The organism is Frankia torreyi, assembly GCF_000948395.1.
Lineage (GTDB): Bacteria > Actinomycetota > Actinomycetes > Frankiales > Frankiaceae > Frankia > Frankia torreyi.
In genome coordinates this window covers 57,672-115,342 of sequence record NZ_JYFN01000019.1, presented here as the reverse complement: position 1 = coordinate 115,342, position 57,671 = coordinate 57,672, and the positions used below count along the sequence as shown (strand labels likewise).

The window sequence follows — 57,671 nt, the reverse complement described above, 5'->3', positions numbered from 1 at the left end:
ACGACCTGCGGCAGGTCGTCGCGATGGTCTTTGCTCTTGCCGAACTTCCGGAATCCCGGCGTCGGCTCCCCGCCGCCGTCTCCGTCCTCGGCGGGCTGGTCGGCGTCGGGCGTATCGGTCTCGAAGTAGGTCGAGGTCGTGTCGAAGAACAGCAGATCTACTTCGAGGTTGAGCAGGTGCGCGACGGAGAAGAACACCGCTTCCGGCACCGCCCCGGCCACGTCGGTCTCCACCAGCAGGTCCATCGCCCGGTAGGCATGGTCCTCATCCATCGACACCAGGCCCTGCACGACGACGTCCTCGCCGGCCCATTCGGCCGCGGACAGGTTCGACATCGGCGCCAGTGCCCGGTTCGCGACCAAGGCGAACAGCACCCGTTCCACCGCGGTGGTGAACCGCCGGTCGGCCACCGCCTTCTCGATCGCCGCGGCGATGCCGAGCTCGTGCCACAGCCCGTCGACGTCGACTGCCTCGATCCGGCCCAGGTTCATCGGTACCCGCGGCTTCGTCGTCCCGCCGAGCCGATGGTTGTACGCCAGCGCGACGTAGCAGACCATCGAGCCGTCGGCGTTCCATCGCCGCGTGAACCGCAGGTACATACTCACACCAAACCATGTCGACCCAGGTGCAGCGACCACGAACAGGCCCGTCGTGTTACCACACCTTCCGCTTCGCAAGCCCGATTTCCATGGTCGACAGCCCCGCTACCTGCACCTTCATGTCAGCGATCTTCACCGTGTGCCCACGAACCGCGGAACCCGGGTCTAACGGACAGTGGATCGAAGCCAAGAGCAAGTGACATATAGGGCATCCACCACATTAAGCGCAGACTCAAACATTCACCAACAGAGGCAAAAAGGAAGCTTGACCCCGAATTCTCCCTGCAGTTAGCATCAAAGAAATTTGATCTTCTCGCTTACAGTATGTGGACGCTAGACTCCGGAGGAACTCGTGGGCGCCCTACTTCTCCGTCGAGGATCAATTACATTCAGCCTGCCAGAGGGCGACGATAAGGATACAGATACCGCCGTCTCCGTCTTCATCCGCGCACCCTATGCGGCAAAATTCAAGATTACAGTTGCCAGGAAGCAGCACTTCGCCAACACCGACACCTGGGAGGACACCGGCGATAAATCCTACACCTATCAGCTCGATACCACTCCGGTCGATATCGAAAAGCTGACTGGAGACATACAAACAGAGATAGACATCTTTCCCGTGGGGAACGATACAGTCAAGTTCGGTTACGATTTGGAACTAGTCTTTATTGACACAGAAGACCCGGAAAATATAGTCCCGCTCGGTCAGAGCTACGGCGGCATCACTTTGAGTCAAGATCGCAGGCAATGGCTTAGTCCGTGACGGCTACACTCGGCTCCGACATCCGGGCGCGGAAAATGCTCAACAAGGCAGTCTTCACCCGGCTGTACCTCGGCAAGGTCCACGCCGGACCTGTCGTGACCGCTGACGATCTCAACGAGCCGTTTGCTACCACCGTTGGCGGCAGGGCGGGCTTGGAGCCTTGGGGGGACTATTGACGACGTGCCGGTGGAGCGCGCTACGCGCGTGGCCCCGGCACGCGAAAGCGGCGTCTCCCTGACGGGTGACGCCGCTTTGCTGGGATTTACTACCACGGCATCGCCGAGCACCGTCTCTGCGGACGAGTGTTCGAGTAAGGCCGTAGTGGTGGACCTTCAGTTGACTGGCAGGGTGCTGATATCCGAACCCTGCGATATTCGACGATCTTGGTGCTGCGTGACGCCGGCATCGGGTCTCATCTCCTGGAGCCCGCCGGTCCGGAGCGAGCTGTCGCGGGCGCGGCGTGACCATCTTCCTGATTGCACACCAGCTGGCCAGGGCGGAGAGGCTGTCGACCGGGTCTCCATCCTGACACCACGCTGTGCCCGATCGGCCCGCCGGCGGAGTTGCGCACCCAGCCGTTCGCCCGCACGCTAGAGATCTGCATCCGCACCGCGCCGCCTGACCCGGACTTCATCGGTGGCGGTGGATGGCACCGCGATCTGTCCGGCGTTTCCTGCTGACCCTGCGGGTGGGCGGCTTGGCAATCGACTGTGTTGTCATGTCCGGTCGTGCCCAACTGGGTGAGATCTTCCGGCGGGCACGGAATGGGCGGCTGTGGACGAACATCGGCAGCATCGCAAACTCTCGACGATGCCGTCGCGACCTTCGGTCCGACCGAGCGGATCGGCGGGCAGACGGTCATCCGTGTTCGTCCGTGAGCGACACGCACCCATCACTGCGCCTAAGTGCTTGTTTTAGATATTGATGGTCTTCGCTCCCGGTAGCTCTCGATCGCCCTTGCGGAAACGATCATCGTCTGCTTCATGGTGACGAGCGAGTCGCCGAGCCATGATCCCGATCATGGCCCAGTAGACGAACGACTCGGAACTGTCCGGCCGGCGCTCATAATCCCGGGCCAGCCGCCGCCAGGAGGTGACCCACGCCAACGTCCGTTCCACCACCCACCGTTTCGGCAACGGGGAGAACCCCCTCTGCCCGGCAGGCTTACGGACGATGTCCACCGTGGTGCGCAGCACGGTACCGGCCCAGTCGGCGAACCCCCCGGCGAACCCGCCGTCAGCAAAGACATACCGGGTACTCGGGCAGTCGAAATACAGGTCCACCAGCAGCGGCCGGCCGCCGTCACGGTCCTGCACCGACGCCGGGCGCACCAGCACCGCCAGCAGCAGACCCAACGTGTCCACGGCCACGAATCGCTTGCGGCCGTTGACCTTCTTCCCCGCGTCGTAGCCACGGCTGTCCCGCCCGACCGTGGGCGCACCCTTCACCGACTGGGAGTCGACCACCCCCGCCGACGGCTCGGGATCCCGGCCTTCGAACAGACGGACCTTCCGGCGAAGAGCGGCGTTGATCCGTACGGCGGTGCCGTCCTTCCGCCAGCGGCGGAAGAACCCGTACACCGTCTCCCACGGCGGGAAGTCCGACGGCAACGCTCGCCACGAACAGCTGTTCCGCGCCACGTACAGGATCGCGTTCACGATCTCTCGGCGGGGATGGGCCTCATGACGCCCGTCCTTCGACGGAGCCGGCAGTTCGGGTTCGATCTGCGCCCACTCGGCATCGGTCAGATCCGAGGGATAGTGGTGTGTCCGTGCCATGACCAGCCCCTGCCGCCAGCACCCCCACCCAAACCCCACCATCAACATCCACACCAGTATTCGGTCACGGTCCGCACACAAAAGAAGATCTAAAACAAGCACTAAGACAAATGACCGGGAGGCAGTTGCCCATGAAGGCGATCGTCGTGACAGACCAGGCTGCGGGAACGGCCGGGATGAGGCTGGTGGAGCGGCCCGAGCCGTCGGCGGCGATAAACGATGTCGTCGTTGAGGTCCATGCGTCGGGATTCGTTCCGACTGAGATGGCGTGGCCCTCGACCTGGACCGATCGCGTCGACCGTGACCGAACACCGTCGATCCCCGGGCATGAGCTGGCCGGAGTGGTCACCGCCCTCGGCTATGGCACGACGGGGCTGTCGGTGGGACAGCGGGTGTTCGGCCTCTCGGACTGGCATCGCGACGGCACCCTGGCGCAGTATGTGGCCGTCGAGGCACGCAACCTCGCACCGCTCCCGGGCGACGTCGACTTCACGGTGGGCGCGAGCTTGCCGATTTCGGGGCTGACCGCGTGGCAGGGGCTGTTCGAGCACGGCCGCCTTCAGACGGGGCAGAGCGTGCTCGTGCATGGCGCGGCCGGCGCAGTCGGGACGATGGTGACGCAGCTCGCGCGCGAGTTCGGTGCGTACGTCATCGGCACCGGACGCGCCGCCGACCGGCAGAAGGCGCTCGACTTCGGCGCACAGGAATTCGTCGACCTTGAGAACGACGCGCTGGAAGACGTAGGCGGAGTCGATCTGGTCTTCGATGTCATCGGCGGCGATATCCAGAAGTGGTCCGCGGGTCTGGTTCGAGCCGGGGGAACGCTGGTGTCCGTCGTCGGACCGACCGAGGCGCGGCCCGCCGACGGCCTGGCAGTCGACTTCGTTGTCGAGTCCGATCGCGCTCAACTGGGTGAGGTCGTACAGCGGGTGCGCGACGGGCGGCTGCGAACGAACATCGGCAACGTCGCGACCATCGACAATGCCGTCGCCGCCCTCAATCCGACCGAGCGACGCAAGGGAAAGACGATCATCAACCTTCGTCCGTGAGGACTTCGGGGACAGCGACCGCGGTCCTGCCCTCCTCATGGATCAGCGTCAGCCGCGTGGCCAGGCGGCGAGGGGCCGATTGGTCCGCCACCCGAAGGGCAGGCGGGCTATCTATCGCAACGGGTGGCCACGGCGATACTTACGTTGTCTACGGTCACCGCCTCGTCCACAGATTATCGACCCCAACATTCGCGAATAGAGCTCATTTAACTGGTGGAATGCTGTTATTCGCAGTGTGCAGCGGGAGCGACAGGTCGCGGCGCTACACCGGGCCATCGCCGACACCGAGGCCCGTAGCAAACGCCTGCTACGCAGCTTCGAGCTGGTAGACGACCCGGACCAGGACATGGGCCGCGACATCGCCGAGCGGCGGATCGAACTGAGATCCGAACGAGTGGCTCTTCAGCAGAAGCTGGCCGCGCTTGAGGACGAGAAAGCCGCGGCACCCAATCCCGGCCTACTGCGGGCGCTGCCGGTGGGACCCGTCGAACTCGACGAGCTGCCCGAGGACCTGTCCCGCCGCCTCTTCGAGGCGCTTCGGCTCGAAGTCCGCTACAAGCGCGCGACTAACATCGCAACTTGCCGGATAACTCTGACAGGCGAGACCATCCCGGCCACCGCCCGCGTCGGCGTCGATGCGGTCAAGGCTATGCAAGACGTCCCAAGAAAGATCAACAGGGAGGAAGCAGTCATGCCCGTGCAGATCTCGGAAGGGATCATGCACGGGTCTGCTTGGTGCCCCCAACGGGATTCGAACCCGTGCTACCGCCTTGAAAGGGCGACGTCCTGGGCCGCTAGACGATGGGGGCGCGGTGACGATCACAGGCGGGGCAGAGCCGGCGCTCAGCCACGTCGTCGATCGTCTGAAGCACTGCAAGCATAGGGGATGGCCAGGGTGGCCGACAAACCCGTCCGCGCTGGGTCCGGTCAGTGGCTGCCGGCGGCGTGGGCACGCAGGGCCGGGCGCGGGTCGGCCCACCGGTAGCGAGAGTGGAAGAACGCGCGCACCGGCCGGCCGCCGATCGCGATCGAGTGGGAGATGCGCACCCTGCCGGGGGCACCGCCTGCGCTGGCGAGATCGAAGGACATCGTGACGTCGTCGGCCCGCTCGAGCGGGGTGTTCGGGTCGTAGACGCGCAGGGTCACCGCCATGTCGACCTGGTCGTAGGCGTAGGCCAGGACCTGATGGTTCAGGCCGAGTTGCAGGGGATCCGCCGAGTGGACGGTGATGACGCCGACCGGGGCGAGCCGCCCGGAGTCGAGGTCGAGCCGGATCCGCGGCCATTCGTCCGCGAGACTGCGCAGCCCCACGCCGAGGCGGCCCAGCGCGCTGCCGGGCCGTCCCGGAGCAGAGCCGGGACGATTGGGGACGGAGCCGGGACCGTCAGCGGTGGAGCCGCGGGGGTCAGCGGCAGAGCCGCAAGAGGCAGAGGCAGAACTGCGGCGGTCCGGCCGGCTCGCGCCGGGCCACCACGCGCCCCCGCGGCGCGGCTGGGGGTAGGCGTCGGCCGCTCGCATGAGGCCGTAGTAGCGGGCGACGCCGCGGGGCAGGTCGAAGCTCGCCAGCAGGCGGCGCACGAGGTAGCCGTACAGCGGGGAGCCCCGCCGGGGCGGCTCGACGTCGGGCGGCACGGCGAGGCCGGCCTCGAACAGGTCGCGCACCGCGAAGATCATGCCGCCGCACAGGCCGCGGCTGGCGTCCCCGATCCCGAGGCCCCAGGGCAGGCCGGGCAGCCGCAGGGCCAGCAGGGGCTGGACGTCGAAGCTGTTCGTGAACCGGAACGCGCTGACGCTGGGCAGGAACCCGGGCACGGCAGAGCGAACCACCCAGCTTTGGGGGCGGTCACGGTCCATGGTGCTGCCCCTCGCCCGACCCCACACCGCCTGGCAAGACCAGACGGCGGGTGCCGGTCATCAATCGGTGCACGACGCCGCCAGGCCGCGGTGGCCCCGTCCGACGTCGCCACCGCGTGCGAGGCCGGCGGACGGCCCACCGGGCCGTCCGCCGGTTCCCCAACAGGTCCACCCTGCGCCCTCCCGGTGCTCAGGTGGCCCTTGATGCGGACGTCGACGCGAACCGGACCCCGCCCGGCGGCCTCCCCGCCGGCCGGGCAGCCCGGCGTTCGGATCTTCACACTTCCTTTACGCCAGGTGGCCCGAAGGTGGGGGCCCAGACCGGCCGGCTTGTCCGGTTCTCAACCGAACGGACAGCCTTCCGAGCCTTCGGCCCTGTTCCACAAGGTCAGACCACCGACACCCTCGCACTGGCGGCGGCTGCCGCCCGGACGAGGGAAAGGAGGTGCTTCCGGCTACGCGCCAGGTCAGCGCGATCTAGATGTCGCCTCCGATGCTCGGGACCCCCTTCAGCAGGGCACGCACCTCGGCCTCCCGGTACCGGCGGTGCCCACCAAGGGTCCGAATCGACGTCAGCTTGCCGGCCTTCGCCCACCGGGTCACGGTCTTCGGGTCAACCCGAAACATCGTGGCTACCTCGGCGGGCGTCAGCAGCGGCTCGGCGTCCGGCGTTCGTGTCGTCATTGTGTTGGCCTCCCGTCACAGAGCGTCGCTCCGTCCCATACAGATCGTGCATCCTTCGGGGGCATTTCGGACATGGCACGTCAGGACCATCTGCTGACTAGTCACAGCTCGTCCGAAGCGGACGGCGACTCTCGGTTAACGGAATGCGTCGATCAGCTTGCGGATTCCCGCGCCTGCAAGGGTCTCCACCTCATCAGGACCCGTTCGTAGGCTTCGACCGCTAGGTCTGTTCGCCCACGGCGTAACGCGCTGACAGCCTCGACGATGTCCTCTACCGAGCTGTCGCGCCGAAGCATGTCATCGTCGAGCAGGTCAACTAGCCCGTCGTAGTCCAGTTCGACCCTGCTCTGCGGATGGAAGGACCCCAGCCAACGGGCCAGATCGCCGATGCCCTCGACCGCGGGGGCTTCACTCGAACCCCCCCGCAGCGTCTCCACCGCCTCCACCGCGCGGTTCGCCCGGCGCCGGGCCAGGCTCATCGTCGTCCGGTAGATCATCGACCGCTCGGCGGTGTCTCCGGTCACCAGCGACCGCTCGGCCGGGTCGAACAGCAGGAACCACGGCGGCGGGACCATCCAGGTGCACGTCTGGACGTGGACCTTCAGGCTCGGCCGGCGGGCCTTCCAACGGTCCAGCTCGATCTCGGCCGGCTCGGTGATCCGCCGCGGCAGGAACGCCTCGGCGACCCGCTCGGGCATCAGGCCGCGGAACTCCAGCGCCGCCTGCCACACCCGCAACTGGGTCGACCACGGGCAGACGAACATCAGCCCGTCGATCCACTGCACGAACGCCGACTCGTCGGCCACGTCGAGGGTCGGCCGGATGGTCGCGACCAGGGCGACGACGCGCTCCCGGCGCGAGCCGGCCCGCCGGGACGGCGGCCCCGCGGCCGCGTACCGCTGCCAGCGCCCGCGCTCGGCGGCCGGAAACGCCGCAAGCGGCTCATACACACGCAGGTACGCCGCGGGCGACACGACAGCCATCTCAGCTCCCACAGACCGCGTCCGGCCCGGGCCCCGGCCACGCGTGAGCGGCGTGCCACCCACCCCGCGGGGCGAACCCCGTCACACGCCGCAGCGCCGCGAACGACACCCACGCGGATGCCCTGGAACCTGGCATGGCTCGATCCTGGCACGTCCGCACGCAAGCCGTGCGCGCTACCGGGGCCATAGGGTTCGCCAGGACCCGGCCTACCCCGCCGCCCGCGCCCAGCCGGCCACCGACCCGCAGGTCCGCCTGGCGGACGGCGCCGCGACGGTCCAGGTCCCACGCCGGGTCCGTCCCCCAGGAGGTGCACGATGACATCGTTGTTCGGTGCCGTTCGCGACCACGAACAGGTGCTGCTGTGCTCGGACCAGCGGGCCGGGCTGCGCGCGATCATCGCGGTCTACTCGACCGCGCTGGGCCCCTCCCTCGGAGGCACCCGCTTCCACCCCTACGCCGCCGACGACGACGCGCTCGCCGACGCCCTGGCGCTGTCCCGGGCGATGGCCTACAAGGCCGCCTGCGCGGGTCTGGACCTAGGCGGCGGCAAGGCGGTCATCATCGGCGACCCCGCCCGCGACAAGTCCGAGCCGCTGCTGCGCGCCTTCGGCCGCCACATCGCCTCGCTGGGCGGGCGCTACATCACCGCCTGCGACGTCGGTACCTACGTCGACGACATGGACGTCATCGCTCGCGAGACGCGCTGGGTGACCGGGCGCTCGCCGGCCCACGGCGGGTCGGGCGACTCCGGCGTGCTGACCGCCTACGGGGTCTTCGAGGGCATGCGCGCCGCCGCCCGGCACCGGTGGGGGACGACGGACCTCGCCGGGCGCCGGGTGGGGATCAGCGGCGTCGGCAAGGTCGGCCGCCGCCTCGTCGGGCACCTGTTGGCGGATGGCGCCTCGGTGATCGCCGCGGACGTCGACCCGGCGGCCCTGGCCCGACTGCGCGCCGAGTTCCCCGCCGCGCTGACCGTGGCCGACCCCGACGAGCTGTTCGACCTTGACCTCGACGTCTACTCGCCCTGCGCGCTCGGGGGGGTGCTGGACGCCGAGACGATCGGCCGGCTGCGCGCGGAGATCGTCTGCGGCGGGGCCAACAACCAGCTCGCCACGCCCGAGATCGGCGGGCGGCTCGCCGACGCCGGGGTGCTCTACGCGCCCGACTTCGTCGTCAACGCCGGCGGACTCATCCAGGTGGCCGACGAGATCGAGGGGTACTCGCCAGAACGGGCCCGGGCCCGGGCGGCGCGGATCTTCGACACCACCGTCGAGGTCCTCCGCCTCGCCGAGGACGAGGACGTGACGCCGACGAAGGCGGCCGAACGGCTCGCCGAGCGCCGGATGGCCGAGGTGGGCCGGCTGCGGGGGCTCCTGCTGCGCTGAGTCGGACGCGCTGCGCCGGGTCATCTGTGCCGCGCCGGGTCACGTGCGCCTGCAGTGGGTGACACGGCCCGACCCCGGGCGCCGGGTCACGGCACGTCCGCGCAGGTCAGGCGATCGAGAGAATGTGACGGTGCGCACACCACGGCGTGGCGGGTCGGGTCGCCCGCGAGCCGGTGAGCGGCCCCGATTCCCCGATCGAACCCGCCGGACAGCAGGCTTCACGGAGCGCTTCCGATCGTGGACATCTTGTCCGAGGACAGGCAACTGTCGGGTTGGCGTGCCGAGAAGCCTCCGGTCCCTGTAGTCTCGGGAAGCACGAGACAGTGAGAGCACCGGGGCGGGTCCCCGTCGTCATGTTCGAGGGGGTCGAGCCATGGGGCGCGGCCGAGCTAAGGCCAAGCAGACGAAAGTCGCCCGCGAGCTCAAGTACAACTCGCCCAATATGGATCTCGACCGATTGAAGGCGGATCTGGGCGCGGGCTCGACGCGCGAGAACAACAGCGACGACGCGTATGTAGATGACGATTACGGATACGACGCTTACGCAGACGACGAGGACGACCGCCGTTCCTCCCGCTGACATAGCGTCACGTCGGTAGCCGTCCCGCCGCGGCAGGCTCACCCCGGCGGTCGTCGCCGATGGTGGCGGCCCGGGCTTCGGTCCGGGCATCCACCGCCATGTCGTGCTGCCTCCGTGCACGCGCGATGACGCTGACTGCCGTGCCCATCCTTGGGACGCGGCCGATAAGTGCAGCGTCGCCCTCGCATGCGCCCCGTCGTCGTGGCGCGCCCCGCGTTGGGCACGCAGTCGTCGGCCCGCGGCCCGTCCTCGCCTGGGCGGGCGTATCCCGCGCAGACCGATGGCTGTAGACCGGCCGCGCCGCGGCCCGATGGCCTCGCAGACCAGTGGCGCCGAGGTGGTGCTCCGGCAGTCCGCGCTGCCCGCGCGCCTCGCCCGCAGCGACACGCGCGGGCAGCCCTGGCCGGCGGACACCCGCCGGCCACTCGCTCCGGCGGGGGGCGCGCCCCGGGCCGGGCACCGGCCCGCCTCCGCCGACCGGCTCAGGCCGGGCGACGCCCGGCCGCGAGCGGCTCAGGCCGGGTGCCGGCCAACCAGCCGGGCCCGGGGCGTGGCGTCCGCCCCCGGCTCGCCGGCCTCCGCCGTCTCCCGCACCCTGGCCGCCCTGCCCTCGCCGGGCTCACCGCCGGGATAGGTCTCGTCGGCCACGGCACCGATCTCGCCGACGATCCACGAGGGCACCTCTCGCTCCGCGAGCAACGCGAGCGCCTCGGGGACGACGTCGGCCGGCAGTATCGCGACCATGCCGATGCCCTGGTTGAAGGTGCTCTCCATGTCCGTCTGGTCCACCGCGCCGCGCTCGGCGAGCAGGCCGAAGATCGCCGGGACCGCCCAGGACGCGCGGTCGAGGGTCGCCACCAGGCCGGCGGGAATCACCCGGGCGATGTTCGCGGCGAGGCCGCCGCCGGTGATGTGGGCGAAGGCGTGCACCTCCACCGCTGCGGCCAGGGCCAGACAGTCCCTCGCGTAGATGCGGGTCGGGGTAAGCAGGGACCGGCCGAGTGTGTCCCCCAGGGAGGGGACGTATGACCTCAGACCCGCCGCAGCGGTTTCGGAGACGCCACCGGGCTGGCCAGAATCGACAGGACCGAACAAGATGTGCCGTACGAGCGAAAAGCCGTTGGAGTGGATGCCGGATGATGCCATCGCGACCACCACGTCCCCGGGCCGGACCCGCTCCGGCCCGAGCACGCCGTCGGCCTCCACGACCCCGACCCCCGTCGCGGCCAGGTCGTAGTCGTCGCTACCCATGAGCCCGGGATGCTCCGCGGTCTCGCCGCCGACCAGCGCCGCGCCGGCCTGCTCGCACCCGGCCGCGATTCCCGAGACGATCTCGGCGATCCGCGCGGGCACCAGGGCGCCGCAGGCGATGTAGTCGAGCAGGAACAGCGGCTCGGCGCCGCAGACGACAAGATCGTCGACCACCATGGCGACCAGGTCGATGCCGACCGTGTCGTGCGTGTCGAGAGCGCGAGCGAGGGCGATCTTGGTGCCCACACCGTCCGTGGACGAGGCGAGCAGCGGCCGCCGGTAGCGCGTCGTGTCCAGGGCGAACAGGCCGGCGAACCCGCCCAGCGAGCCGACCACCTCGGGCCGCGTCGCCCGCGAGACGTGCCCGCGCATCAGCTCGACGGCCCGGTCCCCCGCGGCCACGTCGACCCCCGCGGCCCGGTACGAGGCGCCCGCGGGCGTCGAAGTGCCCGCCGACGTCGGAACGCCCGACGCTGCCGGAACGCCCGACGCTGCCGGGGCGTTCGTCGTCGCCGGGGTGGCCGGCTCGGCCGTGATCCGCTCGGCGCCGTTCATGCCGGCCTCGCCCCGGCCGGCTCGGGCCGGTGCGCGCCGCGGCGCTCCGCCGCCGACGGCGGGTCCAGGCCGGGCACGGGCGCCCGACCGTTCTCCCCTCGGGTCGGCGGCCCGTCGACCGCGCGGGACACGGGATCAGCGCCGTCGGCCAGGCCAGCGCCGTCGGCCAGGCCGACGTCATCGGCCAGGTCGACGTCATCGTGGCCGTCCGGGGACGGATCGCCCCCGTTCATGCCGAGCGTCACCTCCCGGCGCATCGCCTCGGCGATCATGTCTGCGGTCGTCTGCGCGCCGGCCATCGGCTCCAGGCGGTGCTTGCCGAGCTTGTCGGACTCGGTCAGCGGCACCGGGTAGACGCCGTCGAAGCAGGCTCGGCAGAGGGACTCGGCCGGCTGGTGGGACGCGGCGACCAGGCCCTCCAGCGAGACGTAGGCCAGTGAGTCCGCGCCGAGCGAGGCACGGATCTCCTCGACGCCGGCGTCGCTGGCGATGAGTTCGTCGCGGGTGGCGAAGTCGATGCCGTAGAAGCAGGGCCAGCGCACCGGGGGTGAGGAGATCCGGATGTGGACCTCGGCGGCGCCGGCCTCGCGCAGCATCCGGACCAGCGCCCGCTGCGTGTTCCCGCGCACGATCGAGTCGTCCACGACGACCAGGCGGCGGCCCTCGATGACGTCGCGCAGCGGGTTCAGCTTGAGCCGGATCCCGCGCTGGCGGATCGTCTGCGACGGCTGGATGAAGGTGCGGCCCACGTAGGAGTTCTTGACCAGCCCCTCCCCGAACGGGATGCCGGACTGCTCCGCGTAGCCGACGGCGGCAGGCACGCCGGACTGCGGCACCGGGATGACGAGATCCGCCTCGACGGGCGCCTCGCGGGCGAGCTGGCGGCCCACGTCGACCCGGGTGGCGTGCACCGAACGGCCGGCGATCGCCGTGTCCGGGCGGGCGAGGTAGACGTACTCGAACAGGCAGCCGTGCGGATCGGCCTGGGCGAAGGTGCGCGACCGCACGCCGGCGGCGTCGATGACGATCATCTCGCCGGGCTGGACCTCGCGGACGAAGGTCGCGCCGACGATGTCGAGCGCGGCCGTCTCGCTGGCGACGATCCACGCCCCGTCCGGGTGGTCGTCGAGCCGGCCAAGGACGAGGGGATGGATGCCGTGCGGGTCGCGGGCCGCGTAGAGGGTCGAGGCGTCCGAGAAGACCAGCGAGAAGGCGCCGGCGAGCCGGGGCAGCACGGCCATCGCCGCGTCGGCGAGGGTGGGCCCGGGATGGTCGGCGAGCATCGCGGTGATGAGGTCGGAGTCGGTGGTCGCGCGCAGCCGATCCCGCCCGGCACCGAGCCCCCGCGCAAGTTCGACGATGTTGGTGAGGTTGCCGTTGTGGCCGAGCGCGATCGGGCCGCCGAAGCTGGCCGTGCGGTAGGACGGCTGGGCGTTCTCCCAGGTGGAGGAGCCGGTCGTCGAGTACCGGGTGTGCCCCACCGCGACGTGGCCGCTCAGGCTGGACAGGGTGATCTCGTCGAAGACCTGGGCGACGAGCCCGAGCTCCTTGAACACCACGACCGTCCGGCCGTCGCCGACCGCGATGCCGGCCGCCTCCTGGCCGCGGTGCTGCAGGGCGTACAACCCGTAGTAGGCCAGGTTCGCCACGTCCTCACCGGGCGCCCAGACGCCGAAGACACCGCAGGCATCCCGGGGGCCGGGATCATCGGATAGCTCGGACCCCGCTGTGGGGATGGCGCCAATGCGGGCGGCGACGTCTGGCACCAGGACTCCTCGACTGGTCAGGGACACCGGAGAAATGCGGAGGGTTACGCGCGGGACCGCGTCCACGCCGGCCCGTCCTCACTCGTGACGAGACGTGGCGGACCGGTTCCGGCCACCGCCTCGACCGGCAGCTACCTCTCTCCACGCTAGCAGCGACGACGCACATCGGCCCTTGCCTCGCGTGCCGGCCCTTTGCCCCGCAGCCTCCCCCGCAGCCCACCCCTCCGTCACAACAGCGGCAGGTAACCGCTCAGATCGGCCCGCTCGCCGCTGGCGGAGATCCGCCCGTCGGCCACGGCGTCGCCCCACGCCAGCCGCCCCGCGCAGAGCAGGACGAACGCGACCGGCCCGGCCTCGACGACGTTCGGCGGGGTGCCGCGGGTGTGCCGGGGCCCCTCGACCACCTGGACGGCGGCGAAGGGGGGCACGCGCAGCTCCACCGTGTGCCCGGGCACCCGGTGGACGAACAACTCGGCGAACAGCCTCGTCACCACCTTCAACGCCGGCCGCAGCGGCTCGACGCCGAGGTCGAGCCCGTGCACCACCGCCTCCACCGCCCGGGTGCGCAGGAACTCGGTCAGCAGCATCGGGCCACCCGGAGTCGCGACCACCGGGTCGCCGTCGGTGACCCGCGCCAGCGCGGCCGCTGCCGCCGATACCTCGCCCGCCAGCCCCGCGCGCGTCCCGGCCGGTCCGGTCTGCGCCGCCAGGGCCCGGGCGGTGTCCGCGATGGCCTCCGCCTGTGCCCCGGTGCCGCTGAGATAGTCGACCGCCGAGACCAGCCGCGGCGCGGTTGCGGGCGCCGTGGCCGGCCCGTCCGCGGCGAACGGGGCGAGGGCCAGCGACAGCGCGGTCGCGGACCGGCCGACGTGCAGAACCAGCTCTCCGACCGTCCAACCGGGTAACACGCTCGGCGCGGCGAACGCGCCGTCCGGCAGATCGGCCACGGCGCCGGCGACACGCTCCCACTGGGGCACGACGGCCGCGGCGAGCTCGGGCAGCGCCGCCGAGGCGTCCCGGCGGCGGGTGCGGGAGGGCATCGCCCCATCCTGCCCGGTCGGCGCCGGCCCGAGCGAGGCCAGCCTGAGCGAGGCCAGCCCGAGCGGTGCCAGCCCGAGCGGTGACAGCCCGGCCACTGCGCCGCGCGCGATCCGGGCCAACCCGCTCCCGCCGTGGGCGGCGCGGGAAGACGAGGATGGGCGGGTGTCAGTGACCGCCGCACATGCTGCGGCAGACGTGTACGGGACCGCGGCGATCCGGCGGCGGGTGCTGGACGCCTGGGTCGCCTCGCCGGCCCGCTTCCGGGAGGACGCCAACGCGGAGGAGGACGCCGCCCTCGGCGCCTACCACGACCGTCTCGTGGTGGAGCTGCTGCAGAACGCGGTCGACGCCGCGGGCGAGGCCGGCGTGCCGGCACGGGTGCTCCTCCGGCTGAGCACCGACGCCACCGCGCCGGAGGCCGGGCCCGGCGGCCTGCTGGAGATCGCCAACACCGGGGCGGCGCTGTCGGCCGCCGGTGTCGAGGCGCTGTCGACCCTCCGGGCCTCGACCAAACGTGACAGTGCCTCCGTGGGCCGGTTCGGTGCCGGCTTCGCCGCGGTCCTCGCGGTGACGGACGAGCCCGCAATCGTCTCCCGCGGCGGCCCGGACCCGCTGGCGACCGGCGTGGCCTGGTCGAGGACCCGGGTGATCGAGGCGGTGACGGCCCTCGCCACGCCGGCCACCGCACCGAACGGTGGTGACGTAATCGGTGGCGACGTAACGAATCGCGACGCAACGAATCCCGGCTCATCCCTCGACGTTCCCGGCGGCGTCGGCAGCACTCAGGCGGTGCGCCTGAGCGAGGAGCTCGCCCGGCGCGAGGGCGCCGTGCCGATCCTGCGGCTGCCGTTCACGATCACTGCCGGACCGCCGCCCGAGGGCTACGACACCGTCGTCCGGCTCCCACTGCGCGACGGCGCCGCGGTGGCGCTCGCGCGGGAGCTGCTGGCCGGGCTCGATCCCACCCTGCCGCTGGTGCTCGGCGGCCCGGGCGAGATCGTTGTCGACGTGGACGGCGCCGTGCGGACCGTCACCTGTCACTGGCTGCGCGGCGGCCGGGACGGCGGGTGGGACGGCGGGTGGGACGGCGGGTGGGATGCGGCACCGGCGGGCAGCGCCGGGCCGGCCGGCGATCCGGTCATCGAACGCGTCGAGATAGCCGACCTGAACGGCGAGCGGTGGCGCGGGATCGCGCGCAGCGGCGTGATCCCCGCCGCCCTGCTCGCCGACCGCCCGGTCGAGGAGCGGGGACGGACCGGTTTCACCGCCCGGGTGATGGTCCGCGACGGCGGGTGGCCGGACGGCGTGGCCCGGGTGCTGCGGGCGCCGCAGCCCACCGACGAGCCGCTCTCGCTGCCGGTCCTGGCCAGCGTCGAGCTGCCGCTGGATCCATCCCGACGGCACACCGTCGGCGGCCCGTTGCGTGATCGGCTCACCGACGAGCTGGCAGCGGCCGCCGTCCTCCTGGCCGAATACCTGGGCACCGGGCTGGAGCCGGGCGACCAGGCGCAGGCCGGCGGCGGCCCCGGCGCGCAGGCCGCACCGGTCGGGCAGCCGCCCGATCCGCTGGCCGCCCTGACCCTGATCCCGACGGGGCTCCCCCTCGGCGCGGTCGACGGGCGGCTGCGCGAGTCCCTGCTACGGCTACTCCCCGACTCGGCGCTGTTCCCTGGCGCCCTGCGCGGCCGGGACTGCTCCGTGGCCGACCTCGGCCCCGCCACCGACGCCGTGACCGAGCTGCTGCGTGCCCCCGGCCCCCCGGCCGACCCCGCCGGCCAGATCTATCCCGCCAACCCGGCCGACATCGCCAGCCCGCCCGACATCGCCAGCCCGGCCGATCCGATCGCCACGGGCGGTCCGCCGGGTGCGGGCACAGATCCGGGTGCGGGCGGGGCGGAGCTGGTGGCAGGCCTGCTCCCGGCGACGTACGCCGCCCGGCGGTGGCGCACCGCGCTGGACCTGCTCGGCGTCCGGCGGGTGGACAGCGCCGCGCTGGTCGAGCTGCTGTCCGGAGTCTCCCGCCCGCCGGACTGGTGGGGACGGCTCTACCCCCTGCTGGTCGCAGCGCCGGACCGGGACGCCCTGGGGGCGCTGCCGGTGCCGCTCGCCGAGATCGGCGCGGACGGGTCCGACGCGGCCGACGCGCTCACCGCCCCCGCGGCAGCGGGGCCGACCGACGATGGCGGCCTGCGGACCCGCATGGTCACCGGCCCGCGCGGCACCCTGCTGCCCACCGCTGATCTGGACATCGTCGCCCTGGTGCGCTCGGGGCTGCCGCTGCGGGTGGTCCATCCCGACGCCTGCGCCGGCGGCGCTCGGGACGCGCTGCGCACCCTGGGCGCCCTGGAGGGCACGCCGGCCGGGGTGCTGCGCGATCCGGCGGTGCGCGAGGCGGTGCTCGACGCCGAGCCGGACGACCATCCCGACGACCTGCTGGCGCTGGCCGCAGCCGTGCTCGCCCTGGTCCGCGACGCGGGCGAGGAGCACCCGGCGGAGCTCGGCTGGCTGGAGGACCTGCTGCTACCGGCCGCCGACGGCGAGTTCACCCCCGCCGGGGAGCTGCTCGTCGAGGGGGGCCCGCTGGACCGGGTGCTGGCGCAGGACGCTCCGTTCTCGACCCTTTCGCCCGAGGTCGCCCGGGCATGGCCCGCGCAGGTGCTGGAGCGGGTCGGCGTGCTGCACTCCTTCGGCGTGCTACGCACCTATGACCTGCCGCTCGACGCCGACGAGCAGATCCTGCTCGATCTCGACGACAGCGACATCTGGGTCGACGACGTCACAGCGGACGATCATGGCGGCGCGCCGGGAGGCTCGGCGAACCTGCGCCTCCCGCCGGCCGGCGGGCCGCCCGCGCCGGCCATGATCGGGGTGTTCGTCGCGGTGCGCGACCTCGAACTCGTCGACCCGGCGGCCTGGCCAGAGGCGCTCGCCGAGCTGGCCCGCCCGCCGCTGCGCGAGGCCGTGTTCGCCCCGGAACCGTCGTACACCCGGTGGTGGCTGGCGCGGCACGCGGTGCTGCCCGTGGCGGGCACCGACCGGGTGCTGCCGCCGCGCGAGCTGCTGCTTCCCGCCGCCGATCCGCTGCTCGCCGGCCTGTTCGCCCCCGCTGCCCCGCTGGCCGGCGTCGATGACGAGTTCCTGCGCCACCTCGGCGCCCGGCTCACCCTCGACGACGTCCTCGGCGACCTCGGTGCGGTCATGGACCTGCTCGACCGGCTGGGCGACGCCGACCGGGACGTCCCCTGGCCGGCGGCGCGGACGCTCTACATCGCCGCGGTCGACGCCGTGGCCCGGGTGCTCGCGGCACCGGACCGATCCGCGGGCGGCGAGCGGTTCGACCCGCCGCTGACCGTACGGACACCCGAGGGGGTCGTGCCGAGCGGGCAGGCCGTCGTCGTGGACGCGCCCGACCTGCTGGACCTGCTGGGAACCGGTCGGGGCGCGCTGCGGCTGCCGCTGGACCGCGCCGCCGAGGTCGCCCACGTCCTCGGGGTGCCGCTGGCCGCGGAGATCGCGCCCTGCGAGATCGCGGCGGGCGGGGCCGGGGCCGCCACCACCGAGTGGGCCCCGGACGGCCCGGACGGCCCGGAGGGCGAGCCGCGGCGGGCGCCGGACGGCACCCCGTACCGCGTGCACCGCCCGCTGCTGGTCGAGGACCTGACCGGACGGCCGACGCGGGTGCCGTGGCGGGTGCTCGGCGGGATCGGCGGTGAGGTGCACGTCGATGCCGACGCCGGCCCGGACGCGCTGGCCCGGGCGCTGGCCTGGCGGGGCGGGCAGTGGGACCGGCGGCACGCGCTCGCCGCGGAGCTGCGCGACCCGGCGGGCGCGGCCTTCCGCGCGGCGGAGGACGATCTCGACGAGACGTGAGCCGGCGAGAGCCGGCTACCCCTGCCGGCCCCGCAGCCGGTTGCGGCGACGGATCACGATCCACAGCCCGGCGAGCCCGAGCCCGAAGCCACAGATCGCGGTGGCCAGCCACCACAGGTGGCCGTCGTCGCGCAGGTCGTCCAGGAACACCAGCATGACCAGCGCGGCGACGGCCCACAGCACCGTGCCGACGGCGACGGAGACGACGCCGTCGTAGGGCAGCGGCTGGAGCGCCGGCGGGTCGGTCGAGGCCGACCCGCCGGCGACGCCCCCGGCGGGGTCGCTGTTCGCTGACGCACTCATCCCGCCAGACGGTACCCGCCGCCCGCGGGCCGGGATCGCCGGGACGCCCCCACTCGACCGGAACGCGGCACACGATCCCGGTCCGGGGCTTTCCGCGGAAAACTCCATAAACGACTCGGGCGAGTTTCGGAAAATCATTGCGGAAGCCATCGGCTTCCCGTTTTTAGGGAATGCAAACCAAGAGGTCCGACGCTACCGTTACACCATGACTCAGAGCAAAGTAGCGCCGCGGCACGGTACGGTCTCCGAGCCGGCCTCCCGCGCGCACATATACCTCGCCGAATGGCAGTCCGCAGGCCTGGAATCAGGGAAGTTCTTCCCGGAGACGCAGGCCGGGCTGGCCGATCCGTCCGCGCCGGACGATGTCCGGAACGATGCCCCGCCCACCGACGGAAAGATTGCCAGTGCCGGCCAGGATTTTGCCGCCGAACTGGACAAGCCGGGCTCGGACTGGCAGAAGCACTCCGTCGCCGCCGGCCAGCGGCTCACCATCACCTGGAGTTTCCACGCCCCGCACAAGACGCGGCGGTGGAACTACTTCCTGACCCGGGAGGGCTGGGATCCGAACGCCCCACTGAGCCGAGCCCAGTTCGAGCCGGACCCCATCCATCAGGTCCAGAACAGCGGGCAGCCCTACTGGTCGGCCGACGACCTCCTGCCGGAGAACCCGACCCGGCACACGATCGTGCTGCCGCAGCGGCAGGGCTACCACGTCCTGCTCAGCGTCTGGGAGGTCGCCGACACCGCCAAGGGCTTCTACCAGGTCATCGATCTCAATTTCACCGGGTGACGCCAGGTCCCGTCCGCCGGCCGGCTCCGGTCGGCGGATGGGGCGGCCCCGGTCACGACCACGGACGACCACCAGGCACCAGACGAGTACCAGTCACCAGACGACGACGAGGGCAGGTGGGTCACCATGCGCGACGCCGACCGCGGCGTACGAGCTCGGCCGGCTGGGCTACCGGTGCACCGTGCTGGAGGCGTCGGACCGCGCGGGCGGTCGTAACCGCACCGCCCGCGGCGGCGACGTGCTCCGCGAGCTCGGCCCGACCGGCGAGCCGGTCACCACCCACCGGTGCTCCTTCGACGACGGGCTCTACCTCGACCTGGGCCCCGGCCGCATCCCCTACCACCACCGCCGGGTGCTCGACTACTGCCGCGCGTTCGGCGTCGACCTCGAGCCGTACATGACGAAGACGACGGCGAACGTCGTTCACCTCGCCGACGGCCGGGGCGTCCGGTGGCGCAACCGGCAGGTCGCCAACGACACCCGCGGGCGCCTCGCGGCCATGCTCGCCGGGACGCTCGAGCAACGGGACGCCGGGGCCGGGGAGCTGCTGGAGTCGGGATTCTGGCGGCACAGCTTCTACCAGCCGGTGGATTATCTTTGGCAGGCCACGATGTTCCAGCCAGTCGGCGGCATGGATCGCATCGTAACCGCCTTCGAGCGGGAACTTGGCAGTGAATTCGGCGAGGTCGTCGAGCTGAACTCCGAGGTCACCACGATTCGGCTGCTCGATGAGGGTAAGGCGGCCGTCGACTACCGGCGCGACGGCCTACCGCGGACGCTGGTCGCGGACTACTGCGTGAGCAGTATCCCGCTGCCGGTACTGCGGGGAATCTCGACAAACTTCTCCGCCGAGTTCGATGCGGCGATCAGGGCTGTCGAGTTCGCGAGCACCTGCAAGGTCGGCTGGCAGGCCGAGGAGCGTTTCTGGGAGGGCGACGCCGACCAGATCTACGGCGGGATCGGCTGGACGAATCATCCGATCACCCAGCTCTGGTATCCGAGCAACGACTACTTCTCGGCGGCGGGCCTACAAGCAGCTCCTCCAGCCCGCGAGCAACGGGCGTTTCTACGTGCTGGGTGATCAGAGCTCCCCGCTGCCCGGCTGGCAGGAGGGGGCGATGATGCCGGCCCACTACGTCATCGGGCAGATCCAGGGCATCATCCCCCTCACCGTGCCCGAGGCTGTCCGGGTGCCCGATTCGGTCGCCCTCACCCAGGGATCCCGCTGACCCGGCGGCGGCGCTGGGCGTCGAGCCGCCTCGGCCGCGGACAGGTCCGTGCGGGGATTCAGTCCGGGGTCGGACCGAGCGCCCAGCGCCGTCCCGTCACCTGGTCGAGCAGGTCGAGATCGGCGCCGAAACCGGCGCGCAGCCGCGCGGCCACAGCCGGATCGAGCCGCCGCGCCGCGGCCACCACCGCCGGATCGGCGCACCGCGCGCCGACCGGGTCGCCGCACCGCTCGACCAGGACCTCGGCGGGAGGGCCCGCGCGATCGACACCGGCGGGGCCGCGGTGGCGGCCGAGACCGAGGAAGCGGTGGACACGACCCAGCGCGATCGCCGGATCCGCGCTCAGCTCGGGGTAGGGCACGAGGAGCACCTGCTGACGCGGGAAGAGGGTGTACAGGCGCTGCACCTGGGCGCCGTACCGGCCCAGGGCCAGATACCGCCACGGCCAGGACGAGGGGGTGCAGGCCCGCGCCGACTCCGCCGCCAGGGCGCCCTCGAAGTCGGCGATGGGCTCCAGGCCGGACGCACGCATCCGCAGCCAGTGCGCGTGGGCCCGCGCTGCCGGATCCCGCAGCAGGGCGATGAGCCGCACGTAGGGCAGCATCTCGTGCAGGTGCCGCAGCGCCGTGAAGTCCGCCAGGTGGTACGGGGCACTCACGCCGCGCAGGACGCCCGCGGGCGCCGGGTCGACCAGGGCCTCGAACCGCGCCCGGCGACGCGCCGCATCCAGCCCCCACACCCCTGCGCCGCCTTGTGCCGTTTCCCCGGCACCTGACGCGGCACCGGAGTCCGGATCGCCGGGCGGACCGAGAGCGAGAGGCGGACCGAGAGCGGTGATCGGCGGGAAAGTGGTGATCGGCGGGAAAGTGGTAGGCGGGGTGAGAGCGGTGGCGGGCAGGAAGACGGCCGGGCAGCGGCGCAGGTCGGCGAGGAGGATCTCCATGCCCGCGTCCGGCGCACCGATCACGAGGAAATCAGGCAGCGCCATGAGATCTCCTGTTCTCGGCTGCTTCGCGTCCCCGAGCAGCGGATGCCGAACGATCCGCCAGTATATTCCGGCTTCCCCACCGGAAAAATCGACTTTGCTCGACCATCCGCGCGACTCGCGAGCTTCCGAACGAAACCTCCCTAATCGGATAAATAAGGACACGATCCGTCCGTCCGGANCCCCTGNCCCNCCCGCCGATCGACCGCGCGGACCTGGAGTCCCAGGCCCCCGCTGCCGCCCGTTCGGTACATCTCATAGCGCCATGTGAAGCAAGTCACACTTTTATTCTCTTGGCGGCGACCGGAGCAGTGTGCTTCCGTTGCTCTTGTGTTGAAGCGGCTGATCCTGGTCACCCGGAGCCATATCGATCTGCTCCGCGTCGCCTCGGCTGCCTGTCCGGCTGTCTGACGGGCGGCCGCCAGCCGCACCACCGGCGCCCGCGCCTGCGGGCCGGCCGGAGCCGCCGCACGGGCTCCGGATTCCCGGCCCAGTGAGGTCCGGCCCCGGCCTGCCGAGGCCCGCCGTCATCGCCACGGGCCCGTAGTCGATCAGGCGCACCCCGTCGTCGCGGTGGCCACCACGTCCCTCCACGCCACCGGCGAAGACGGCCGACACCGTCGACGTCGCGCCCCGGTCCACACCAGCTCGGCCGCCCCATCGTCGCGGTGCCCGAGCGCTGTCCGGCCCCTGGCCCGCGCCCGCCGAAACCGGGACCGGGACCAGCCCCGCCGCCACCGCCCGCTCAGGATTCCCGCCCAGGCCAGGGACCGCCCGACGCCAAGGCCCCGCCAAGGCTCCAAAGCCTGCCAAGACTCCAGGTTCCAAGGCCCACCCGGCTCCACAAACCCACCCGGCCCCGCGCCCACAGCTCCCGGCGACCGGGAGAACCACTGACCGAAAGGCCAGCGATGCCCCCGCAGACGACCACCCTCCCGTACCGGCCGCGCCTGGTGACCACGCCGCCGCGCACGCCCGTCGGGACGGCGGCGACCCTCCCCCGCCAGCCCGCGCCCGCCCCGGCTCACACGCGGGCGACCACGGCACCGGCCCGGCCCGACCACCGCCCGACCACCCAGACCCCGCCCCGCTCGGGGGTCTGGATCGACCGGACCGCCTGGCTCGCGACCGTGGACGGCCGGGCGCTGCAGTTGACCTACCTCGAGTTCGAGGTGCTGGACTTCTTCGTTCACCACCCCGGGCAGGCGCACAGCCGGCAGGCGCTGCTGTCATCGGTGTGGGGGCACCAGGCCGACGACGCCACGTCCCCGGACGTGCGCACGGTCGACGTCCTCGTGACCCGGCTGCGGCGCAAGCTCGGCCCCGAGCACCGGTACCGGATCGAGACGGTCCGCCGGGTGGGTTACCGCTACCGCCCGATCATCGACCCGGCCGTGGCGTCCTGAGGGCGGCCGTCACCGGCCGGTGAGCGGCCAGGACGCCTCCTGCCGGTAGACCGGGGCGGCGCCCGGGCCGCCGTCGACGCTGCGCATCAGGACCAGCCGGTCGACGGTCCACGGCAGCGGTTCCACGTCGGCCCGCAGCAGCTCGACGAGCGGGCCGAGCCCGCGGTGGCCGCGGTGGCCGCGGTCGGGCACCCGGGCGAGCGTCAGGTGCGCTCGCAGCGGCCGGTCGTCCGCCCCGGCGGCGGCGCCGGCCCGCTCGGCCGCCCGCCGCACGCCGGCCGCGAGCGCCCCAAGCGCCCCGGCCGGCGCCGCCGCGGCCCCAGGCCGTGCCGCTGCGGCCCCAGACAGTGCCGCCGTGCGCCCAGGCTGTGCCGCCGTCGGCCCAGGCTGTGCCGCCGTGCGCCCAGGCTGTGCCGTCACGGACCGGGGCCGCACCGCCGTCCACAGCACCCGGTCACCGAAGTGACCGCCGCCGACGGTCTCGACGGCGATCGGGCCGTGCCGCCGCGCCACCCGCGCGAGCCGGGCGTCCAGGTCGCCGCGCCGCTCGTCCGGCACCTGGCCGAGGAAGGCGAGGGTGACGTGCCACCGGTCGGGCGCCGACCAGCGCAGATCGGGGGCGGCTGCCCGGGCCCGGTGCACCGCGGTGCACAACGCGTCGGTCACCGCGGCCGGCGGCACGGCCGCCACGAACAGCCGCGCGGTCAGCTTCGCGCTCCCGGGCGGGCACGCTCGAACACCGCCTACCTCCCCTTTCCGAACCGGCGCCCGTACTTCTTGTGCGCGGCCTGCCGGCTCACGCCGAGCACGTCGGCGATCTCCTGCCAGGACCAGCCCTTGTGCCGGGCGCTGGCGACCTGGAGCTCCTCAAGTGATCCCAACAGGGCTCGCAACGAGGCGACGGCGGCGAGACCCACCCGCGGGTCGTCGTCGCAGGACGCCCCGGCGAGCTTCGTGGCGGTCATGTTCATGGCCGTCAACCCACGTTGACACAGGCAGGTGTGTCAACCCTGATGGACACGACGGCGCGCTGTCCGCTCTGCGCGACAATCGGGGCCATCACCGACCACCGCGGGCGGCCCGGGGGGTGGAACTGCCGTCGGTTTAGCGCCAGGTAACGCCAGTGAGCGCCGTATAGTGGTGGTGTGAACCTGAAGGAATGGGCGGCTGCGAACGGGGTCGGGTACTCCACTGCCCGTCAGTGGTTCCTTGACGGCAAGCTCCCGGTCCCCGCGCGTCGGGTGGGTGGGTTGATCCTCGTCGATCAGCCCGCGCGACCGGTCCCGTCGGGGACGGTGGCGGTGTATGCCCGGGTCTCGTCCGCCAACCAGATGCCGAACCTTGACCGGCAGGTCGCCCGGATCGTCGCCTGGACTGCCAGCCAGAACTTGGCGGTCGGCAGGGTCGTCACCGAGGTCGGGTCCGCGCTTGACGGGCATCGGCGGAAGTTCCTCGCACTGTTGCGCGACCCGGACGTGACGACGATCGTCGTCGAACACCGCGGCCGGTTCGCCCGGTTCGGCGCAGAAGACGTTCAGGCCGCATTGGAGGCGTCGGGCCGGCGGCTGCTGGTGGTCGACCCGGCTGAGGTCGACGACGACCTGGTCCGTGACATCACGGAGATCCTGACGTCGATGTGCGCCCGGCTGTACGGCCGGGGGGCGGCGGCGAACCGGGCCGCCCGCGCGGTCGCCGCCGCCACCGAGGACCGCCCGTGAAGACGCTCCAGGCGTACCGGTTCGCCCTCGACCCGAACGACGCCCAGCTGGCCGGCCTGCGCAGGCATGCCGGAGCGGCCCGGTTCACGTTCAACTGGGGTCTGGCGCGGGTGAAGGCGGCACTGTCGCAGCGCGCCGCCGAGGAGACCTACGGCGTTACCGGCGGCGGGCTGACTCCGGTGCCGTGGACGCTTCCCGCGCTGCGCCTCGCGTGGAACGCGGCCAAGCGGGAGATCGCGCCGTGGTGGGACGAGTGCTCGAAGGAGGCGTTCTCCGCCGGCCTGGACCAGCTTGCCCGCGCGTTGAAGAACTTCACCGACTCCCGCAAGGGACAACGCAAGGGCCGGCGGGTCGGCTTCCCCCGGTTCAAGAAACGCGGGAAGGCCCGCGACTCGTTCCGCTACACCACCGGCGCCTACGGCCCGGCGAGCGACCTGTACGTGAAGCTGCCCCGGATCGGCCGGGTGAAGGTCCACGAGCCGATGGGCGCGCTCACCGGCCGTCTGGCCGATGGCCGGGCCCGGCTGCTCGGCGCGACCGTGTCCCGCACGGCAGGCCGCTGGTTCGTGTCGTTCACCGCCGAGGCCGACCGGGACGTTCCCGCCGAGCCATCGCGCCGGCAGCGGGCGGGCGGGACAGTCGGGGTCGACCTGGGCGTGCGACACCTCGCTGTCCTGTCCACTGGCGAGATGGTTCCCAACCCGAAGCACTACCAGCGCGCCGAGCGGAAACTGCGCCGGGCGTCCCGGGCCTACGCCCGGTCGAAGCCCGGCAGCGCTGGCCGCCGCCAGTGCGCCGCCGAACTGGCTCGTGTCCACGGCCGGATCGCCAACCAGCGGCGCGACGGACTCCACAAGATCGCGACCCGGCTGGCGAAGACCCACGACGTTGTGGTCGTGGAAGACCTCAACGTCACCGGAATGGTCCGCAACCGGCGCCTCGCGAAAGCCGTCGCCACCGCCGGCTTCGCAGAGATCCGCCGCCAGCTTGCCTACAAGACCGGCTGGTACGGATCGGCACTGCACGTCGCGGACCGCTGGTACCCAAGCTCGAAGACCTGCTCCGGCTGCGGCTGGCGAAACCCAAGCCTGACCCTGGCCAACCGCACCTTCCACTGCCAGTCCTGCAGGCTGGTCCTCGACCGTGACCTGAACGCCGCGATCAACCTGCGTATCCTTGTCGCCGCCAGTACGTCGGAGACACAAAACGCCCGTGGAGCCGACCGTAAGACCCACTCCGGTGGGCAGGTGGCTGCGAAACGGGAACCCGGCACGGCTCGCGCCGGTCAGACCGGGAGTGCCGCCCCGCAAGGGACGGCGGCATGAAGCGCCCTATCCTGCGCCCTCATGCAACGGCACTATCAGAGCCGTGACGACGCTCCCCGAGCTGGTGCCACCGCGTGATCCGGCACTGTCCGCGAGCTGGCGGGAACTGCGGCGGCTCGTCCGCCGCCGCCAGCCCGACCTGCCGCTCGCAATGGCGCTGGTCACCGATGGCTCCGACAGCACGACGGCCGAGGTCCTGCGCGACGCCGGGGTCGCGGTCGTCGGCCTGCTCGCCCCGGAGCCGCTGGAGTCGCTGGCCTGGGCGGCCGAGGCGGGGGTTCCCCGCGCCTACGCCGACCTGCTCGCCCTGCTCTCGGACGACATCGAGGCGGTCTGCGTGGAGACCCCGCCGCCCGGCTCGGACATCGTCGCCCGGCGGGCGGCCGAGATCGGCCTGCACGTGCTGCTCGCCGGCCCCGCCACCGCCGAGGCGGAGACACTGCGTGCCGTCGCCGACCTGGCCGAGGAGGCCGATCTCGCCCACGTGGTGGCCCTGGACGGGCGGGCCTGGCCGGCGGCGATCCACGTCGCGGCCACGGTCCCGTCGCTGGGTCGGCTCACCCAGATGACCGTGGTCGGCGCGCCGACCGGCCCGGCCGGCCGGGTCGAGATCATCGATCTCGCGATGCGCTGGTGCGGGGAGATCCTGGCGGTCTGCGCCGATCCCGCCGCGATGCCCGCCGCCACGCTGACCCCCGATGCGCCCGTGACGCTGGCCCTGCTCTCCGCCAGCGGCGCCACCGTGCTGATCAACGAGCGGATGGGCGGCAACCTGGACACCGCCACCATCACAGTGTGTGGGGACGCCGGCCGCATCGTCGTCCAAGGCCGCCGCGTCCGCCGCCAGGACGACGCCGGCGTGCGCGACCTGCTGATGCCCACCCCGCCGACCGCCCGACCCGGACTGATGGAGGCCACCTACGACGTCGTGCGGGCCACCGAACTCGACGACGCGCGGCTGGTGCGGGGCGCCACCTTCCACGACCTGCTCACCGCGAACCGGCTCATCGCCGCCGCCGGCACCTCCCACCAGCGAGGCGGCTGGGTCGAGCTGTGAGGCGGCAGTGCCGTCGCAGTACTACGAGCCGGCGAGGGCGTCCAGGATCGGCGCCGCCCGGGTCAGGGCGGCGATCTCCTCGGCCGACAGCGCGGCGAGCCGGTCGGTCAGCCACTCGTCCCGGCGCCGACGATCGTCGCTGAGCAACGTCCGCCCCTTCGCGGTGACCTCGGCGATCACCTGCCGCCCATCGGTGGGGTGCGGGCGGCGCTCGACCAGCCCGGCGACCGCGAGATGCGCGATGACCCGCGTCATCGACGGCGGCTGGACGCGCTCGTGCGCCGCGATCTCCCCGAGCGTCATCGGGCCGTGGCGCTCCAGCGACGCCAGCGCGGACGTCTGCGTGGGGGTGAGTTGACTCGACCGCTCCTGGCGCATTCGTCGGGAAAGACGCATCACCGACAGCCGCAGCGCGGACGCGAGTTCGGCGTCGCTCGCCGTCTCGGTCTCCATCTTCTGACGGTACTCGTCCGGGGGACCGGAGAAAGGGTGATTTCGGGGGATGCATCGCCAAGAGGACGAAAAGGGGTCGGCCGCCCCCCGGCGGCAGCCGACCCCCCGCACGGCGCGATGTCCTGCGTACGGATGCGACCACCGACGACACCGATCCCGTGCCACCCAGGTTCCACCGCCGCGCACTCGCTGACTTCGGGGAGAGCTCCACAGTTCGCCGGGGGATCTCCTGGCGGGAAGTGGGGGGTAACCCGCAATCCGACAATCGGCGTGTGCGACGCTTGCCGGGTGAGATCCTGGCTACATAACGTCGCCTGACGTGCCGCATCCGCGTCTGCCCGGTCGACTGTCCGCGTGCGCCGCCCGCCACCGCCCGTGGTGTCTGGCAATCGGCGGCTCCGCCACCACCGCTGGTGCGATTGCGTGCCAGTGGCCCGTCTTCGGGCACAGCCCGCTCTTCGCGACCCTCAACGTCGTCGTGGCGCTCGCGTTCGTGCTCACCGCCGCCATGCTCAACGGCGAGGAGTCGCTGGGCAGCGTCACCGCGGCGCTGGTCCTGGGCGGGCTGCTGTGGCCACTGTCGTGGACGTCGAGCTGGGATGCGGGCCCCTCCGCCCTCGTGTCGACGTTCGCCTACACCCATTTCTGGGTCTGCCTCGGGTGGGGCGTGCTGCGTTACCCGGCCGGGCGGCTGCAGAACAACGGTGAACGGGTGCTGCTGGGCAGCGCGGTGCTCGTCATTCCACTGGCAAACCTCGGGCTGATCGGTATCGGCCGACCGGAATGGTTCGGCTACTCCGGGCACCCCGACCTGTGGTGGTACGGCAAGCCGATCGGCCACGGAGCGTTCGACACCGTGGTCTGGATCCTCGACAGCGTGACCCTCGTGCTCGCCGTCGCCTTCCTGCTCGTCGTCCGCGGGCGGCTGCGGCGGTACTCCGAGCTGGACCGGCGGGTCTTCCGGCCGGTGGCGCTCGCGTTGCTGTTGGCGTTCGTCCTCGCGGCGACGGTGAACTTCTTCGTCTACAACCCGAGCGACGGCGACATCGGGCCCGAGTTCGTCGTCATCTCCCTCACCCTGCTGGCGATCCCCCTGGCGTTCGCTGCGGCGGTGCTGCGCCGGGTGTTCGTCCGGGCCCGCATCGCGCAGCTCCTCGCGACGCTGCCCACCCCGCCGGACGTGCGGGCGGTCCGTGCGGCGCTGCAGGCGGCACTGCACGACGGATCCGCCGAGATCCACCTGTGGCTACCCGGGGAGGACCACCACGTCGACGCCGACGGGGCGGTCCGGCCCCCGCCGCCGTCCGGCGCGCCGGAGCTGGTCATGGCGGTGCGGACCGCGGCCGGGGCGCCGCTGGCGGTGATCACCGCCGCACCGGCCATGCGGCGCAACCGCGACCTGGTCGAGGCGGCCGTGCGCGCGAGCGCCATGGCCCTGGAGAACGCCCAGTTGCACGCCACGGTGGCCGCGCAGCTCGACGCCGTACGCGCCTCCCGGGCCCGGCTGGTCGAGGCCGGCCTGCACGAGCGGCGCCGGCTGGAGCGCGACCTGCACGACGGCGCCCAGCAGCGGCTGCTGGCGCTGGCCACCAGACTGGGTCTCGCCCGGACGAAGGCCACCGATCCCGATACGATCTCCGCCATCGAGGCCGCCCGGGAGGACCTGCGCCACGCCCTCGCGGACCTGCGCAGCCTCGCGCGGGGGATTCATCCGGCCGTGCTCAGCCAGGGTGGGCTGCTGCCGGCTCTGGAGGTCGTCACGGCCGCGCTGCCGGTGGAGGTCGAGTTGGACATCCCCGCGGCGCGGTTCGAGGCGGTCCTCGAGGCGGGCGCCTACTACACGATCTGCGAGGCGCTCACGAACACGGTCAAGCACGCCGGGGCCAGCCGGGCCCGGGTCGCGGTGCGCCACGACGGCGACGTCGTCCGCATCGACGTCACCGACGACGGCAAGGGCGGCGCCACCGCGGTCGAGGGTGGGGGGCTGGCCGGCCTCATCGACCGCGTCCGGGCACTCGACGGCGCCCTGGTGATCGTCAGCCCGTCGGGCGGCGGGACCCGGCTGACGGCGAGTATCCCATGCTGACCGTCCCGGCCAGCATCGTCCCGGCCAGCATCGAGCAGAGGAGAACGGACCTGTGCGGGTAGCGATCGCGGACGACTCGACCCTGTTCCGCGAGGGGCTGGCGATGCTGCTGACCGCCGCGGGCGCCGAGGTCGTGGCGCAGGCCGCCACCGCCGAGGACCTCATCCGCGGGCTCGGGCGCAGCCGGCCGGACGCGGTGATCCTGGACATCCGGATGCCGCCCACGTACACCGACGAGGGTCTGGTCGCGGCCGAGCGGATCCGCGCCCAGCACCGCGCGATCGCCGTACTCGTCCTGTCGACCTACGCCGAGACGCCCTACGCGCTGCGTCTGCTCGGCGACGGCAGCGGCGGTCTCGGCTACCTGCTCAAGGACCGGGTCGACGACGTCGGGGCGCTACAGGACGCGCTGCGGCGGGTGATCGACGGACGCCTCGTGCTCGACGAGGAGATCGTCGCGGGCCTGCTGGCCCACCGACGGCGCGCCGACGAGCTGGCCCGGCTCACCCCGCGGGAGCGCACGGTGCTCGCGCACATGGCCGAGGGACGGTCCAACCAGGGCATCGGTGCCCGCCTGCATCTGGCGCCCAAGACCGTGGAGAACCACATCGCCGGGGTCTTCAGCAAGCTCGGGATGCCGGCGTCCGCGGACGACAACCGTCGGGTGCTCGCCGTGCTCACCTGGCTGCGCAACGCCGCCGAGGCGGGCGAGCCGGGTGCCGTCACGGGAACCCCCGCCGGCGCATCTTTCGGTATCACACCGGGAACCCGCTCGACGAGTGGCTCCGGGCACCGGAGTGACCTCTCCCCGTTCGGGTAGGTGCAGGCCGCCCGCCCGGTGGATGGCCGCATGCTCACCGAGCGTGCCACGCACCATCACCGCAGCCAGGGGATGTGTTCTCCGACAAGGGGTGGCGCAGCACACGTGGGATGAGGCTCACCGATCACGCGCATGTGCAGCCGCGAACGGCCAGACTTGGGAAGAACCATGTGAGCCAGCAAACCGGCGTGAGCGCTCCGTACCCGGATGCGCGCCCCGGCTGGGGCCAGAGCCGTCACCAGCGGCATCGCCACCGCGAGAGGAGCCCGGCGTGTCCGAGCAGGTCAGCACACTGACCGTCACCGACAACCGAACCGGTAAGACGTACGAGATCCCGGTCACGGACGGCACGGTACGCGCGAGTGCGTTGCGTTCGATCAAGACGAACGACGACGACTTCGGGTTGATGGCGTACGACCCGGCGTTCACGAACACCGCGAGCTGCCGCAGCGCCATCACCTACATCGACGGCGACGCCGGCATCCTGCGCTACCGCGGCTACCCGATCCAGGAGCTCGCCGAGAAGAGCAGCTTCCTCGAGGTCGCCTACCTGTTGCTGGCGGGCGAGCTTCCCTCCACCGACGAGCTGTCGACCTGGGAAGACGAGATCACGCACCACACCCTGGTGCACGAGTCGATCAAGAAGTTCATCGACGGGTTCCACCACGACGCCCACCCCATGGGCATGCTCGTGTCCACCGTCGGCGCGCTGTCGACCTTCTACCCGGACGCCAAGACGATCGACGACCCGGGCCTGCGCCGGCTCCAGATCGTCCGCCTGATCGCCAAGATCACGACGCTGGCGGCGTACTCCTACCGGCACTCGGTCGGCTTCCCGTACGTCTACCCGGACAACGACCTGTCGTACGCCGGCAACTTCCTCAACATGATGTGGAAGGCCACCGAGCTCAAGTACGAGCCGGACCCGAACCTGGAGCACGCCCTCGACGTGCTGTTCATCCTGCACGCCGACCACGAGCAGAACTGTTCGGCGAACGCGATGCGCGCCGTCGGCAGCTCGCAGGCGGACCCGTTCTCCGCGGCCGCCGCCGCGATCGCCGCGCTGTACGGCCCGCTGCACGGTGGGGCGAACGAGCAGGTGCTGCGGATGCTCGCCGAGATCGGCTCGGTCGAGAACATCCCCTCCTTCATCGCCCAGGTGAAGGACGGCAAGAAGAAGCTGATGGGCTTCGGCCACCGGGTCTACAAGAACTACGACCCGCGCGCCCGGGTGATCCGCCAGGTCGCCGACGAGGTCTTCAAGGTCACCGGCACGAACCCGCTGTTGGACCTGGCCATGGAGCTGGAGCGGATCGCGCTGGAGGACGAGTACTTCATCGCCCGCAAGCTCTACCCGAACGTCGACTTCTACACCGGCATCATCTACCAGGCCATGGGCTTCCCCGTGGAGATGTTCCCGGTGCTGTTCGCCATCGGCCGGATGCCCGGCTGGCTGGCCCAGTGGGAGGAGGGCCTGCTCGACCCCGAGCAGAAGATCGCCCGCCCGCGCCAGCTCTACGTCGGCTACGACCAGCGCCCGTACGTCCCGATGGACGACCGCGGCGCGATCGCCGACACCGAGGCCGACCCGATCGCCGCCCAGGCCGCCCAGGCCGCCCCGGAGCGCCCCCTGCGCTGAACGGCGGATGCCGCCGCCGGCGAACCCGGTCCCCGTCGGCTGCCGCGCCGACGACGACGGCCCGCGGGAGAGTCTCTCCCCGCGGGCCGTCGTCGTCTCCGGCTGCGGACCCGCCGCTACAGGCGCTCGACCACGTAGTCGATGCTGGCGACCAGGGCCTCGACGTCGGCCGGTTCGATCGCCGGGAAGCAGGCGACACGGAGCTGGTTGCGGCCGAGCTTGCGGTACGGCTCGACGTCGACGACGCCGTTGGCGCGCAGCACCTTGGCCACCGCCGCGGCGTCGACCCCGTCGAAGTCGATCGTCACGACGACCTGGGAGCGCTGCGCCGGGTCGGCGACGAACGGCGTCGTGTACGCCGTCTTCTCGGCCCAGGTGTAGAGGATCGACGAGGACTCGGCGGTGCGGCGCACGCACCACTCCAGGCCGCCCTGGGCGAGCATCCACTCGATCTGGTCGGCGAACAGGAACAGCGTCGCCACCGCCGGGGTGTTGTACGTCTGGTCCTTGGAACTGTTGTCGCGGGCCGTGGTGAGGTCGAGGAACGGCGGGATCCACCGGTCGGTCGCGGCGATCTCGGCGAGCCGCTCGATCGCCGCCGGCGAGAACAGCGCCGTCCACAGGCCTCCGTCGGAGGCGAAGCACTTCTGCGGCGCGAAGTAGTAGACGTCGGCCTCGGTCACGTCGACCGGCAGGCCGCCCGCGCCGGAGGTGGCGTCGACCAGGTGCAGGGCGCCGGCGTCGGCGCCGACCGGGCGGCGCACCGGGCGGGCGACGCCGGTGGAGGTCTCGTTGTGCGGGCTGGCGTAGACGTCGATGCCGGCCTCGGGCGCCCAGTCCGGGTGCGTGCCCGGGGCCGAGGACACCACGGAGGGCTCCGCCAGGAACGGCGCGCCCTTTGTCGTGTCCGCGAACTTTCCGCCGAACTCGCCGAAGACGAGATGCTGCGACCGGGTACGGACCAGGTTGAACGCGGCGGCGTCCCAGAACGCGGTGGCGCCGCCGATGCCGAGCACGACCTCGTAGCCCGCGGGCAGCGAGAACAGCTCCGCGAGCCCCGCGCGCACCCGGCCGACCAGGCCCTTGACCGGCTTCTGCCGGTGCGAGGTGCCGAGGTAGGTCGCACCGCTGGCGGCCAGGGCGGCGACGGCGTCCGGGCGGATCTTCGACGGGCCGCAGCCGAAGCGGCCGTCGGCCGGGCGCAGGGTCGGTGGCAGTTCGATCGCGGCGGCGTCAGCCACGGGGCACCCCCGGCGAGACGTCGCCGAGCGGACGCGGGTCCGGGCCGACGTAACGGGCGGACGGGCGGATCAGCCGGCCGGTGCGCTGCTGCTCGAGGATATGGGCGCTCCAGCCCGCGGTGCGGGCGCAGGTGAACATGGACGTGAACATATGGGCGGGCACCTGTGCGAAGTCCAGTACCACGGCCGACCAGAACTCCACATTCGTGCGCAGCGGGCGGTCGGGGAAGCGGTTGGTCAGCTCCTCGNTCGCCGCCGCCTCCAGCGCCTCGGCCACCTCGTAGCGGTCGGAGCCGAGGTCGCGCGCGGTGCGGCGCAGCACCCGGGCGCGCGGGTCCTCCGCGCGGTACACCCGGTGGCCGAAGCCCATCAGCCGCTCCTTGCGGTCCAGGGCACGGCGGACGTAGCCGAGCGGGTCCCCGGTGCGCTCGACCTCGTCGAGCATCGCGAGCACCCGGGAGGGGGCGCCGCCGTGCAGCGGCCCGGACAGCGCGCCGACGGCGGCGGACAGCGCGGCCGAGGCGTCGGCGCCGGTCGAGGCGACCACCCGGGCGGTGAACGTCGAGGCGTTCATGCCGTGCTCGGCGGCCGACACCCAGTAGGCGTCGACGGCCTGGACGTGCTTCGGGTCCGGCTCGCCACGCCAGCGGATCATGAACCGTTCCGTTATCGTCCGCGCGCGGTCCACCTCCTTCTGCGGGACCGCGGGCTGCCCCAGGCCCCGGGCGGACTGGGCGACGAAGGACAGCGCCACCACCGACGCGCGGGCGAGGTCGTCGCGGGCCTGCTCGGGGGTGATGTCGATGAGCTGGCCCAGGCCCCAGTAGGGGGCGAGCATCGCCAGCGCGCTCTGCACGTCCACTCTTATGTCACCGGAGTGCACCGGCACCGGGAACGGCTCGGCCGGCGGCAGCCCGGGCTCGAACGCACCATCGACCAGCAGCCCCCAGACGTGGCCGTAGTCCACCTTGCCGACGAGGTCCTCGATGTCGACCCCGCGGTAGCGCAGCGCGCTGCCCTCCTTGTCCGGCTCGGCGATCTCCGTCTCAAAGGCGATCACGCCCTCCAGACCTGGCTTGAAATCGCTCGTCTTCTCGGCCATCGAGTCCGGATCTCCGCTTCTGTCTGTTGGTTCGACCGGCGATCTGTTGCTTCGACCGGCGGCCCGCCGTGCCTGCCTCGTCGGTCCTGCTCCATCCGATCCTGCCCCGCGGCATCCGGACGCGCCAGAGCGCCGCCGCTTCGCGCCGTTCCCGCCGGCCCGCCGACGGACGCAGCAGCCTCACACTTCGCCAACCCCGACACACTCACCTGACAATTTATGAGATACCTCACAACCACTTTGTCCGTTTGTGAGGCTATTTGCAGCAACCTGCCGGAAGCGACGTCAGGGACGGCCGACCAGCGGCGATCTCGCCGCGCTACGGTCGGCAGGAGGAAAGGGCCCGCCTGACCGGCGGTCACGCTGCGCAAAAACTGGATCAGGAGCTCGGGAGATCATGGCGTTCGTCTTCATCAGTCATCGCGCGGCGGACATCGCCAGCGCCGAACGGCTGGGGCGGGCGGTCAACGCGGTGGGCCATGCGGTGCACCTGGACCGTTGGGAGGTACGCATCGGCGATACCGTGCCCATGTTCATGAATGACACACTCGCCACCGCGGATTTTCTCGTGCTGGGCCACTCCACCCTGGGAATTCACGCGCCATGGATAGCGCAGGAATTTCTGCCAGCGCTCGCCGCGGACCTCTCGTCTCGCGGGATCATCATGCTGCCCGTGATCCTTTCCGGCGCCGAGGCCCCCACCCGACTCGGCGGGCGGCCCTGCCTCGACCTGACCACCAACTGGGATCGCGGGGTAGCCGCGGTCCTGCGCGAGCTCGGCTGAGCGCGGGGGCGCGGCTGGCACGATTCTCCGATGGCCTCCCTCCCGCCGTCCGACGCCTCCCCCCGCCGCACAGCCGTCCCCACCGGCACAGCCTCCCCCGCCAGCACAGACTTCTCCGCCAGCACAGACTTCTCCGCCAGCGCAGACTCCCCCGCCAGGACGGATTCTCCCGCCGGCGGAGACTTCCCGGACGGGCCCGACCCGGCCGGCCAGCGGCAGAGCTACCACACCGGTCGGTTGGAACCGGAGCAGCTTGCGGCGACCTGGGTCGACCAGTTCGCCCGCTGGTTCGCCGACGCGAGCACCGCGGGCGCGGGCGTCCCCGAGGCCAACGCGGCAGTCTTCGCCACCGCGTCCGCGGACGGCCGGCCGAGCGCGCGCACGGTACTGCTCAAGGGTTTCGACCACCGCGGCTTCGTGATCTACACGAACTACACCTCCCGCAAGGGTCGGGAGAGCGCCGAGAATCCCTTCGGCTCGCTGGTCTTCCCCTGGTACGCGCTGGAACGGCAGGTCGTGGCCATCGGCGCGGTGGAGCGCGTCAGCAGGACCGAGACCGAGCACTACTTCGCCTCCCGGCCCCGCGGGTCCCAGCTCGGTGCCTGGGCCAGTCACCAGTCGCAGATCATCGAGTCCAGGGACGTCCTGGACGCCCGCGCCGCCGAGCTCGCGGCCCGCTGGCCCGCGGGGACCCCGGTGCCCACTCCGCCGTTCTGGGGCGGGCTGCGCCTCGTGCCCGACACCGTCGAGTTCTGGCAGGGACGGACGAACCGGCTGCACGACCGGCTGCGCTACCGCCGCGCCTCCACCACGGACCGCTGGGCCGTCGAGCGCCTGTCCCCCTGACACCCAGCCCTCACCCGGCCCTCGCCCGGCCCTCGCCCGGCCCAGGCCGATCCCGGCTAACGCCCTGTCGTCCACGCTCTCGGCGGGGGNGCCGGCGACGTCCTCGCCGACCGGTGTGATTGCGGAGGCTCGGGTCCGGCGGCAACCGGTGTACCGGCACCTGGTGTTCACGCCGTCGCCCACCTGAATCGCCGCCCCGAACCCGGCCGGTTTTCCGGATCCGGTTGTCCGGACGACATTGTTCGGAACCGTCCGTCCGCGGCCGGATTCCCGTCGCGCGGATCCGACGGACAACCCGCCGATGACGCTCTGCGTGGTAGTGCGGCCGTGACTCCGTCGCCGTCCCGCGGGCTGAACTCGACCGGCCGAACCCAAGGGGACGCCGCCGAGATGAAAACACGCACAGTCCGTCGGGTTCAGCCGGTTCCCCCACCGCGAAACCTGCCGTGCCGGAATCCGCGGCGGCCACGGGCCGGGCCAGCGCGCCAACCCACGCCGACGGAAAGAGCGCCAACCCACGCCGACGGGGTAGGACGGACGGCCGCAACGGGCCAGCCCACGTGGGGCGCCGCAGACAGGGGCGACGCGGACGGGGGCAGCCGGGAGTGGGACGGAGCCGTCAGGAACCTCGCCGCCGACGCAACCACCGGCCGAGCGGACCGCGGTGGCGACCGGCGGGGCACCGAACCGCCCCGCCTTCCTCCGAACGCGGATACCGCCGGCGAACGCGCGGCGAACGGCGTCGTTCAGCGCCGGCGTTCATCCGGACGCCACTCGGCTGCGGCGAACACCACCGGATGACCACGAATCACCGCGCCGTTCACCCAACGGTCCCGCTACGACCGACCCGGACGTAGCGGGACGTCCGCCGCGTTGCTACCTTCTTCCCGATAAAAGCTTCCCGTCGAGGTTTTCCTGACCCGGCAGATGTCGAGGGAGACGGATTCATGCGCAGCACCAGAATGCGGGTCGTGGTGGCCGGCGTTCTCGGCGTGGCGGCGATCGCACTGGCCTCGCCAGCGTCCGCCGCGACGCCGCCACCCGCGCCGACCGAGACCGCCGCCGTCAGCTCACCCACTCCGACCGCCCCCGCGGCCGCCGGCGCGTCTTCCAGCGCATCGCCGACCCCGACCCCGACCGCCACTGCGCTTGCCGCGACCAGTCCGTCCGCCGGCCCGAGCGCGACCCCGAGTGTCGACCCGAGCGCCACGCCGAGCCCGGTGGCCGGCGCCACGGCGAGCAGCGACCCGAGCGCCTCGGCCTCGGCCTCGGCCACCCCGGCCGCCGCGGCGGCCTCGACCGGCGGCACCGGTGACCCGACCCTCGACGGGTTCCTCGACCTGTTGCCGTTCAAGGTGCCGCTGGACAAGGAGATCAACGGCGTCGAGGACATCGACGTCAACCCCCTCGTCCTCACCTTCACCTGCAACGGCAGCGAGCCGGCCTGGAAGCTGAAGAACACCGGCGACAAGAGCTTCGGCTTCGGCTGGTTCGACACCAACCTCGGCGGCGGCATCCTCGACATCGGTCCGAAGCAGTCCGTGGACATCCCGTCGAAGGCCCTCGCCGTCGTCGGCTCGCCCTGGGACGCCGAGACGAAGCTCCTGCTCGTGACCGTGCCCACCGTCGGCGTGTCGAACTGCGGCGGCGCGACGAGCGCACCGCCGGCGATCGCGGCGCCCGCGGCGCTGCCGATCGCCGCACCCGCCGCCAGCAGCTCCGTCACGGCCGAGCCGTACTACACCGGATGACCATCAGCCGGTTCAGCTCCAGGACGGCCGCGGGAATCCTTGCGGCCGTCCTCGGCGGCGTGGTGCTCACCGGGTGCGGCGGCGGCGACGGCAGCCACGACGCCGCCACCAACCTCTCACCGCAGATCCGTAACCAGCTCGCCGCGATCGCGGGCCTCGGGCAGAGCAAGAGCACGGTGGTCACCGCCGTCGGCACGAGCGTCGACATCTACAGCGCCCCCACGGACACCCAGCCATCGTCCACGCTGGCGAGTCCGAACGAGAACGGCGTCAGGCGGGTCTTCCTGGTCCAGGCCAAGATGCCCGGCTGGTGGCAGGTGATGCTGCCCGTCCAGCCCAACGGCAGCACCGGCTGGGTCAAGGCCGACCAGGTCAGCGCGTCGGAGACGCCCTACCGCCTGGTCGTGTCCCGCGGTCACCACCTTCTGCAGGTGTTCAGCGACGGCAAGCAGATCGCGCAGGAGCCGGTGGCCATCGGCACCACGGACACGCCGACCCCGGGCGGCCGCTTCTACCTGATGGAGCTGCTTCGGCCGCGCAACCCGAACGGCCCGTATGGCCCGTACGCATTCGGCCTGAACGGCTTCTCCACGTCGCTGAGCTCGTTCGACGGCCGCAAGCCGGTGATCGGCCTGCACGGCACCAACGAACCGAAGATGATCGGTAAGGATGTCAGCCACGGCTGCATCCGGCTGAGCAATGACGCGATCACCCGCCTCGCCCAGACCGTCCCGCTGGGCACTCCGGTCGACATCGTCGCCTGACCACGCCGGCCGTCTCGGCTCGTCGAGATGGCGGCTCGTCGAGATGGCGGGTCCGGGCGGCGGGTCCAGCCAGGCCGCCGTCCGATCAGGCGGGCGGGGAGCCCCGCTCGCCGCCGACCGGGGCAGGCCGGGCCGCGGCGGCGATCCGCAAGTCGGCGACGAACCCTCCGTACACCTCGTCCCGGCTTGCCGGGTCCGCCCGCAGCACGGCGCTGGGATGCAGCGTGGCGAGCAGCTGGGCGTTCGACCCGGGCGGCCCGGGCAGCAGCCGTCCGCGCATCCGCGTCACCCGGAACGACGGCCCGAGCAGGGAGGCACCCGCCGTCGCGCCCAGCACGACGACCAGCGACGGCCGGATGACGTTCAGCTCGGCGGCAAGCCAGGGACGGCAGGCGGTGATGTGCCGCGCCTGCGGCGTCTGGTGGATGCGCCGGGGTCCGTTGCCGGTGCGGTAGCCGAAGTGCTTCACGGCGTTCGTCGCGTACAGCTCGGCCCGATCCAGCCCCGCCTCGCCGAGCGCCCGGTCGAGCAGCTTGCCGGCAGGGCCGACGAAGGGCTGGCCACGGCGGTCCTCGACGTCTCCGGGCTGCTCGCCGACCACCACCAGCCACGTGCGCGCGGGGCCGGCGCCGAAGACGGTTCGGGTGCCGGGCAACTCGGCGAGGTCACAGCCCCGGCAGTCCGCGGCGGCCGCGGAAAGCGCCGGCAGGTCCGCGCCGGGAGGCACCACGACGGGCTGCATGCTCATCCTCAAGATTCAAGCGGACGCGCCGGTCTGCGGCCCCGCCGGGGTGGGCGTGGCGCGCCACGCGTGGGTTGCCCTCCACACCCCACGCGGGCGCGACCACCTCCGGCGGAGCCCGTCACTTCTCCACCGGGCTTCGAGCGGGAGATCCCTGCCCACACACTCCCTGCCCTGGAACAAGGGTGGCCAATCCCCGCCCGCCGTACCCATCGGACCGCACAACCCGCGTGTCGGATTCACGACACGTGTCGCGCTTGCGGGCAAGCCATCCATCCGCTAGATGATCCCGACGATGACCGGCTCCGTTTCCCGAGTTCGGAGCTGTCCGAGCCGGCTCAGCCGCGGCGGCGGGCCGCCTCGTAACGGGCCAGCGCCTCCCGCCGCTCGGTGGCATGGTCGACCACCGGCGCCGGATACCCCGCGGGCGGGCCGCCGGGCAGCGTCCACGGCTCGTGCACCTTCGCCCCCGGCACGTCACGCAACTGCGGTATCCACCGGCGCACGTAGATCCCGTCCGGGTCGTAGGTGCGCCCCTGCGACACCGGGTTGAACACCCGGAAGTACGGTGCCGCGTCTGTACCCGTACCGGCCGTCCACTGCCAGCCGTGATGGTTCGACGCCAGGTCGCCGTCGACGAGATGGTCGAGGAACCACCGCGCCCCGTGGGTCCAGTGGACGTGCAGGTCCTTGCACACGAACGACGCCTCGATCATGCGCACCCGGTTGGGTACCCAGCCCTCGGCGAGCAACTGGCGCATGCCCGCGTCGACGATGGGGAACCCCGTCTGCCCCCACTTCCAGGCCTCGAATCCGGCCTCCGGCGGGTCATATGCCATGTCGGCCAGCGCGCCGGTCAGATCCGTCCGCGCGGATGCGGGATTCGCCGCGAGCACCTCGGCGTAGAACTCCCGCCACGCGAGCTCCGACCGGAACTTCTCCGCGTCACGCTCCCGGCCGGCCGCCTGCTCCCTCCCGCCGGACCCCGCCGACGCAGGGGAGGCCGTCGACACAGGGGAGGCCGTCGACACAGGGGAGGTGGCTCGGTTCAGCTCGGCGAGGATGGTCCGCGGATGGATGCAGCCGTACTTCAGGTAGGGCGACAGCCGCGAGGTGGTGTCCAGCCCGGGCAGGTCGCGCCGCTCGGCGTAGCCGGTCAGCGATCCGTGCAGGAACTCGGCCAGCCGCTCGCGCGCGGCGGACTCGCCCGCCGCGGGCAGCCGGACATCCCCGAGGTCCGGATCGGCCGGGATGCCGTCCGAGGCCAACCGCGCCCAGCACGCGCCGGCCGGCTCGGCGATCGGGCGGCGCCAGCCGTGCTCCTTCCACGCCCGGTAGAACGGCGTGTAGACGCGGAACGGCGTTCCGCCCGCCGTGGCCAGCCGGCCCGGCGCGACCGCGTACGGCGACCCGGTCCGGACGAGCTCCCGGCCGTCGGTGCGCAGCGCCTGCTCGACCTCGCCGTCGCGACGCCGCCCGTAGGGCCCGTAGTCCGCGGCGATGTGCACCCGGCGCGCGTCGACGGCCCGCGCGACCGCGGGGACGACGTCCACCGGATCGCCGCGGCGCACGCACAGCCGGCCGCTCAGCCGGTCGTCCAACTCCCGCAGGCAGCGGTACAGGAACGCGAGCCGGACCGGCCCGGCCGGGCGGCACAGCACGTCGTCGAGGACGAACAGCACCAGTACCTCGTCGCCCCCGTCTGCCGCCGCGTGCAGCGCCGGGTTGTCGCTCAGTCGCAGATCCCGCCGCAGCCAGCAGACCGACACCGTCATGCGACCGGACGTTAGACCGGCACCCGGACCGCGCCGTGGCAGCGCGGGACGACGCCCGGAGGACCCGCCGATCTATAGCTGTGCGTCATCAAAAGATTACCGTGAGCTTATAATCGGTGGGTGCAGGTGACCGTCGCCATCGCGTGGGATCGCGGCTTCTCGGACGCCTGGTCCCGCATCGCGGAGACCGGGCCGAAAATCGGGGTCTTCCTCGCGATCTGCCTGTTCGGCGGCCTGCTGGTCCGGGCCGGGGCGCGGCTGCTGACCGCCCTGGCGACCCGGCTGGGAGTCGATGGGGTCCTCGACCGGGGCGGCCTGCCGGCCCTGCTGCGTCGGCCGGCCGCGGACGTTCGCACGGGCGCGGTGCGGATGCTCACCGGCCTCGGCCTGCTCGCGGTGCTGCGCGTCGCCGTGGGGGTCTTCGGCCCGAGCGCCGCCGAGGACACCGTCACCGACCTGCTCGCGCTGCTGCTGCACACCATGCTCGCCGCCGTGATCATCGCGATCGGGGTCAGCCTCGCCCGGCTCGCCCGGACCTTCGTGCGCGAGGCACTGCGGGAACTCAGCTACGCGCGCGCGGCCGGCAACACGGTGGCCGCCGTGCTCGTGATCGCGTTCGGCAAGGCCGGTCTCGACGAGGTGGGCATCGCGACGTCGGTCACGACCCCCGTGCTCTGGGCCGTCCTCGCCACCCTGACCGGGGTGATCGTGGTCGGGGTCGGCGGGGGCCTCGTCCGCCCCATGCAGTTGCGCTGGGAGGAGATCCTCGAACATGCCGAGGACACCGCCGCCCAGGCTCGGCTGACCTGGCGCGCACGCCACCCCGACCCCCATCCCGCCGACCCCCATCCCGCCGACCCAGGCCCCGGCGCCGTCGACCCCGGCGACCCGAATCCCGGCGACCCGAATCCCGGCGACCCGAATCCCGGCGACCCGAATCCCGGCGACCCGGACCTGATTGGCGCGGACCCCGCCGATGTGCGCCCCGCCGACGGGGAAGGCTCGTACGTCGACCCCGCCGATGCGCGCGCCGCCGACGGGGAAGGCTCGTACGTCGACACCGCCGGGCCGGGAGGCAGCGGGCCGGGGCTCGCGGAGCTGGCCGCCGACCCGGACGTGCCGGTCGAACCCGATCCGACCGCCGGCCCGGTGACGCCGTCAATCCCGGCCCCGGCGTCGGGAGCGGTCGCCGCCACCGCGCCCCGCCCGTCGATCCCGCCGCCGAGTGAACAGGTCCCCTTCGAACCCGCCGCGCCCGACCGGACCTCGGCATCCGCCTCGCCGCCACGGCTGAACGACCCGTCCCGGCCCGCCGACCGGCCCCGACCGGAGGGACCCCCGTAGCCTGTGGCTCGCTCCCGCCTCTACCGTCACGCAGGGACCAGTGGATGTGCGTTAGGCGAACTACGGCGCGTTCGGCCCCTGGGTGGGGCACTCTGGGAGAGGACGGGATGTCAACGCCGGTCGTGGACCTGAACCGCCCATACCGCCCGGACCCGGATACCTGATCCAGACACCTGACCCAGCCAGGAGACCCGCCGATCGATCTCCACATGACCGATCTTCGCGGCAGGAACCTCATCAACGTCACGAGTGGCGAGCGGAGGGACATCTCGGTGGAGGAGCTTTCGGACATGGAGCGTTCCCGGCTGCTCCTCGGCTGGCTGGCGGCGCGGCGCGCGGTGGACAACTGTCTGTCGGACCTGCTCGCCGCCGGTCCCGCGGGAGAACGTCGGGTGCGCGAGTCGCTGGCGCTCGTCGACGACCTGGAAAGTCGCGCCCAGGAGGCATTCGACCGCTACCGCACCGCCGCGGAGAGCACCCCGGCTCCCCCGCCGCGTCCGGCCGGCCGCTGGGCGCCGCCGGTTGGTGCGGAGCGCCCCCGCCTCAATGTGGTCCGCGCCCCGGAGGGCGACCTCGCGCGTAGTAGTTCCAACACGAAGAGTAATCACCGACACCGGTGACGCCCAGCCCGCGCCCGGCGGGTCAGAATGGCCACCGTGCCGGCCGTTCGTCGCCGCCGCGTCACCGCGGTCTGGCTCCTCACCTTCCTGCTTCCCGTGATACTGATCGTAACTGGCTGTAGCGGGTTGAGTGGAACCCGCCGCGGCGGTGTGGTCCCCGGGGGCACCCCGACCGCGACGCCGACCACCGGGCCGGACGCATTCGAGCGGTCCGGCCGCGGCATGCCGATCCGCATCACGCTGCCGCCACCCGGCACGCCCCGGCCGTACCCGCTGATCGTGGCGCTGCACAGCCTGCACTACGACGGCACCGACCCCAAGGCGCACTGGGATCTCGACGGCCTCGCCCGCACCGCGGGCCTCGCCGTCGTCTACCCGGACGGCATCGGCAAGGCCTGGAACGCCGGGACCTGCTGCGACACCGCCAAGATCAACAATACGGACGACGTCGGTTGGCTGCGCGCCCTGATCGCCCACCTGAGTGAGAACTACCCGATCGACCGCACGCGCGTCAGCCTCATCGGCCTGTCCAACGGCGGGATGCTCGCCTACCGGTACGCCTGCGAGCACGGCGACGAACTCGCCGGCATCGCCGTAGTAGCGGCGAGCCGGCAGGTGGCGCAGTGCCAGCCGGCAGCTCCGCTGACCGTCGTCGTCGTGCACGGCGGAGCAGACGGTCACGTCCCCTACCTGGGCTCGCAGTGGTCACCGGTGCTGCAGACCGCGATCACGCCGGTCGAGGAGAGCATGGCGCCGTTCCGCGTGGTGGACCAGTGCCCGCTGCCCAGCCAGCCCGGCGACACGATCCTCACCGACTCCACCGGGGTGCCCTGGCACGCCGCGCAATCGCCCACCGCCCTGTCCGCCGGGCAGCAGCCCGCAGTGGCCATCGGCTCGTCCGCAGCGCCGACGCCGCCCTCCGGGACGCCGACACCGCTGCCCGACGGTCTGACCGCCCCCGCCGGCCCGCCGGCCGTGCCCGTGACGACCGCACCGGTGGCCGTCCGCCGCGAGACCCGGTGCGCATCCTCGGCCCGGGTCGTCCAGTACCTGCTGCCCTCGATGGCCCACGGCTGGCCGCCTGCCACCGGACCGAACTCCTTCGCCACCACCGGGGTGATCTGGAACCTGCTGGCGCCGGCCCGGTCGGCCCGTCCCGGGCCCCGGCTGTGACGGTGAACGCCGGTCAGGCCGCCGGGGAGAACGACGCGCGCAAGGCGCCCATCAGCGTGTTCAGCGTGGCGGCCGCGCTGGTCGAGACCCTCGCGATGAGCACGTAGACGGCGCCATTCGTGGCGACCGTCCGCATCAGGTAGGACACGCGCTGGCCCTCGCGGTCATAGGAACCAGCCAGCTCCTGGGTCGGCTGGCCGCTGGTGTCCGTCGCCGCGCCGGAACGCTCCTTCGTCAGCCCCGAGACCGCGTCGAACTCGCCCGCCTGGACGTGTGTGAGCGCCGCCGTCTGGTCAGCACCGGCGATCCGGGCGACCCCGATCATCTGCGGGCCGTAGTCCGAGACGGTGCCGGGCTCACCGTAGAAGATGCCGGTGTTGTCGCGACGCTGCTTCCACACCGGCGGGTGGGAGAAGGTCGCCTTCTGCAACGGGTCCGTGTACGGGGCCCAGTCCGCCGGCACGGCGATCTGCCCCGCGGCCGATTGGCCGGTGCTCGCGGCGGCAGACGCGCCCGGCCCAGTCGCCGCCGGCGCGCTGGCGGCGGCGGAGGCTGACGGGGACGGCACCGCGGGCGCGTCCATGGCGGTGCGGCCGCTGGGGCGCACCTTCTCCCACACGACGCCGGCACCGNCCCCCNCCCCGAGTGCGACCGCCAGCACCACCAGCGCGACGCCGAGACGGTGCAGGAAGGACATGGAGTCGGCACCGCCACCATCGCGGCGACCGTCGAGCTCGTCGGCCTCGTCGAGGTCGTTGACGTCGTCGGGCTCGGGAAAGTCGCGCTCCATCGCCGCAGTGAGGGGACCACCCGAGCGGCGCTGCGCGGGCGTCCGATCGCCGCCAGCGCGATGCGGCCCCGTGCGCTTCCTGATCATGGTGGGTGGCGAGTCCGATGGCCGCTCGCCCTCCCGGCCGGCGGTGGGGCCGCCGGCGCCGGCCCGTCCCGGGCCGCCCGAGCGCTGCGCCCGGGACGGGCGTGCCGCGCCCGTGGGCCGGTCGAAACGACCAGGATCGGTGTGGTCGCCGCCGGAACCCGGCCCCGGCGGGCCGGGGCGCGACCGGTCGAGGCGGGTGTCCTCGACGCCTTCGGGTGCCGCGAAGCGTGCCCGCGCGCCGGTGCCTCCTGGCCTGCCCCCGCTCCCGGGGCGGCCTGACCGCCTACCAGCGCCGGGCGGCGGGCCGTCGTCGGCCGGGCCGCCGCCGGGCCCGAACCCCGGCGGGGTCGTCCGATCCCGCGGGCCGGCGTGGCCCGAGCGGCCTGGCCGCCCAGCCGGTTCCCCGTCGAGGGCCGGATCATCCGCTCCGGCCGCGGGGGCCGGCCGCGACCGCACGACCGCGTGTCGGCCCGTCGTCCCGGTGGGGGCACCCGACCGCGCCGTCAGGCCGCCGCCGGGCTCGCCCGCCACGCGCCGATCGCCGACCGGCGGGACGAGCGCCCTGCGCATGGAGGTTCCGGCGCCGGCCGGACCCGGACCGCCGTCTCGGCCCTGCGGGCGGCGGCCTCGACCGTACGGATCGTCTCCCGCGTCGTGCGCGGGCCCGAATTCGCCGCCCGCCCCCCCAGGGAGAGAGGAACCGGTCGGCAGGCCGCCGGGATCGTAGGAGCCGGTGTCCGTCCCATAGCTCGCGGCCGGCGGCCGATGGCCATAACCACCGTCGGCCGGCGGACCGCCATAGCCACCGGAAGCAGGCCGATCCCCATAGCCACTGGAAGCGGGCCGACCGCCATAGCCGCCGGGAGCGGGCCGATCCCCATAACCATCGGCGGCGGGCCGATCCCCATAGCCGCCGGCGGCGGGCCGATCCCCATAGCCGCCGGCGGCGGGCGCGCTGCCATAGCTGCCGGCGGCGGGCGGGCCGCCATAGCCGTCAGGGGCGGGTTGACCGCCATAGCCGGCGGCCGCGGCCGGGTGGGGTGCTGCATCGGCCGGAGGGTAAGGCCCGCGCGGCGGGAGGTTTTCCCCGGGCCGACGGTAGGCGGGCTGGCGGTGGTCGTCGTCCCACTCGGCCCGTCGCGCACCGTCCGTCACCAGACGACCTCCGATCCCGAGCCCCCACACACGTTCGTTCGTCCCACCGGTGTACCACGGAGTTGCCGACACATAGCGCGCGCCTAGTTGACAACATCCCGCCAGAGGCATAGAGGCCGGGTCGGATACCACCGACCTGGGGCGGTATCCTCCCATGGCGCACCGGGCGCTTGATGGGGGGATCATCGTTGAAGGGCTTCAAGCAGTTTCTGATGCGTGGGAACGTGGTCGACCTCGCGGTCGCCGTGGTGGTCGGCACCGCCTTCACCGCAGTCGTGACGTCCCTGGTGAAGACCATCTTCACCCCACTGATCGCGGCGATCTTCGGCAAACCGGACTTCTCGGCCCTCACGTTCACGGTTAACGGCAGCATGTTTCGCTACGGAGAGTTCATCAACAGTGTCATCGCCTTCCTCTCCGTGGCGACTGTGATCTACTTCGTCGTGGTGCTCCCCCTGAAGACCATCAACGACCGGCGCGTCCGGGGCCAGATCCCGCCCGAGGAGGACGTGGCGCTGACCGATGAGGCGCGCCTGCTCACCGAGATTCGTGATCTACTGGCGGAACGCCGCACCACCTCCTGATCCGGTCGATCGCGGAGGGACTCCGCACCGATCCATCCCGTCGATCGCTTACCCGAACGTTGGTCGGCATTCAGGAATCGCTCAGGCTCGCAAGGGAAAGTGCCTACCATGACACCGCGTCTCCCCTTCAGCAGCGGCGCCGAGGACGCTCAGGCGGACAGCGGCCGGGAGGAGTCCGGCGCCGGGCACGACTCGCCGTCCCCCTGGGCCCCGCCCGCCGAAGGCGCATTCGGATCCCGGGCCGAACAGCCCCACCCGGCCGGCCCCGGCAGCTCCGCGCCCGACCGTCCCGTGCCGTCGTCGCCCCCCGGGACGCCCTATGGCACTCCCACGCCGATCCACCCAGCCACCGGCCCCGGTCAGACGGCGCCGTTCAACACGGGCGGTCTCGCGTCCGGGTCCTGGGGCCAGCCCGGCCCGGGTCCGGGGCAGGGTGGCCCGGGGCAGAGCGTGGTCAGGGCGAACGCCGGTCCCGGCGGGGTGAGCGGTCCCTACGGCCCGGGCACTCCGGGCGCTCCGGGAGCCGGCGGTCCGGGCGGGCCGCACGGTCCTGGTCTGCCGCCCGGTCCACCGGCGGGGGGGNAACCGTGGGGNGGCCAGTGGGGNGCTCCCGGNGGGGGTGTTCCTCCTACCACGTATGACATTCACGGCAGCCGGCTCACGACGGCGACGGCCTCCCCGCTGCCCTGGCGGCGGCGGCGGCTGGTGGCCGCGGGGCTCGCCATCGCCCTCGTCTCCGCCGGCATCGGGGGTGGCGTCGGCGCTCTGGTCGCCGACAACGACGGCGGAAACACGGTCGTCACCACCGCCGGGCTCGAACGCAGCAGCGACAGCTCCGGCGGAACATCCCCAGCGGCCTCCGGCACCGTCGCCGCGGCGGCGCAGAAGATCCTCCCCAGCGTGGTGACGATCTCCGAGGAGTCGAGCAGCGAGGCGGGCACCGGTTCCGGAACGATCATCCGCTCGGACGGCCACATCCTGACGAACAACCACGTCGTGTCGGGCGCCTCGGACGGCGGCACCCTCACGGTCACCCTGCAGGACGGCCGCACCTTCGATGCGCAGGTCGTGGGGACCGACCCGAGCTCCGACCTCGCCATCATCAAGATCAACGCTTCGGGGCTGACCGCGGCGACCTTCGGCAACTCCGACTCGTTGAGCATTGGCGAGCTGGTGGTGGCGGTCGGCAGCCCACTCGGCCTGAACGGCACGGTGACCTCCGGCATCGTCAGCGCCGTGCACCGACCGGTCCGCACCGGCGACTCGACCGTGCAGGACCAGCAGAACACCGTCCTCGACGCGATCCAGACCGACGCGCCGATCAACCCGGGTAACTCCGGTGGCCCCCTGGTCAACAGCCGCGGCGAGATCATCGGGGTGAACAGCGCGATCGCAACCGTCGGCGGCGGCGGGGGCAGTCCGTTCGGCGGCAGCCAGCAGTCCGGCAACATCGGCGTCGGTTTCGCGATCCCCGGCAACTACGCCGAATCAGTGGCCACGCAGCTCATCACCACCGGGCGTGCGCAGCATCCCTACCTGGGCGTCACCGCGTCGACCGCGGCGGAGAACACGCGCTCGACGGCGTCCAGCGGGACCGGCGCCCAGATCCGGTCGATGGTCTCCGGCGGCCCCGCGGAGGGCGCCGGCCTGCGCACCGGAGACGTGATCACCAAGGTCGGCAACCGGGCCGTCAGCGACGTCGACTCCCTGATCGCGGCGGTGCGCTCGCACGCCATCGGGGACGAGGTCGAGGTGACGTACACCCGCAACGGCCAGACCGGCACCGTGAAGACCCGGCTCGCCCAGCAGCCACCGACCTCCTGAGCACGGCCCTGAGCACGGCCACGAGCAACGCCCTGATCGTCGCCGTCGTACCGCTTCGGAGCCGACATACCGACCCCGCAATAATCGTGGGCCAATCCGGCGGACGGTCGCGAATGGCCGGGCCGGCGCGGAAGGCCCGCTGGGCCCGATCGGTCGTGGAATTCGGGGCATGGCCGTCGGCGGGCTATTCGTCCGCCCGTCTTTCTAACTAGTCCGCCGGCGGGACATGGCGACTTCGGCCACGCACCATCGCCAAACAAAGTAACTACAAGTAGGCAAAAGCTATCAAAGCGCTACCGACGTGCGGGTCAAGCGATTCCGGCTGTCGAATCGACGACAACAAAATCCGCACAACGTTCACCCGTTAGGGAGGCCCACCTCCTAGCATTGACCCCACCATCCGTTCCGGGCTCGCGGTTAGTCGACCGGGGAGAAGCTAAAGTATGGACGACGACGCGGACCTGGCGGCCCGTGTCCGACGCGGTGATCGGCAGGCGTTCGACGACCTCTACGATCTCTACGCGGACGATGTCTTCTCCATGTGTCTGCTGATCCTGGGTGATCCCACGGTGGCCCGGGCAGCCGCCGGTACGGNGTTCGCCCTGGTCGCCCGCACCCGTCTCAACCCGCTGAGCGACCCGGCCCGGCTGCGGTCCTGGCTGCTGGAACTCGCCCGCGGCAGCGCCCTGGCCTGGTCGGGATCCCCGCAGGCCCGCAGCATCCCGGTGCCCCACGGCGTGCCGCCCGAGGAACTCCTGGTCGGCTCCGTGGTGCCGGCGCCCGCCAGCCTGCGGGTGGGTCTCGCCCGCACCTTCGACCGCGCCGCCGCCGTCGCAGAGGCCGCTGCTGCCAGCCGCCGAGTCGCCCCACCCGCCGCCCCCGCGGCGCCCCGAGAGATCAGCCTCGTCAAGGCGCCGGCTGGGCCCCCAGCTACCCCCGTGTCCGACGCCGCGGAGACATTGATCGCCCCCGCCACCGTGCGCGCGCTGCCGCTGATGCGGATGGACGCCGAGGTCGAAGCCACCAACACCGCTCCGGCGTTCGGCCGAGGGACCCTGGCCTGGCGCAGCCGGCCTGCGATGGCTGCCGCGGCGGCGGTCGTCGTCGCCGCGGTCGGTCTCACCGCGGCGATGAACTGGCCGTCGTCCGATCCCCGCCTGATGTCCGAGAACGGCGTGGCGGTGGTGAGTCCGCCGCGGTCTCTCGACGTGGTTCGCCCCGCCACCGCGCCCGCCGCCCCCAGTGGGGGCACCGCGGCTGCCCCCACCGTCGTCCCGACGGTGGCCGGCGCCTTCACCAGCCGGGCCGCGGCGCCCAGGGAAGTACGGCCCCGCCTCGTGGAGCCAATCGCTCGAGACGTGCACAGGTCCGAGCCGTCCGCCGCGCCAAGCATCGACCNCCCCCGCGCAACCTCGGCAGCGCCCTCGACCACGGCGCCGCGCACCACTCCGCCGAAGCTCCCGGCCAGCACCGCTCCGGCCACGACGGCTGCGACCTCTCCGGCCTCTGGGACCCCTGGGACCTCCGCATCGACGACCCCGCCGAGGGCACAGGCGCCACAGCCGACAGCCACCGTCCCATCGCCGGGGAGCGCGCCACCAACCAGCGCCGCGTCGCCCCCCACGACGCCGCCGGGCGGAAATGTTCCGTCCGCGCCAGTCGCCCCGTCCAGCCCTCAACAACAATCCGCCCGGCCGCCGGCGGGCCAGAGCACCGGCAGTACTGGCGGCACTGGCAGTACTGCCGGCACTGGCGGCACTGGCGGCACTGGCAGTACCGAAGGCACCAGCCCGACCGGTGCCGGCCCGTCCGAATCCGACGAGCGCATCGTCGGCCCCGTCACCGCACCGGCACCGGTCTCCGTCTAGCCGACGCCCGTCAGCGGACGGTGTAGAACAGCGTCGTCACGTACTGGTCGAAGTCGTTGATCCGCAGGGTCAGCCGGAGCTGCCACTTCCCCGCCAGGGGCGCCTGCACCCGGTCGCTGCGTGCGTGCCCCGGCGCGGCCAGGTCTAGCGGTACCTCGAACGGCCCAAGATCCGCGGTCGGCAGGGATAGTGCCGCGCTTGCCTGCACCAGCTTCTGCGGCTTACCGCTGGGCGCCCAGGTGTACACGTCAAGCGATTCGGCTCCGATCCTGGTCGGGGCGACCCGCACCTTCACCGTCATCGGGCCGGCGAACGCCGTCCCGGTGAACGGCGGTGCATAGCTGGTGCGCGCGGGAACCATGTTCACCAGCGTCGCGGTAAGCCCCAGTACCACCGCCCCGACGACCAGCTCCGAAGCGACACCACGCCGCAGCCCGGTCAGCGCGCCGACGCTGGGCGCCGTCCCCGTCCCATCCGGACCGGAGCGGACATCGACATGATCATCTGCATAGTGACGACGCACCCACCGCTGGGCGAGGGCGCCGAGAGCGATCATGCCAAGGACAAACCACACCTTGTAGAGCAGCAATCGCCCGTAACCGGTGTCGATGACCGCTCGGAGCGTTCCGATCTCCCGCCAGCTCTGGAACAGGCCGCTGATCACGATCACGGCCACGGCCACGGCTGCCACGCGTGACCAACGCGGAAGCACCTCCGCCAGCTCCACCGCCGCCGCCCGGCGGACCAGGAAGAGCGCGATGACCACCAGCCCGCCGATCCACACGGACATGCCAAGCACATGCACCGTCAAGCTGGCCGTCGCGAGCCACACCAGATCCCCTGCACTGCCGTGGCCGATCGCCGCCAGGGTCACCGCCACCACGAGTCCGAGACCCGCCAGCTCGCAGGTGCGCCACACATCCAGCGAGCCGATACGGAACATCCGGCGCAGCAGCGGAACCGCAAGGCAGAGCGCAAGCAGTCGGATCAGTAACAGGTGACCGAACCGCTCCTCCAGGGTCGCCGACAGTACCGACCAGCGGCCCAGTCCGCTCATTCCCAGGCCGGCGGTGTACGGCCCCTGGAGGAGTAGCTGCCCCAGCCCCGCGAGCGCCGACAGTCCCCATGCCCCCGCCACCAGTTGGCTCGCACCGCTCAACCGCAGGCCCTGCGGCCACAGCATCAGCAGAAAGAAGCAGGCCCCCAGCAGAACGCCGATACCTGCGTATCCAGCGAACCGCGCGACACCGAACAGGAATCCGACCGTCCGCGAACCGGAGGTGTCCGCCTCCGCGCTGGCAGCCCCGGCCTCCGGCGGTCCGCCCACACCGAAGGCGAAGGCACCCGAGATCGGGTGACTGTCCGCAGAGATGACCCGCCAGCTGGCCACGTAGGTGCCCCTGGGCAGATCGGGTCGCAGCGCAACCATCGCCTGGGACGCCTTCTGCCCCGAATGCGCCTGTCCGTCGTCGACCCGGGCACCGGCCGAATCGAGCACTCGGATGGAATCCCGCGAGACCCGAACCGACTCGCTGTAACTGATCACAACTCGAGTCGGCGCCGCAGCAAGCGCCGCGCCGTCCGCCGGACTGGTGCCCGTCATCAGGGCGTGAGCAGACGCCGGCGCAACGCCGAGCCCAAGCCCGATCGAGGTGGTGACCATGGCCAGAACGGCCATGGTCACCACCATCACTCTTCGCATGGAGTTACGCCCGCCGCCGCGAGGTCACCAGTGCGAAGGCACCGGCCAGCAGACCGAGCGCGCCCAGGACCACTCCGACTATCCCGAGCCAGCGAGCGGTCCCGTCGCTGCCATCCGGCTGCGAGGTTTCCGCGGCGTTCTGCGTCGACACCGAATCGTGGGCGCCGGTGGATGAACCCGCGGCCGCTCCGGCTGCGGTTACCGTCAGCGACGGCGCTGGCTTCTCCGGTTCCCCGGCTCCAGGCTGCGCCACATCGACCCACCGCACCACGTCCCCGTTCGAATAGGTCTGCAGCGTCTTGAACGTGAGCTGTCCGGCCTTGTCCGGCAACGGACCGGCGGAGACGGTGAACGTGTCAAACTCCCCCGGCTTGATCCCCTGACTCCCCTGCGCCGTCCAGGTGATGCGGGTGACCACCTCGCTCACCTGGCCGTCGTCTGTACTCAGAGGCTTCGCTGGCGCCGCCTTCGCGACCTTGTAGGTCCAGCCGGCCTTGGGCTGCACCGACACCGACGCGAGCGGTGTGTCCACGGGGAACTGAACATCGATACCAGTGGTGGACGCGTTGTCCTCCTCGGTCGGCACCTTGAACGAGAGCGTGGCGTAGCTACCTGCGGACGCCGTGGACGGTTGAAGGGTGACGTGCGCGGAGGCCGGCACTGTCATGGCGAGTACGGCCGCGCCGGCAACCACGCCGAGTACGCCCGCACGACTAAAGAGGCGAATCATATAAATCCTTCCAAACGGTCCCACAGCGCAGCGGGAACACAGAGATTCCGTGTCTCTCGGGCGCCGGAGTGTCGTTCGTCAGGCCATGGCAAAAAGCAGCGATGAGCAATCTGTGGCACACCGCTCCATCCGACCGATCTCCGGCTGGCCCTGCGGCGGACCACGCCTACGGGCGGATGGCCCGAGCGGTCGGGTATGGGGGCGGGGGGCCCGTCGGCGGACGTCGACGCGTGGCACCGGCGGGACCGAGGGCACGGCCCGATCCGCCACCGGCCGGAACAGACGGAACAGGACCGCATGGGGACGGAGCCCGGACGCCGACCACAGCACACGCTCCGCGCGGCGCAGCAGCACCGCGACGCACACCGCCGCCAGACCGTGCGCGAACACCATCCGCGCCTCGATCGAGCAGCCGCCCGCCCGATGCGTGTGCGGGTGCGCGAGAGCAAAGGTGATGTGGAGCAGAACCTGGGTCCCCGCGACGCCTGCCACGAGCATCGGAAGGCGCCGCTCCCGGCCACCGAGGCCATAGGCGATCCGGGTGAGCAGGAGAAAGGCAATGATCATCGTTGTGGCCGGCGACCGCTGGGCACCACCGACCACGTGCGCCGCCCACGCCAGGCACACGGAGGACGACGCGAAGGTGGCAGCTCGTCCAAGGCGAGCCGTCCCTCCACCCGCCGACCAACCTGTGCTCACAGGGACCAAGACTGCCATGTCCGACCCGCTCATCGCCACACCCCCTCCCGCAACGTCGTCAAGCCGTCAGTTGTCCTGCTGGCAGCTCCCCCCGAAATCCGTCAACCTCGGACGGTCAACACCCATCCACGGGTAGCGTCGGCCTTCTCCGACGCCGGAGCCCAGGATCCCGAAGAAGGGCTGATGCATCGTGCGGGTGGTCATCGCCGAGGATTCGGTACTGCTCCGTGAGGGGTTGCGTCGCCTTCTCACCGACGCCGGTTGCGAAGTAGTCGCCACGGTCGGAGACGGGCCCGGCCTGGTCGATGCGGTGGTGGCGCACCAGCCCGACGTCTCCGTCGTGGACGTCCGAATGCCTCCGTCCCACCGCGACGAAGGGCTGCGAGCCGCGATCAGGGCCCGCTCCGAGGTCACCGGCTCACCGGTTCTCGTCCTGAGCCAGTACGTCGAGAAACAGTACGCGGCGGAGCTTCTCGCTGACGGCGCTGGCGCCGTCGGCTATCTCTTGAAGGACCGCGTCGCCGACGTGCGTGAGTTCGTTGACGCGGTACGTCGGGTCGCCGCAGGCGGCACCGTCATGGATCCGGAAGTGGTGGCACAGCTTCTCGTCCGGAATCGTCGTAACGACCCCATGTCCGCATTGACCCCTCGGGAACGAGAGGTCCTCACTCTCATGGCAGAAGGCCGATCGAACACCGCGATCGCCGCACACCTGGTCGTGAGCAGTGGCGCGGTCGAGAAACACATATCAAACGTCTTCTCGAAACTCGGACTCGAGCCGACCACGAAGGACCACCGTCGGGTCCTGGCGGTCCTCGCCTATCTGCGGAGCTGAGCGACTCGATCGGCAGCTCACCCCCTCCAGCAATTCGAACATGTGATCGATTATGTAACTCGCGCGCACGCTTGTCAAGCGGACCCGGCGTTCACCCCACAACAGCATGGCCATCCACGGCCGCTCCCGTGGACGCGCCGGCGATCACAAGAACGAGATGTGCACCGCGGAGCAGAGAAGCGTTGACATTGGCAGCCACAACCCCAAGAGAGGCAACCGCGACCGACCGCGATGCTGGATGACCTCCTCGACGTGAATTGCGGTGATGCGCGGCACTTGACGAGGAGGCCGACGTGACGCAAAATCGAACACATGTTCGACGATGATCTGAACGCCCTCCCCCTCCCCGACCTTGAGGTGGAAGTCTGCAGCTGGGCTGGTCGCATCTCGGCAGCGACCTGCCGCTGGCTGACTCTGATCGCCGCCTTCGACCGCCGGAAGGGATGGTCCGCAACCGGGCTGCCGACCTGTGCGCACTGGTTGGCCTGGCGCTGCGGGATCGGCCTGCGCGCGAGCTACGAGTATCTGCGCGTCGCTCGCGCACTCCAGACACTTCCACAGATCAGTGCGACCTTCGCCCGAGGCGAGATCTCCTACTCCAAGGTCCGAGCCGTCACGCGCGTCGCAACCCCGGACACGGATGCCGCGTGGGCTCACGAGGCGGCGCGATGCTCAGCCCGCGAGCTCGAACGACTCGTCTCCCTCCAGTCGAAGATCGATTCAGACGGCCAGGACGACCGCGAGAAGAACAGCGGCAAGAAGGACTCCGTGCGCTGTTCCTGGCATTGGAACGAGGACGGCACCTTCTTTCTGATCGCCCATCTCGATTCGGAACGTGGCGCGGTGGTCGCCAAGGCCCTCGCGATGGCCGCGACAAGTCTCGACCAGTCGGCCGGACCACGTGACGACGAGAAGATGTCTATCGATTCAGCAGACGACCCGGAAAAGGTGGTGCCACAAGCCCTGCGAGTCGACGCGCTCGCGGGAGTCGCGGAGTCCTTCCTTACCCACGGCGCGCCGGGACTGACTGATCCGACTTCATACACCGTCAACGTACATGTCGATGTCGACACTTTGATAGGCGGGGCCGAAACTCGTCGGGACGACCGAACCCAAAAGGCCGAGAAGAAGGATCCTAGCGGTCGGACCTGCGAGATCGAGGGCGGTGCCACGCTCGCGCCGAGTGTCGTCCGCCGGCTGTCCTGCGACAGCCTTCTCCGTGCGGTTCTGACCGACCCGAAGGGAAACCCGCTCGCGCTCGGACGCACCCGACGGAGCCCATCCACCAAGCTGCGGAGGGCTATCTATGCGCGAGATAAGGGCGTCTGCCGGTATCCCGGCTGCCGACACACCCAATGGCTTCAGGTTCATCACTTGCAGGAATGGGGCATCGAGAGCGGGCCGACGGATCCCGTGAATCTGGTTCTGCTCTGTTCACTCCATCACCGGCTGATTCACGACAGAGGCCTGGTTCTCGAACGGCGACCGGCCGGAGACCTCCTGGTCTTCCATCCGGATGGTACGGTCACGCAGGAGGCGCCAACGATCAGCAGCGATCCTGACCCGCTGCGCTTCTTCCGCTCTGCCACGCCCCGTGGGCCTGGCCACGGATCCTCGGTCGGACAGGCGGCGTGAGCGCCTCCGCCCAAGCCGAGTGCCGGTCGATCCGCACACGTCGCACTCGACCAGATGCCCCGTCTCGTGACCCAGTCTGGCGTGACACGAGGTCGGTTGCCTGGCTACGTGAGGCGATGCCCGTAGGCTCCCGGTCTTGTGAGCCCCATCCTCGCGTCCGGACGAGCTGGGAACTTCCTCNGATCTGTGTTGATCATTCTTCTGCTCGTTCTGATGATGCGGACGGCCTACCTCCTGTGGTTCTTCCACACCCCGGCCTGGACGTCGCGACCGCACGACGTCCGCTACTGCGGCGGATGGTACGAGCGAGCCGACGCGCCGGATGTCACTGGCCGGCAGGCCAGGAGGACCGCTGGCGGCGACCTCAAGCCAGTGATGCGGTCACCGGTCTTTCGGCCGATCACCGCCTACCGTCCGTCCTCGACCTGCCCGCAGTATCTGTTCGCCAAGGTCGGCAGGGACGTCTACGTGACCTACCGCGCCACCGAAGACTGAGCGGAGTCACTCAAAGCCGGTCCGGTGAGCACGTAGACCCGGGCGTGTATCGAGGTGCGCTGCTGCAGCGCCGCGCGGACCGCCCGATGCAGCCCATCCTCGAGGTAGAGAGCACCCCCCCATTCGATCACGTGCGGGAAGAGGTCTCCATAGAAGGTCGAGTCCTCATCGAGCAGCACATCCAGCGCCAGTACCCGTTTCGTCGTGACGAGCTGATCGAGCCGGACCTGGCGAGGGGGAATGGCCGCCCAGTCCCGCTGGCCAAGGCCGTGCTCGGGGTACGGGCGACCGTCTCCGACCAACTTGAAGATCACCGGCACCTCCTCCTCGAGGGCGAGACATCCGTCGACTACGACAGCCTAGAATCCCCGCCCCGTCCATAAGACCCCGGTCGGCCCAGAGCGGGAACCGGGTGGACATCAGGACCACGGCCGTGTGGCGGATGCCCACATCGGGCCGGCGTATCCCTTGACCTCTGCATCCAGCCTGGCTTAAGTAAGCCTTACCTGAATACATGGAGGTCTCGGTGACGTCGCCAGCCCACACCCAAGACATGATCACTATGGCTCGACAGGCGAGGACGGTCCTTGCCGGTGGCCGCACGGCACTGCTGACCCTCCCCTGTGAGCAGGCACGGGGCTGGGTGGGAGTGATCGATGACGGGGGTGAGCCGGTGCTGATGGCGAGCGCCGTCGGCCGGCTGGCCAGCGCTGCCAGGAATGGGAGGCGAAGCTGGGTCGAGGTGCCAGGGCACTCTGGCGAGCGGCTGATCCTGACCGGTCCGCTGCGGGTGGTGCCCGGTACCACAGAGCAGATCCTGAGCCGGCTCGACGATCTGGGTCGCATGGTCAGCACGGAGGACGGCGTCACCGATGGCCTTTCCGTGCTGGCGCTATCGGTCGAGGACGTGGTGCTCTGCCTACCCACTGTGGCCAGGGACGGCCGTCCACGCCGGTGGCCCTCCGCCACGGTGGGTCGGCGCATCGACCTGGCCTCCTATGCGTTTGCCGAGCCGGACCTGATCAGCGCCTACGCGGCGGAGCTCATCGAGCATCTCAACGTCGGACATGCGGATCAGATGCGCCAGCTCGCCCGACACGCTCTGCCGGCGACGATCGAGGGCGACATCGCCGGCGTCCAGGTCAGCGGCCTGGA

At 71.7% G+C, this 57,671-nt stretch carries 50 protein-coding genes, 1 tRNA gene and 1 pseudogene (2 of these 52 cut by a window edge); 29 read left to right on the top strand and 23 right to left on the bottom strand.

Annotated features, from left to right (window positions below; translation table 11 throughout):
• Nucleotides 1–638, bottom strand: the 5' portion of a protein-coding gene (locus FF36_RS13995) for an IS1634 family transposase (RefSeq protein WP_128423311.1). Its footprint begins 409 nt before the window's first position; 638 of the gene's 1,047 nt are visible here — the first part of the coding sequence; the start codon lies at nt 636–638; its stop codon lies beyond the left edge, outside the window.
• A gap of 313 nt (nt 639–951) precedes the next feature.
• Between FF36_RS13995 and FF36_RS34905 the strand changes: the two genes are divergently transcribed.
• Nucleotides 952–1,362, top strand: a complete 411-nt coding sequence (locus FF36_RS34905) for a hypothetical protein (RefSeq protein ID WP_128423310.1) — start codon at nt 952–954, stop codon at nt 1,360–1,362.
• 914 nt (nt 1,363–2,276) lie between these two features.
• Here FF36_RS34905 and FF36_RS13985 read toward each other — a convergent pair.
• Nucleotides 2,277–3,182 carry an IS5 family transposase gene (locus tag FF36_RS13985; protein ID WP_242422496.1) on the bottom strand — a complete coding sequence of 302 codons (906 nt, stop codon included), beginning with the start codon at nt 3,180–3,182 and terminating at the stop codon, nt 2,277–2,279.
• 89 nt (nt 3,183–3,271) lie between these two features.
• On the opposite strand from FF36_RS13985, the gene FF36_RS13980 reads away from it, so the two are divergent.
• On the top strand, nt 3,272–4,189 hold the full coding sequence (locus FF36_RS13980; protein WP_044885476.1) for an NADP-dependent oxidoreductase: 918 nt from the start codon (nt 3,272–3,274) through the stop codon (nt 4,187–4,189).
• A gap of 733 nt (nt 4,190–4,922) precedes the next feature.
• Here the strand turns inward: FF36_RS13980 and FF36_RS13970 are convergent.
• The 4 genes from FF36_RS13970 to FF36_RS13955 all read right to left on the bottom strand — a co-directional run bounded on the left by FF36_RS13970 (nt 4,923) and on the right by FF36_RS13955 (nt 7,710).
• A tRNA-Glu gene (locus tag FF36_RS13970) sits at nt 4,923–4,998 on the bottom strand.
• A gap of 118 nt (nt 4,999–5,116) precedes the next feature.
• Nucleotides 5,117–6,001 carry a hypothetical protein gene (locus tag FF36_RS13965; protein ID WP_063870406.1) on the bottom strand — a complete coding sequence of 295 codons (885 nt, stop codon included), beginning with the start codon at nt 5,999–6,001 and terminating at the stop codon, nt 5,117–5,119.
• A 519-nt stretch (nt 6,002–6,520) separates the two neighbouring features.
• The gene (gene bldC, locus FF36_RS13960) at nt 6,521–6,727 is read right to left on the bottom strand and encodes a developmental transcriptional regulator BldC (protein ID WP_009741343.1); all 207 of its coding nucleotides are present in this window, start codon (nt 6,725–6,727) and stop codon (nt 6,521–6,523) included.
• Between the two features lie 152 nt (nt 6,728–6,879).
• Nucleotides 6,880–7,710, bottom strand: a complete 831-nt coding sequence (locus tag FF36_RS13955; protein WP_044885473.1) for a DUF8083 family protein — start codon at nt 7,708–7,710, stop codon at nt 6,880–6,882.
• A 315-nt stretch (nt 7,711–8,025) separates the two neighbouring features.
• Between FF36_RS13955 and FF36_RS13950 the strand changes: the two genes are divergently transcribed.
• Both FF36_RS13950 and FF36_RS13945 read left to right on the top strand, forming a co-directional pair.
• Complete coding sequence (locus FF36_RS13950) at nt 8,026–9,096, top strand: Leu/Phe/Val dehydrogenase (RefSeq protein WP_044885472.1); 1,071 nt, start codon at nt 8,026–8,028, stop codon at nt 9,094–9,096.
• A 373-nt stretch (nt 9,097–9,469) separates the two neighbouring features.
• On the top strand, nt 9,470–9,676 hold the full coding sequence (locus FF36_RS13945; RefSeq protein WP_011601395.1) for a DUF3073 domain-containing protein: 207 nt from the start codon (nt 9,470–9,472) through the stop codon (nt 9,674–9,676).
• Nucleotides 9,677–10,189: 513 nt separating this feature from the next.
• Here FF36_RS13945 and purM read toward each other — a convergent pair.
• The 3 genes from purM to FF36_RS13930 all read right to left on the bottom strand — a co-directional run bounded on the left by purM (nt 10,190) and on the right by FF36_RS13930 (nt 14,288).
• Complete coding sequence (gene purM, locus FF36_RS13940; protein ID WP_082121899.1) at nt 10,190–11,482, bottom strand: phosphoribosylformylglycinamidine cyclo-ligase; 1,293 nt, start codon at nt 11,480–11,482, stop codon at nt 10,190–10,192.
• The gene (gene purF, locus FF36_RS13935) at nt 11,479–13,248 is read right to left on the bottom strand and encodes an amidophosphoribosyltransferase (RefSeq protein ID WP_044885471.1); all 1,770 of its coding nucleotides are present in this window, start codon (nt 13,246–13,248) and stop codon (nt 11,479–11,481) included. The genes purM and purF overlap by 4 nt, the downstream gene beginning before the upstream one ends.
• 227 nt (nt 13,249–13,475) lie before the next feature.
• Nucleotides 13,476–14,288, bottom strand: coding sequence for a sterol carrier family protein (locus FF36_RS13930; protein WP_044885499.1), 813 nt, complete (start codon nt 14,286–14,288; stop codon nt 13,476–13,478).
• 163 nt (nt 14,289–14,451) lie between these two features.
• Between FF36_RS13930 and FF36_RS13925 the strand changes: the two genes are divergently transcribed.
• Nucleotides 14,452–18,159 (top strand): sacsin N-terminal ATP-binding-like domain-containing protein, encoded by a 3,708-nt coding sequence (locus FF36_RS13925; RefSeq protein ID WP_044885470.1) that lies wholly within the window; start codon nt 14,452–14,454, stop codon nt 18,157–18,159.
• A gap of 15 nt (nt 18,160–18,174) precedes the next feature.
• Here FF36_RS13925 and FF36_RS13920 read toward each other — a convergent pair whose 3' ends face one another.
• Nucleotides 18,175–18,462 carry a DUF2530 domain-containing protein gene (locus FF36_RS13920; protein ID WP_044885469.1) on the bottom strand — a complete coding sequence of 96 codons (288 nt, stop codon included), beginning with the start codon at nt 18,460–18,462 and terminating at the stop codon, nt 18,175–18,177.
• Nucleotides 18,463–18,667: 205 nt separating this feature from the next.
• On the opposite strand from FF36_RS13920, the gene FF36_RS13915 reads away from it, so the two are divergent.
• The 3 genes from FF36_RS13915 (at nt 18,668) to FF36_RS37900 (ending at nt 20,481) form a co-directional block, all read left to right on the top strand.
• The gene (locus tag FF36_RS13915) at nt 18,668–19,252 is read left to right on the top strand and encodes a lytic polysaccharide monooxygenase auxiliary activity family 9 protein (RefSeq protein WP_044885468.1); all 585 of its coding nucleotides are present in this window, start codon (nt 18,668–18,670) and stop codon (nt 19,250–19,252) included.
• A gap of 181 nt (nt 19,253–19,433) precedes the next feature.
• Nucleotides 19,434–20,333 (top strand): flavin monoamine oxidase family protein, encoded by a 900-nt coding sequence (locus tag FF36_RS13910; protein ID WP_052681100.1) that lies wholly within the window; start codon nt 19,434–19,436, stop codon nt 20,331–20,333.
• Entirely contained in the window at nt 20,323–20,481 is a 159-nt protein-coding gene (locus FF36_RS37900; RefSeq protein WP_242418841.1) for a hypothetical protein, read from the top strand. Before FF36_RS13910 ends, FF36_RS37900 begins: the two co-directional genes overlap by 11 nt.
• Nucleotides 20,482–20,539: 58 nt before the next feature.
• On the opposite strand, the gene FF36_RS13905 is transcribed toward FF36_RS37900, so the two are convergent.
• A complete protein-coding gene (locus tag FF36_RS13905; RefSeq protein ID WP_044885467.1) occupies nt 20,540–21,469 on the bottom strand; it encodes a sulfotransferase in 930 nt (309 codons plus the stop codon).
• Between the two features lie 264 nt (nt 21,470–21,733).
• Here FF36_RS13905 and FF36_RS40815 point away from each other — a divergent pair, with 264 nt between their 5' ends.
• Both FF36_RS40815 and FF36_RS13900 read left to right on the top strand, forming a co-directional pair.
• Nucleotides 21,734–21,877: a putative leader peptide gene (locus FF36_RS40815; RefSeq protein WP_372666233.1), complete on the top strand. Its 144-nt coding sequence runs from the start codon at nt 21,734–21,736 to the stop codon at nt 21,875–21,877.
• A 500-nt stretch (nt 21,878–22,377) separates the two neighbouring features.
• Nucleotides 22,378–22,872, top strand: a complete 495-nt coding sequence (locus FF36_RS13900; protein WP_044885466.1) for a winged helix-turn-helix domain-containing protein — start codon at nt 22,378–22,380, stop codon at nt 22,870–22,872.
• Between the two features lie 9 nt (nt 22,873–22,881).
• Here the strand turns inward: FF36_RS13900 and FF36_RS13895 are convergent, their stop codons facing one another.
• Both FF36_RS13895 and FF36_RS13890 read right to left on the bottom strand, forming a co-directional pair.
• On the bottom strand, nt 22,882–23,562 hold the full coding sequence (locus FF36_RS13895) for a 2'-5' RNA ligase family protein (RefSeq protein WP_044885465.1): 681 nt from the start codon (nt 23,560–23,562) through the stop codon (nt 22,882–22,884).
• A gap of 53 nt (nt 23,563–23,615) precedes the next feature.
• Nucleotides 23,616–23,843: a helix-turn-helix domain-containing protein gene (locus FF36_RS13890; RefSeq protein ID WP_370657192.1), complete on the bottom strand. Its 228-nt coding sequence runs from the start codon at nt 23,841–23,843 to the stop codon at nt 23,616–23,618.
• A gap of 174 nt (nt 23,844–24,017) precedes the next feature.
• On the opposite strand from FF36_RS13890, the gene FF36_RS13885 reads away from it, so the two are divergent.
• From FF36_RS13885 to FF36_RS13875, 3 genes are read left to right on the top strand one after another with little or no spacing between them, the layout of a single operon-like run.
• Nucleotides 24,018–24,590, top strand: coding sequence for an IS607 family transposase (locus tag FF36_RS13885; protein WP_044885464.1), 573 nt, complete (start codon nt 24,018–24,020; stop codon nt 24,588–24,590).
• Complete coding sequence (gene tnpB / locus FF36_RS13880; RefSeq protein WP_044885497.1) at nt 24,587–25,915, top strand: IS607 family element RNA-guided endonuclease TnpB; 1,329 nt, start codon at nt 24,587–24,589, stop codon at nt 25,913–25,915. Before FF36_RS13885 ends, tnpB begins: the two co-directional genes overlap by 4 nt.
• Before the next feature lie 43 nt (nt 25,916–25,958).
• A complete protein-coding gene (locus FF36_RS13875; RefSeq protein WP_044885463.1) occupies nt 25,959–26,972 on the top strand; it encodes a Gfo/Idh/MocA family oxidoreductase in 1,014 nt (337 codons plus the stop codon).
• 21 nt (nt 26,973–26,993) lie between these two features.
• Here the strand turns inward: FF36_RS13875 and FF36_RS13870 are convergent, their stop codons facing one another.
• On the bottom strand, nt 26,994–27,425 hold the full coding sequence (locus FF36_RS13870) for a MarR family winged helix-turn-helix transcriptional regulator (protein WP_044885462.1): 432 nt from the start codon (nt 27,423–27,425) through the stop codon (nt 26,994–26,996).
• A 319-nt stretch (nt 27,426–27,744) separates the two neighbouring features.
• Between FF36_RS13870 and FF36_RS13865 the strand changes: the two genes are divergently transcribed.
• The 3 genes from FF36_RS13865 (at nt 27,745) to FF36_RS13855 (ending at nt 31,970) form a co-directional block, all read left to right on the top strand.
• A complete protein-coding gene (locus FF36_RS13865; RefSeq protein WP_044885461.1) occupies nt 27,745–29,511 on the top strand; it encodes a sensor histidine kinase in 1,767 nt (588 codons plus the stop codon).
• 52 nt (nt 29,512–29,563) lie between these two features.
• A complete protein-coding gene (locus FF36_RS13860; RefSeq protein ID WP_044885460.1) occupies nt 29,564–30,331 on the top strand; it encodes a response regulator transcription factor in 768 nt (255 codons plus the stop codon).
• A 271-nt stretch (nt 30,332–30,602) separates the two neighbouring features.
• Entirely contained in the window at nt 30,603–31,970 is a 1,368-nt protein-coding gene (locus tag FF36_RS13855) for a citrate synthase (protein ID WP_063897416.1), read from the top strand.
• A gap of 116 nt (nt 31,971–32,086) precedes the next feature.
• On the opposite strand, the gene serC is transcribed toward FF36_RS13855, so the two are convergent.
• From serC to FF36_RS13845, 3 genes and pseudogenes are all read right to left on the bottom strand, one after another.
• The gene (serC, locus tag FF36_RS13850; RefSeq protein WP_044885459.1) at nt 32,087–33,211 is read right to left on the bottom strand and encodes a phosphoserine transaminase; all 1,125 of its coding nucleotides are present in this window, start codon (nt 33,209–33,211) and stop codon (nt 32,087–32,089) included.
• A pseudogene (locus tag FF36_RS37895) lies at nt 33,204–33,459 on the bottom strand (citrate/2-methylcitrate synthase); the annotation flags it as partial. The gene serC and the pseudogene FF36_RS37895, both read right to left, overlap by 8 nt.
• A 1-nt stretch (nt 33,460) precedes the next feature.
• The coding region (locus FF36_RS13845) for a citrate synthase 2 (protein ID WP_242422494.1) at nt 33,461–34,313 on the bottom strand (853 nt) is incomplete at its 3' end.
• Between the two features lie 397 nt (nt 34,314–34,710).
• On the opposite strand from FF36_RS13845, the gene FF36_RS13840 reads away from it, so the two are divergent.
• The 4 genes from FF36_RS13840 (at nt 34,711) to FF36_RS13825 (ending at nt 38,458) form a co-directional block, all read left to right on the top strand.
• Nucleotides 34,711–35,097: a toll/interleukin-1 receptor domain-containing protein gene (locus FF36_RS13840; RefSeq protein ID WP_044885457.1), complete on the top strand. Its 387-nt coding sequence runs from the start codon at nt 34,711–34,713 to the stop codon at nt 35,095–35,097.
• A gap of 30 nt (nt 35,098–35,127) precedes the next feature.
• On the top strand, nt 35,128–35,943 hold the full coding sequence (gene pdxH / locus FF36_RS13835) for a pyridoxamine 5'-phosphate oxidase (protein WP_082121898.1): 816 nt from the start codon (nt 35,128–35,130) through the stop codon (nt 35,941–35,943).
• A 947-nt stretch (nt 35,944–36,890) separates the two neighbouring features.
• Complete coding sequence (locus FF36_RS13830; protein ID WP_044885455.1) at nt 36,891–37,694, top strand: lipase chaperone; 804 nt, start codon at nt 36,891–36,893, stop codon at nt 37,692–37,694.
• The gene (locus FF36_RS13825; RefSeq protein WP_044885454.1) at nt 37,691–38,458 is read left to right on the top strand and encodes a L,D-transpeptidase; all 768 of its coding nucleotides are present in this window, start codon (nt 37,691–37,693) and stop codon (nt 38,456–38,458) included. Before FF36_RS13830 ends, FF36_RS13825 begins: the two co-directional genes overlap by 4 nt.
• Nucleotides 38,459–38,543: 85 nt before the next feature.
• On the opposite strand, the gene FF36_RS13820 is transcribed toward FF36_RS13825, so the two are convergent.
• The gene (locus FF36_RS13820) at nt 38,544–39,200 is read right to left on the bottom strand and encodes a UdgX family uracil-DNA binding protein (protein ID WP_082121897.1); all 657 of its coding nucleotides are present in this window, start codon (nt 39,198–39,200) and stop codon (nt 38,544–38,546) included.
• A 338-nt stretch (nt 39,201–39,538) separates the two neighbouring features.
• Complete coding sequence (locus FF36_RS13815) at nt 39,539–40,975, bottom strand: cryptochrome/photolyase family protein (RefSeq protein WP_044885452.1); 1,437 nt, start codon at nt 40,973–40,975, stop codon at nt 39,539–39,541.
• 126 nt (nt 40,976–41,101) lie between these two features.
• Between FF36_RS13815 and FF36_RS13810 the strand changes: the two genes are divergently transcribed.
• The 5 genes from FF36_RS13810 to FF36_RS13780 form a co-directional block, all read left to right on the top strand.
• Nucleotides 41,102–42,319: a mechanosensitive ion channel family protein gene (locus tag FF36_RS13810; protein WP_242422492.1), complete on the top strand. Its 1,218-nt coding sequence runs from the start codon at nt 41,102–41,104 to the stop codon at nt 42,317–42,319.
• A 209-nt stretch (nt 42,320–42,528) separates the two neighbouring features.
• On the top strand, nt 42,529–42,939 hold the full coding sequence (locus FF36_RS13805; RefSeq protein WP_236705335.1) for a hypothetical protein: 411 nt from the start codon (nt 42,529–42,531) through the stop codon (nt 42,937–42,939).
• A 27-nt stretch (nt 42,940–42,966) separates the two neighbouring features.
• Nucleotides 42,967–44,112: a CE1 family esterase gene (locus FF36_RS13800; protein WP_044885450.1), complete on the top strand. Its 1,146-nt coding sequence runs from the start codon at nt 42,967–42,969 to the stop codon at nt 44,110–44,112.
• A gap of 2,220 nt (nt 44,113–46,332) precedes the next feature.
• Nucleotides 46,333–46,728 carry a large conductance mechanosensitive channel protein MscL gene (gene mscL / locus FF36_RS13785; RefSeq protein ID WP_044885448.1) on the top strand — a complete coding sequence of 132 codons (396 nt, stop codon included), beginning with the start codon at nt 46,333–46,335 and terminating at the stop codon, nt 46,726–46,728.
• A 615-nt stretch (nt 46,729–47,343) separates the two neighbouring features.
• A partial coding sequence (locus FF36_RS13780) for a S1C family serine protease (RefSeq protein ID WP_242422490.1) occupies nt 47,344–48,552 on the top strand: 1,209 nt, incomplete at its 5' end.
• Between the two features lie 1,878 nt (nt 48,553–50,430).
• On the opposite strand, the gene FF36_RS13770 is transcribed toward FF36_RS13780, so the two are convergent.
• The 3 genes from FF36_RS13770 to FF36_RS13760 form a co-directional block, all read right to left on the bottom strand.
• Nucleotides 50,431–52,098, bottom strand: a complete 1,668-nt coding sequence (locus tag FF36_RS13770) for a copper resistance CopC/CopD family protein (RefSeq protein WP_236705334.1) — start codon at nt 52,096–52,098, stop codon at nt 50,431–50,433.
• 28 nt (nt 52,099–52,126) lie between these two features.
• Entirely contained in the window at nt 52,127–52,852 is a 726-nt protein-coding gene (locus FF36_RS13765; RefSeq protein WP_044885444.1) for a YcnI family copper-binding membrane protein, read from the bottom strand.
• Between the two features lie 78 nt (nt 52,853–52,930).
• Nucleotides 52,931–53,455 (bottom strand): hypothetical protein, encoded by a 525-nt coding sequence (locus FF36_RS13760; RefSeq protein WP_242422488.1) that lies wholly within the window; start codon nt 53,453–53,455, stop codon nt 52,931–52,933.
• A 286-nt stretch (nt 53,456–53,741) separates the two neighbouring features.
• Here FF36_RS13760 and FF36_RS13755 point away from each other — a divergent pair, with 286 nt between their 5' ends.
• From FF36_RS13755 to FF36_RS37885, 3 genes are all read left to right on the top strand, one after another.
• A complete protein-coding gene (locus tag FF36_RS13755; RefSeq protein WP_044885443.1) occupies nt 53,742–54,386 on the top strand; it encodes a response regulator in 645 nt (214 codons plus the stop codon).
• Between the two features lie 312 nt (nt 54,387–54,698).
• Nucleotides 54,699–56,021: an HNH endonuclease signature motif containing protein gene (locus FF36_RS13750; protein ID WP_199865390.1), complete on the top strand. Its 1,323-nt coding sequence runs from the start codon at nt 54,699–54,701 to the stop codon at nt 56,019–56,021.
• Nucleotides 56,022–56,202: 181 nt separating this feature from the next.
• Nucleotides 56,203–56,516, top strand: a 314-nt coding sequence (locus tag FF36_RS37885; protein ID WP_242422486.1) for a hypothetical protein, incomplete at its 5' end; no start/stop codon positions are given.
• Here the strand turns inward: FF36_RS37885 and FF36_RS13740 are convergent.
• On the bottom strand, nt 56,495–56,830 hold the full coding sequence (locus tag FF36_RS13740; protein WP_009741388.1) for a type II toxin-antitoxin system VapB family antitoxin: 336 nt from the start codon (nt 56,828–56,830) through the stop codon (nt 56,495–56,497). The genes FF36_RS37885 and FF36_RS13740 overlap by 22 nt on opposite strands.
• A 248-nt stretch (nt 56,831–57,078) precedes the next feature.
• On the opposite strand from FF36_RS13740, the gene FF36_RS13735 reads away from it, so the two are divergent.
• Nucleotides 57,079–57,671: the 5' portion of a DUF2470 domain-containing protein gene (locus tag FF36_RS13735; RefSeq protein ID WP_236705333.1), read on the top strand. Its footprint extends 145 nt past the window's final position; 593 of the gene's 738 nt are visible here — the first part of the coding sequence; its start codon is at nt 57,079–57,081; the stop codon falls past the right edge of the window.

What these genes read in the sequence shown, in the direction of transcription:
- FF36_RS13905 (WP_044885467.1), bottom strand. Translation starts at nt 21,469, where the DNA reads ATGGCGCTGCCTGATTTCCTCGTGATCGGTGCGCCGGACGCGGGCATG.
- FF36_RS13765 (WP_044885444.1), bottom strand. Translation starts at nt 52,852, where the DNA reads ATGATTCGCCTCTTTAGTCGTGCGGGCGTACTCGGCGTGGTTGCCGGC.
- FF36_RS13945 (WP_011601395.1), top strand. Translation starts at nt 9,470, where the DNA reads ATGGGGCGCGGCCGAGCTAAGGCCAAGCAGACGAAAGTCGCCCGCGAG.
- FF36_RS13930 (WP_044885499.1), bottom strand. Translation starts at nt 14,288, where the DNA reads ATGCCCTCCCGCACCCGCCGCCGGGACGCCTCGGCGGCGCTGCCCGAG.
- FF36_RS13840 (WP_044885457.1), top strand. Translation starts at nt 34,711, where the DNA reads ATGGCGTTCGTCTTCATCAGTCATCGCGCGGCGGACATCGCCAGCGCC.
- FF36_RS13980 (WP_044885476.1), top strand. Translation starts at nt 3,272, where the DNA reads ATGAAGGCGATCGTCGTGACAGACCAGGCTGCGGGAACGGCCGGGATG.
- FF36_RS13870 (WP_044885462.1), bottom strand. Translation starts at nt 27,425, where the DNA reads ATGGAGACCGAGACGGCGAGCGACGCCGAACTCGCGTCCGCGCTGCGG.
- FF36_RS13825 (WP_044885454.1), top strand. Translation starts at nt 37,691, where the DNA reads ATGACCATCAGCCGGTTCAGCTCCAGGACGGCCGCGGGAATCCTTGCG.
- FF36_RS13950 (WP_044885472.1), top strand. Translation starts at nt 8,026, where the DNA reads ATGACATCGTTGTTCGGTGCCGTTCGCGACCACGAACAGGTGCTGCTG.
- FF36_RS13985 (WP_242422496.1), bottom strand. Translation starts at nt 3,182, where the DNA reads ATGGTGGGGTTTGGGTGGGGGTGCTGGCGGCAGGGGCTGGTCATGGCA.
- FF36_RS13920 (WP_044885469.1), bottom strand. Translation starts at nt 18,462, where the DNA reads ATGAGTGCGTCAGCGAACAGCGACCCCGCCGGGGGCGTCGCCGGCGGG.
- FF36_RS13820 (WP_082121897.1), bottom strand. Translation starts at nt 39,200, where the DNA reads ATGCAGCCCGTCGTGGTGCCTCCCGGCGCGGACCTGCCGGCGCTTTCC.
- FF36_RS13770 (WP_236705334.1), bottom strand. Translation starts at nt 52,098, where the DNA reads ATGGCCGTTCTGGCCATGGTCACCACCTCGATCGGGCTTGGGCTCGGC.
- FF36_RS13890 (WP_370657192.1), bottom strand. Translation starts at nt 23,843, where the DNA reads ATGAACATGACCGCCACGAAGCTCGCCGGGGCGTCCTGCGACGACGAC.
- FF36_RS13800 (WP_044885450.1), top strand. Translation starts at nt 42,967, where the DNA reads ATGGCCACCGTGCCGGCCGTTCGTCGCCGCCGCGTCACCGCGGTCTGG.
- pdxH (WP_082121898.1), top strand. Translation starts at nt 35,128, where the DNA reads ATGGCCTCCCTCCCGCCGTCCGACGCCTCCCCCCGCCGCACAGCCGTC.
- FF36_RS13830 (WP_044885455.1), top strand. Translation starts at nt 36,891, where the DNA reads ATGCGCAGCACCAGAATGCGGGTCGTGGTGGCCGGCGTTCTCGGCGTG.
- FF36_RS13805 (WP_236705335.1), top strand. Translation starts at nt 42,529, where the DNA reads ATGACCGATCTTCGCGGCAGGAACCTCATCAACGTCACGAGTGGCGAG.
- FF36_RS13815 (WP_044885452.1), bottom strand. Translation starts at nt 40,975, where the DNA reads ATGACGGTGTCGGTCTGCTGGCTGCGGCGGGATCTGCGACTGAGCGAC.
- FF36_RS13955 (WP_044885473.1), bottom strand. Translation starts at nt 7,710, where the DNA reads ATGGCTGTCGTGTCGCCCGCGGCGTACCTGCGTGTGTATGAGCCGCTT.
- FF36_RS13900 (WP_044885466.1), top strand. Translation starts at nt 22,378, where the DNA reads ATGCCCCCGCAGACGACCACCCTCCCGTACCGGCCGCGCCTGGTGACC.
- bldC (WP_009741343.1), bottom strand. Translation starts at nt 6,727, where the DNA reads ATGACGACACGAACGCCGGACGCCGAGCCGCTGCTGACGCCCGCCGAG.
- FF36_RS13915 (WP_044885468.1), top strand. Translation starts at nt 18,668, where the DNA reads ATGACTCAGAGCAAAGTAGCGCCGCGGCACGGTACGGTCTCCGAGCCG.
- FF36_RS13750 (WP_199865390.1), top strand. Translation starts at nt 54,699, where the DNA reads ATGTTCGACGATGATCTGAACGCCCTCCCCCTCCCCGACCTTGAGGTG.
- purM (WP_082121899.1), bottom strand. Translation starts at nt 11,482, where the DNA reads ATGAACGGCGCCGAGCGGATCACGGCCGAGCCGGCCACCCCGGCGACG.